The organism is Bacillus sp. 05T22 (genome assembly GCF_056396765.1).
This window is the reverse complement of sequence record NZ_JBFTMC010000022.1, coordinates 1-57,671: the sequence shown is the minus strand read 5'-3', so window position 1 is coordinate 57,671 and position 57,671 is coordinate 1. Positions and strand designations below refer to the sequence as shown.

The following is a 57,671-nucleotide window of genomic DNA, read 5'->3' as shown; positions in this document are numbered from 1 at the left end:
CGGTGAGTATAACAGGGAGAGAAGTAGGCGCTTGGTGCACACAAAAATCGAGTAGAGAATGGCCAAGTCCTTGTTTTTGAAAGTTGGGGTGAACCATTAACATACCGATAGAAGAAAATCCAGATTCGGAAGGGAATACCCCACCAGTAGCAATCAGTTTTTCGTTCTGTGTATAGCCAAATAGACTTCCGATTGACAGGTACATTTCAAATTGCTTTCGCATAAATAATTGAGGCTGTAACCATCCAACAGCTTCGCAAAGAGAAATGAGCTGTGAAATACTAGAATTATTTAGTTTTTGTATTTGCATATTGAATCACCACATTTCTAATCTAGTAGAAATATTTTACCATGAAAAAAATAAATACATAGTCATAAACAGAGAGAATGTAAAGCAGTAATTTTTAATTTTGAAAAATCCACACTAGTTTCTTTTCATTTTGTAAAGGTGATAAAGCTTAATGATATAAGACAAAGATATACAAATTATAACTAAAATTTACATTACTTAACAAAATATTTACATATAACTAACTTTTCCTTAATAGTCTTCCTTTAAATTGGGTATTGGGAACTTAATAACGTATTAGGGGGACAAAAAAAGTGAAAAAGTTTATGAAGAAAGCATGGCCATTTGCAGTTGTCACATCGTTAGCACTTACTTCCGTAGTAACGTGGGGCGTAACACGTTCAGATGTAATTAAAGCGGATGGAAAAGCAAGTGATCCAAAAATTAAGAATGTAATTGTTTTAATTGGGGATGGCATGGGACCTTCGTATATGACTGCTCATCGTTATATGAAAGACAATCCAAAGACGTTTGAAATGGAATCGACAGAATTTGATAATCATCTTGTAGGAACACAAAAGACATATCCAGAAGATGAGCATCAAAATATTACGGATTCTGCATCAGCGGCAACAGCGATGTCAGCAGGTGTGAAAACATACAATGCAGCAATCGCGGTTGATAATGATCAGGCAGAAGTGAAAACAGTACTTGAACAAGCAAAAGAGCAAGGAAAATCAACAGGTTTAGTTGCAACTTCTGAAATTACACATGCAACACCAGCTGCTTTTGGAGCGCATGATATAAGCCGTAAAAATATGGATGCAATTGCAAATGATTACTTTGATGAGAAAATTAATGGGAAACATAAAGTAGATGTTCTTCTTGGTGGTGGCGTGAATAACTTTGTAAGAAAAGATCGAAATCTTACAGAAGAATTTAAGAAGTCTGGTTATAGCTATGTAACAGATCGTGAACAATTATTAAATGATAAAAGTGATCAAATTCTTGGTTTATTTGCACCAGGTGGCTTAGATAAAATGATCGATCGTAATGAAAAAACACCTTCGTTAGAAGAAATGACAAATGCAGCAATCAATCGTTTAAATAAAAACGATAAAGGTTTCTTCTTAATGGTAGAAGGTAGTCAAATTGACTGGGCTGGCCATGATAATGATGTAGTTGGTGCGATGAGTGAAATGGAAGACTTTGAGAAAGCATTTAAAGCAGCAATTGAATTTGCGAAAAAAGATAAACATACATTAGTGATTGCAACAGCTGACCATTCTACTGGTGGATTCTCTCTTGGTGTAAACGGTGAATATAACTTTAATGCAAATGCAATTAAAGCTGCGAAACGTACACCAGACTTTATGGCAAATGAAATTGTAAAAGGTGCAAATGTAGAAGAAACGTTGAAAAAATACATTGATTTACAATTAACACCAGAAGAAATTAAATCCGTGAATGACATTGCTCCATCAAAAGACGTAACGAAAATTGATAATGCGATTGAAGAAATCTTCAATAAACGTTCATTTACAGGCTGGACAACAGGTGGACATACTGGTGAAGATGTGAACGTATATGCATTTGGACCAGGTAAATATCTATTCTCTGGCGTTCAAGAAAATACAAATTTAGCAAAACGCGTCTTCGATATTGTTGGTGGCGGTGACCCTAATAAAGGTAGACGTTAATTGTGAAGGAAAGCGAGGCATTTCGCCTCGTTTTTTCTTTTTTGGAGGAATAAAGGATGCAAAATTTTGTTAAGAAAATAGGGGCTTCTGCTATAGCTGGGTTATTATTAATGGGTTGTCAATTTCAGCAAGAAACGAAGCAAAAAGATATAGAAAAGAAAGAGGTAACGGTAAAACAAGAAACGAAGGTACATGTAACACCAGAAGAAGAGAAAGAAATTCGGAATGTAATAGAGACGTTTGTACAGACGACAAACGAAAAAAATTTCGATCAACATATGGCTTTGTTTTCGAGCAAAATTGTTGGCGCCGAAGACTTACGGACACAAAAGAAAGCTGCATTTCAAAGAGAAAATAAGAGAATTGAGTTGAATCGTGTTCAAGTGAAAAGTTCAAAAGGCGATTTTGTCATTGTTGAAACAGAAGAAAAAGAAATAGATGGTGGAAGCTCTCTTCAGAAAAAGATCCGGTATGCGCTAGGAAAAGAAGATGAGCATTGGAAAATTGAAGAAGTCCGGACGGTAGAAAAGAAATAAAAAGGTTCTCTTATTAGGAGAACCTTTTTATAATGGTAGTAAAATTTGATTTGAACATGCTTCAATATCATCAATATCTTGGCGGATGGTTGCCATTTTATTATCAAGCTCTTCAGCTTTCATGGCAGCATCGTGGAGTTCATCTTTTAAATAATCGGGGATATTCCCCTCATATTTATAGTAGAGTTTATGCTCTAAACTTGCCCAGAAGTCCATAGCGAGTGTACGTAATTGAATTTCTGCAAAAACTTCTTTTGTACCAGAATTTAGCGCTAGTGGATACTTAATAATCATATGCAAACTTTTGTAGCCGTTTTGCTTTGGATTAGCAATGTAATCTTTTACTTCTACAATTTCCATGTCTTCACGATTTTCAATGACTTGTTTTAAGTGATAAATATCTTCCACAAAGCAACATGTAATCCGAATGCCGATAATATCTTGCAAATGTGTTTGCGCATTTGCAATCGTTGGTGCTAAATTTTTGCGTTCGAGTTTTTTTACGATACTTTCAGGCTGTTTCAATCTTGTTTTTATATGTTCAAACGGGTTGTAGTCCTCTAAGAATTGAGCTTCCCGGTTCATAATTTCGAATTTTGTTTTTAACTCTTCTAAAGCGAATGTATAAGGTAATACAAATGCTTTCCAATAGTTAACAGTTGATTGATTATATTTCATTTATATACACACCTTTTCATATTTGCAAATAAGGTTGCCTATTATACTAAATACCAAATCATATAAGCGCATGCTGCAAATGATGAGATTATAAAACGGTATTTTGCTTTCATTTGTTTTTAACTCCTTTCTAATTAGCTTTCATATATCAATAAATTGGATTGTTAGTAAATTGATTATGTACAATTCTAATAGTAATGGATTGATGTGAATTTCGTATGAACTAATTGTTTCAGTTTTTTGTCTTTTTAGAATGATTGTTAAAAGGATGAATTGACAAAAAGAATAATAGCATTTATTATATAAATCGTAATCATTACGTTTTAGGTGGGATCTTTGGAGAAAAGGAGGTCTACATATGCGTGTAAACATTACATTAGCTTGTACAGAATGCGGTGATCGTAATTATATTACGAAGAAGAATAAGCGAAATAATCCGGAGCGTATTGAACTGAAAAAATATTGTCCACGATTAAAGCGAGTAACATTGCATCGTGAAACGAAGTAAAACAGCTAGAGAAATCTAGCTGTTTTTTTATGCATTTCTATTCTTAAATAGGTACAGACACAAACACCCCACCACCCACATACACATAGTAAAGACCACTATTTTGGCGGAGGTGAAGGGTTTGAGTCTATTCGCCGCAATTGGATACATGATTCGCGAAGTGTTTGTATTTGTTTCTTATGTTAAAAACAATGCGTTTCCACAGCCATTGTCACCAGATGATGAAAAGAAGTACTTAGAGCTGATGGAGCAAGGTGATGCTCATGCGAGAAATCTTTTAATTGAACATAATTTACGGCTTGTGGCTCATATTGTTAAGAAATTTGAAAACACAGGTGAGGATTCGGAAGATTTAATTTCTATCGGAACGATTGGGCTCATTAAGGCAATTGAGAGTTATTCAGCGGGGAAAGGAACGAAGCTGGCGACATATGCAGCTCGTTGTATTGAAAATGAAATTTTAATGCATTTGCGTGTACTGAAGAAAACAAAAAAAGATGTTTCACTTCATGACCCGATTGGACAGGACAAGGAAGGAAATGAAATATCACTTATCGACATTTTAAAATCCGAATCCGAAGATGTAATTGATATGATTCAGCTTAGCATGGAATTAGAAAAAATTAAGGAATATATCGATATTTTAGATGAACGAGAGAAAGAAGTGATTGTAAAAAGGTTTGGACTTGGTCTTGATAAAGAAAAAACGCAGCGAGAAATTGCGAAAGCGCTAGGCATTTCAAGAAGTTACGTGTCCCGGATTGAGAAGCGAGCACTGATGAAAATGTTTCATGAATTTGTTCGTGCGGAGAAGGAAAAGAAGGGAAAAGCGTAAAGGTGTGTGGTACGGTTGCAGCTCAAGTGCAGCCGTTTTTTCTTTTGATGAAAAGGGAATAAAACAAGAAACTCTAAGAAGAAATATACGTTCACTGTTGAAAATGACGGGTTCTATCTGTAATATTAGAAGGTGCTAACGAATTTAAGAATGAAATAGTACTTGCTTTTTCTTTTTATATGACTGGCTCGATGTATGATAAGTGAATATAAAAACCACTTTCTGATATAGAAAGAAAAGAAGGGAAAGCTAAACTTAATTGTTACATTAAGACTTATTAGGAGGTTTCGCGGTTTGCGACGTACATTATATCGACTCATGATCGAACTTACAAACGGGCGTTTTACTTCTTATATATTACGTAAATTTGCACAGTCTCGCTTAAGTTCCATTATTATTTCGTCTTATGCAAAAGCATTTCAATTGAATCAGGATGAGATGGAGAAGGATTTAAAGGAATACCAGACGCTGCATGAATTATTTACACGTAAGTTGAAAGAAGGAAAACGAGAAATAGATGCAGAGGCATCAAGTATTGTTAGTCCTGTTGATGGGGTATCTGCTGATCATGGCCCTATTGAAGAAACGAAAACATTTGATATTAAGGGCAAGCGGTATTCGCTTGTGGATATGCTAGGTAATGAAGAGCGAGCAAGACGCTATGCCGGCGGTACATATATGGTTATTTATTTAAGTCCAAGTCATTATCATCGCATTCATAGCCCGCTCTCAGGTGCTGTGACAGAGAGATTTGTACTTGGGAGAAAATCATATCCAGTAAACGCAGCAGGAATGAAATATGGAAAAGAGCCATTGTCAAAGAATTATCGTTCTGTCACAGAGGTCGATAGTGAAGGGCAACATATGGCGCTTGTAAAAGTAGGAGCTATGTTTGTAAATAGTATTGAGCTTCTTCATGAAAGAAACACTGTTCAAAAAGGTGAAGAGATGGCATACTTTACATTTGGTTCAACGGTCGTTTTACTGTTTGAAAAAGGAATGGTTGAAGTTGTTTCAACATTAACGAGTGGCCAAGAACTTCGCGTTGGTGAAAAAATCGCAACGCGCTTATCTAATGGTAACGGGCAGTAAAAGTTTTATCACAAACTTGTGAGGGCACCAAGAAGTTAGATGGGCTTATGGGATGAGTGAAAAGTTCCCACGGATGGAAGTTTCATTTTATAAAAGAGCCATCTTGAGGATGGCTCTTTTTACAGGCGAAGCAGTAATCTATATGTACTCAAGACGATTTGACAAGCTTGTCCTCTAATGATCGCCGGATGATTTCTTGTTTTATAAGTAAAATGAAGTCAGGATTTAATTTTAGTTCTTTTGCTTTATAATAAGACTCAGTGAGTAACTCAGTAGATAACTGTTCCATATGTTTCGTTTTCAAGGTGAGTCACCTCCGATAATAAGGATAGGTTCTTTGTTGCATCTACTGTATCAAAAAATTATGATAGTCACAAACGACTAGTTATCCACATATCACCGTGGATAAGGTGTGTATGAATTGTTGATAAATTTCGAATTAACTGAAATATTAGTGTGGAAAATGTGTACAATGTTATCCACAAGCTCGCTATCGAAAAATGTTGTCGAAAAATTTTAAGAAAACTCCTCAAAGAGGTGAAAGAAATTGAAATTATTTTTACCTAATGAATACGTAAAAAACGTATATCATGTTCAACCGGAAGATTTAAAAAAGCGCGGGATCAAAGGTATTATTACTGATTTAGATAATACTTTAATTGAATGGGATCGCCCGAATGCAACGCCTAAGCTTGAGCAATGGTTTTTAAACATGAAAGAGCAAGGCATTCAAGTAACGGTCGTTTCAAATAATAATGAGCAACGTGTAAAGGATTTTGCAGATCCACTTGGCATTCCTTTTATCCATAGTGCACGTAAACCATTTGTTCGTGCTTTTAAACGTGCGATACAAGAAATGAATTTAAAAGCGGATGAAGTAGTTGTTATTGGGGACCAATTGTTAACGGATGTATTAGGCGGGAATCGCGTTGGTTTATATACAATTTTAGTCGTGCCAGTGGCACAAACAGATGGACTAGTAACGCGCTTTAATCGAAAAATTGAACGAAGAATTATGAGCAATATGAAGAAAAAAGGTTTAATTAACTGGGAGGAATAAAGTTTGACTGAAACAATTAAATGTATTGGTTGCGGTGTAGAAATTCAAACAGAAAATAAAAATGGAGTTGGATATGCACCAACTTCATCTTTAGAAAAAGAACAAGTGATTTGTCAACGTTGTTTCCGTTTAAAGAACTATAATGAAATTCAAGATGTGTCTTTAACAGATGATGATTTCTTGCGTATTTTAAATGGAATTGGACAATCAGATGCACTTGTTGTCAAAATTGTAGATATTTTTGACTTCAATGGTAGTTGGTTACCAGGCTTACATCGTTTTGTAGGGAACAACAAAGTATTGCTTGTTGGAAACAAATCGGATTTAATTCCAAAGTCAGTAAAGCATGATAAAGTAAAACATTGGATGCGTTATAGTGCAAAGCAACTGGGCCTAAAACCAGAAGATGTCTTTTTAATTAGTGCAGCAAAAGGACAAGGTATTCGCGAGCTTGCTGAGGCGATTGAACAGTACCGCGGTGGTAAGGATGTATACGTTGTAGGGTGTACAAATGTTGGGAAATCTACATTTATTAATCGCATGATTAAAGAATTTAGTGAAGAAACTGAGAATGTGATTACAACGTCTCATTTTCCAGGAACAACACTTGATTTAATTGACATTCCGTTAGATGAAACATCTTCTTTATATGATACACCAGGTATTATTAATCACCACCAAATGGCACATTACGTTGGAAAGCAAAGCTTAAAGCTTATTACACCAACGAAGGAAATTAAGCCAATGGTATTCCAATTAAACGAAGAACAAACATTATTCTTCGGGGGATTAGCACGTTTTGATTATATTAGTGGTGGTCGTCGTGCGTTCACTTGTCATTTATCAAATCGTCTACCAATTCATCGTACAAAACTTGAAAAAGCAGATGAATTGTATGAAAAACATGCTGGGGAGTTATTAAATCCACCAACTCCAGAAGAACTAGAAAATATGCCTGGGCTTGTGAAATATGAATTTAATATTCGTGAGCCAAAAACAGATGTTGTATTCTCTGGATTAGGATGGGTGACTGTAAATGAGCCAGGTGCAAAAATCGTTGCTCATGTACCAAAAGGAGTTAGTGTTTCATTACGTAAATCTTTAATTTAATATGGAGAGGGATTTATGAAACAATTATATGGTGTAATCGGGAATCCAATTGGACATTCATTGTCACCGCTCATGCATAACGATGCATTTGAACACTTGAATATAGATGCTCATTATCATGCGTTTCTTGTAGAAGAAGAAACATTAGGGGAAGCAGTGAAAGGGTTAAAGGCGTTAGGAGTTTCAGGATTTAATGTCACGACTCCACATAAAGTTTCAATTATGAAATACTTGGATGAAATTGATCCGTTAGCAAAGCAAATTGGTGCTGTGAATACGGTAGTTCATAGAGATGGAAAACTAATTGGTTATAATACAGATGGAATTGGTTATGTTCGTTCATTACAATCGATTAGTAAAGAGCCGCTTTATCAAAAGCGTATTTTATTACTCGGTGCAGGTGGAGCGTGCCGTGCTATCTATTTTTCGCTTGCAGACGCAGGTGTAAAGGAAATTGATATTGCCAATCGAACAGTGGAAAAGGCAAATCATCTTCTCTCTGGATGCCAAGCAAAGATTACATCGCAAGCTCTTTCATTAGAGCAAGCAACTGAAGAACAAGGGAATTATGATATTATCATTCATACAACAACGATAGGAATGCATCCGCATATCCAAAATACACCGTTGCAAATTCGATCTTTGAAACAAGGGACGATTGTCTCGGATATTATTTATAATCCATTTGAGACAAAGCTTCTGCAAGATGCAAAAGCTAAAGGAGCAATCGTGCAGAATGGAATAGATATGTTTGTTTATCAAGGAGCACTTGCATTTGAAATGTGGACAGGACGTATGCCGAATATCGAAAAAATGAAACAATTAGTAATGAGAAAGCTTGGAGGCTAACTATATGTTAACAGGAAAACAAAAAAGATTTTTACGTGCAAAAGCACATCACTTAACACCGATTTTTCAAGTTGGAAAAGGTGGCGTAAATGAAAATATGGTAAAACAAATTGCAGAGGCGTTAGAAGCTCGTGAGTTATTCAAAGTGAGCGTACTACAAAACTGTGAATTTGATCGTCGTGAAGTTGCAGAAGAGTTGGCTAAAGGTGCGAGAGCTGAAATTGTCCAAGTAATTGGAAGCACAATTGTTTTATATAAAGAATCAAGAGAAAATAAACAAATCAAACTTCCATAATAGCAAGTTTACTGTGCTCAGGATGTGTATAGGTCGTTTCCATAGCATATGCTTGCTATGTTCGAGATTCGTTCTTGCTAATAGGGTTTAGACCAATTGAGCTTTTACAGGCAGTAATCTCTCCGCATGTTGTTTCGGAAAGATTACTGCTTGTGAATTAAAGGGGGCGTTTCATTTGAAAAAAATCGGAATCATTGGCGGCACGTTTGATCCGCCTCATTATGGACATTTGCTGATTGCAAATGAGGTATATGATGCACTCGCGCTTGATGAAATATGGTTTTTGCCGAATCAAATTCCACCTCATAAACAAGATCGTAGTATTACAAGTGTAGAAAATCGATTGAACATGTTAGAGTTAGCAATTGGGCAAGAGGAGTATTTCTCGGTTTGTTTAGAAGAGTTAAGAAGAGAAGGTCCATCCTATACATATGACACTATGTTACAATTAACTAAGAAGCATCCGGACGCGCAGTTTCATTTTATTATTGGCGGAGATATGGTGGAGTATTTACCAAAATGGTATAACATCGAGAAATTACTTCAACTTGTAACTTTTGTTGGAGTTGCAAGACCGGGGTATACATTAAATACACCTTATGCAATCGTCACAGTAGAAATTCCGGAATTTGCTGTTTCGTCTTCCTTGTTACGTGAGAGATATAAAGAGAAGAAAACGTGCAAATATTTGCTTCCAGAACAAGTACAGGTATATATCGAGAGGAATGGGTTGTATGAATCGTGAGAAAGCACTTGAGATTGTAAAACAACAAATGCATGAAAAACGTTATATACATACAATTGGTGTAATGGAAACGGCAATTGAACTTGCTAAGCTATATGGCGTGGATGAGAAAAAAGCAGAAATGGCTGCTATATTTCATGATTATGCAAAATGTAGATCGATTCAAGAGATGGAAGACATTATTAAGCAGGAAGAGTTGCCAAAAGATTTACTTCACTACAACAAAGAGTTATGGCATGCACCAGTTGGGGCATACTTAGTAGAAAAAGAAGTCGGCATTACGGACTCTGAAATTCTGCAAGCTATTACATATCACACAAGCGGTCATGAAGAGATGACAATGCTTGATAAAGTTATTTATGTGGCAGATTATATTGAACCTGGACGCAAATTTCCAGGTGTGGAAGAAGCACGGAAATTAGCACAGGAAGATATAAATAAAGCTTTATTATTTGCATTAAAACGTACGATTCAATTTTTAATGGAAAAGGATCAAACGATCTATCCGTTAACATTTCAAACATACAATGCGGTCCTGAAGGAGGAAATTACTGAATGAAAGATAAAGAGTTATTAGTATTAGCAGCAAAAGCAGCTGATGATAAAAGAGCAGAAGATATGGTTGTACTAAACATGCAAGGAATTTCACCAATTGCAGATTATTTTATTATTTGTCATGGGAATTCTGATAAGCAAGTACAAGCAATTGCACGTGAAATTAAAGCGAAGGCACATGAATTCCAAATCGACGTACAACGTATGGAAGGCTTCGATGAAGCGCGTTGGGTTTTAGTGGACCTTGGTGATGTAGTTGCGCATGTATTCCATAAAGATGAGCGTGATCATTATAATTTAGAGCGTCTATGGGGCGATGTGCCACGTGAAGATATTACAGAAGAGTTAAGCCAATGAGATATGAGCAATTTGCATTGTTGTATGATGAACTCATGAATGATGTCCCATATGATAAATGGGTAGAATTCACAGAGGAAAGCTTACAGCAGGCAGGCATGAAAGAGGCGAAGATTCTTGATGTAGCGTGCGGGACTGGGAATGTAACACTTCCGCTTGTGCGAAAAGGTTATGACATGATTGGTGTCGATCTTTCAGAAGAAATGCTAACAGTTGCCCAGCAAAAGCTAGGGGGAGAAGGGTATTTTATTCCTTTTTATCAACAGGATATGAGAGAACTGGATGTTCCTGGTGAATTTGATTGTGTGACAATCTTTTGTGATTCATTAAATTATGTATTGCAAGAAGAGGGGATACAAGAAACATTCAGACGAGTATTTCACCATCTGCGTCAAGAAGGTCTGTTCTTATTTGATGTACACTCTTTATATAAAATTTATCATGTCTTTCAAAATGAAACGTACACAGTCAATGGGGAAGAGATAGCTCTCATTTGGAACTGCTTCCCTGGCGAAGAATCAGATAGTGTAGAACATGACTTGTCATTCTTTGTACAGGATCCAGAGGAAGGTGTATATCACCGCTTTGATGAATGTCATATGCAACGTGCCTATTCAGTTGAATTGTTAACAAAATGGCTTGAAGAATCTGGATTTACAGTGCTTCGTGTAACGGGTGATTTTGAACGAATGGAAGTAACTGAACAAACGGAACGTATCTTTTTTATGGCGAAAAAAAATGGATAAAAACAAAAGCAACCGATTAGGTTGCTTTTGTTTTGTTTAGAATACAATGTTTTATTTATAGAAAAGTAGAAAAGTAATACCTATAAAATCTAAAAATAAGTGTTTGATAAAAAATAGGATGAGAAAAAGAGAAGGATTTTTAAGAGGATTCTGTATCATTGTGGCGTATTATTTACGTGTGCTTATTAAATTGTTGTTCAACGCCTTCTAAATCTTCATCGTATTTTTCATGTGTCCGCTCGAATAATTTATGGAACATATCTCCGACGTGATCCTCTAAAATACGAATGCCTTCTCCTGTAACACCGCCTTTTACACATACTTTCTCTTGTAGAGTTGGTAATGTGAAAATTTCTTTTTCTAGTAATTTCCCCATCCCGATAATCATTTCACTTGCTAAAGTAGTTGCTTCTTCATGAGTAATATTTGTTTTATCCACAGCAGCATCAATGAAACATTGTAGTAAGTAGCTGAAGAATGCAGGTCCGCAGCTTGCAATGTCAGATGAAACTCGTGTAATATTTTCTCCAATCACAATAGGTGTAGAAATATTTTTAAACAAACGAAGTAACTTTTGTTCCCATTCTTTCGAACAGTTTTTCCCGAATGTGAATAGTGAGGCGCCAGAGAATGCGCGGTTTGTAATGCTCGGAATAATACGTGCAACGTGACAAGATACAACCTGTTCTAATTGAGCTGCTGATATGGGGCTTGTAATAGAAATTAAACATTTTTCATCAGTAAAGTGGGCAGTGTGTTTTTTTAAAATTGGATAGATGTCTAAAGGTTTAACGCAAATAAAAATAAGCTCTGAACGTTCAATTACCTCTTGCACTGTCTTTGCTATATGAACAGAAGGATACTTCTCTTTTATATGATATGCTTTGGCAGGCGTACGATTAATAATAGTAAGGCACGAAGGTTTGACAGCACGGGTTTCTAAAAATGCATCGATTAGTATATTCCCCATGTTTCCTGTCCCTATAATTCCTATGTTCAATGTTTCATCCCTCCTTCGTAACATCTTTCTCCTAAACAATATGAACCATGTTGTGAATTTATGAATTGGAGGTATTAAAATTATGCAGAATTTTCAAAAGAGGTGGCTCGCTTTATTAGGGACTGTTGCCGTCGTATTTATACTGTTTATGTGGCAGACGAAGCAACAAGCTGTGCAACCGACCGTGAAACTTGATACAAATGTGAAGAGTGAAGAGAGAAAAGGTAAATTGAAAGTAGCAGAATCAAATGAACGGAAAAAAACAATTATGATTGATATAAAAGGTGCTGTGCATCGCGAAGGTGTATATGAGGTAGGAGCGGGTGCACGCGTGAAAGACGGGATTGAAAAAGCGGGTGGTTTTTTACCAGAAGCGGATATGGGAAAAGTGAACTTAGCGCAGCTTATGCAAGATCAAATGTTACTCTATGTTCCGAAAAAAGGAGAGCAAGTTCAAGGAGCTAATATACCTTCAGGGCGGCAGGAGGAGAAAATTCAAATTAATGTTGCTTCAAAAGAGCAACTCGAAAAAATAACGGGAATTGGGCCTCGGAAAGCAGAAAATATTTTGAAATATCGAGAAGAACACGGGCCGTTTCAAAAAATGGAAGATTTATTGGAGGTAGATGGCATTGGAGAGAAATCGCTTGAAAAAATAAAAGATAAAATAATTATTCCATAAAGGATTGACGAACTTTTTCTTTTTTCGCTACACTACAAGTAGATGAAAAAGTAGGTGAAAAGATATGGAACGAATTTCTTGGGATCAATATTTTATGACGCAAAGTCACTTATTATCACTACGTAGTACGTGTACAAGGCTTGCAGTAGGAGCGACAATTGTCCGCGATAAGCGAATTATTGCGGGTGGATATAACGGTTCAATCACAGGTGGTGTGCATTGTATAGATGATGGGTGTTATATCATTGATAATCATTGTGTTCGTACAATTCATGCTGAAATGAATGCACTGTTGCAATGTGCAAAATTTGGTGCGAAAACAGAAGGTGCGGAGATTTATGTTACACACTTTCCTTGTTTACAATGTTGTAAAGCCATTATTCAAAGTGGTATTACAGCTGTTTATTACGCACAAGACTATAAAAATCACCCGTATGCTGTGGAACTATTCGAACAAGCAAATGTCACTGTGAAACATGTTCCGTTAGAATATGATATTACATCGTTAGAGCAACAAGAACGTCATTTGCAATTAAAAGAACTGTTTTCATCTTTAGAAAAAGATGATTTAACAATGAATGAATTACAACAAGTATTCGCTAGAGCAAAAGAGATACTGTAAGTGCGTGTTCAAAAAGGAGGATAAAGAGAGCCGGGCATTTCGAGGCGCGGAAGTCAGGAGAGTGCGGAGTGTAGATGGAACTACATGAGTGCCGGATTGGCGAAGCAGACGAAGAAATGTGAAAGATATCTTTCCTGGATTTTTTGAACATACGCCATAAGGGGTGAGTATAAGTTGCGTGGACAATGTGGCTATATTGCAATCTCGTTTGTTATTGGGATTGCGATTGCCTGTTCCTCCTTTAAATTGTTGTATATTGGTTTATTTTGTTGTTATATTCTATTTTGTATATATCGTACTTCACGTCGAATCCTCTTTTTTTGCATACTGGCATGTGCTGGTAGCTTCCTCTATACCTCATATGTTGAATGGAAAAATCAGCATTCAAAAGGGTTAGACTTTGAAATAACAGAAGGTGTGATTCAAACTACACCCCTTATAAATGGTGATCGACTCTCTTTTCAAATGGAGGTCAATGATAGAGATACGTTGCAATTGATGTACAAAATTCAATCAGTTAAACAAAAAGAACAGTTGCAGAAATTACATGCTGGTATGAGTTGTACATTTCAAGGAGAAATGAAAGTGCCGTCAGAAGCACGGAATTTTCACGAGTTCGACTATCGTGACTACTTACATAAGCAAAAGATTCACTTTTTATTTGAAGCAAAAGAGATTTCAAATTGCATCCAAAAATCTTTGACGTTTACACAGTGGGTCTTTTTATTACGTCAAAATGCGGTGTCGATAGTCGCAGAAATGTTTCCCGGGCAATCCGGAGCGTTTATGAATGCGTTGTTGTTTGGAGATCGGCAACTGATGACATTTGAGGTAGAAGAACAATACCAACAGTTTGGTCTTATCCATCTATTGGCAATTTCAGGCTCGCATATTGTGCTGTTAATGGCGATTGGCTACTTTGTTCTGCTTAGGGCTGGGATAACCAGGGAAATGACAACAATATGTCTCGTTGTTTGTATTCCAATTTATATGTTTTTGGCTGGGGCATCTCCATCTGTCATGAGAGCTTCCGTAACGGGTGTTATGTTGTTGCTAGCACTAATGCATTCTATCCGTGTTTCGAGCTTAGATGCGCTTAGTATGACGGCTATATTGATGCTTTTATATGACCCTTATATGGCTTTTGATATTGGATTTCAATTTTCGTTTGTTGGTAGTTTTGCGTTATTACTGTCAGCAAGTCGACTATTACAGCATGATAATGGTCTGATTCAAAACACAATCTATCTTTCTGTTATTTCACAACTTGCTAGTACTCCTATTTTGTTATATCATTTTGGTTATTTTTCTCCATATAGTATTTTCCTCAACCTTCTATATGTCCCGCTTCTATCTTTTGTTGTGTTACCGTGTAGTATTGTAATTTTTGCGTGTATACTATTTGTACCTTTCGTAGCGAAATGGCTCGCACAAATGTTATCAGTATGTTTAACAATTTCTAATGATATCCTTCAGTACTGTGAAAATCTCCCGTTTCTTCGCTTTACCTTTGGCCAAACGCCTTTATTTCTTATAGTTTTATATTGTTTTAGTATCGTTAGTATATTTATTGTGTGGGAAAGAGTGGTTAGAAAAAAGTTTTTATTCCTGACTGTTGGGTTTTTCCTGTTTATGTGTATTTGTCAGTATGTTTCGCCCTATTTCCGTACTAGCGGAAGTGTGACTTTTATTGATGTTGGACAAGGAGATGCGATCTTGATTCGCCTTCCGTATGAAAAGGGGGTCTATCTCATTGATACAGGAGGAACGATTTCTGTGAAAAAAGAAGCATGGCAAAAGAAAAAACATGAATTTTCTGTTGGATACGATATTCTCCTTCCATTTTTGCAAAAAGAGGGTATTCGGAAAATTGATAAGTTGATTGTGACGCATGGAGATACAGATCATATGGGGGCAGCTAAAGAATTGTTATCCTCTATTACTGTAGGGGAAATCGTATTTGGGAAGAAGCGAGAAGATGCTGTGCTCGAAAAAGAATTGAAACAAATTGCAAAGGAAAAAAATATAAGGATAAACATTGTAGGAGAAGGGGACAGATGGCAAGTAGATGAAGCGATATTTACTGTACTATCACCAGATGGAGGAGAGAAAGGGGATAACGATTCGTCTATTGTGTTATGGGCAAAGTTAGGTGGAGTTACATGGCTGTTTACTGGAGATCTAGAAGAGAAAGGTGAGCGGCGAATTGTAGAGCAGTACCCAGAGTTACGAGCGGATATTTTAAAGGCTGGGCACCATGGTAGTAAGACTTCGTCCTCATATGCCTTTTTACAGCTGATTCAGCCCCAAAAGGCAATTATTTCAGCTGGAGAGCATAATCGATACGGTCATCCACATCAGCAAGTGCTAGCGCGTTTGTTAGAACTTGACATTGAAATATGGCGAACAGACAAGCAAGGAGCTATTTCCTATGTTTTTGAAGGTGAAAGAGGAACGTTTCAAAGTAAACTAACATATGATGAAGCACAGAAAAGGTGAAGTGGAAAAAAAGAAGGCCGCAAGCAGCAGCCTTTAAGAACCAATAAATTTAATGATTGTTGCAATAATGAAAAGTGTTGCGAAAAAACCAAATGAGACGATAAAACCTACCCCTGAATCAATAGCGTCATTGCGTTTACTTTGAACGTTTTGCTCAAATTCATTCATTTAGAATCCCTCCCCAACATTCCATTTTAGTATAAAATATTGTCAGAAAAAAATCTACAATTTCCATATGAAGATAAAGTGGAAGTTTAATCAGTGGGTTTTCTCTTCCACTGATGATTAGCCCCCACCAATCGAGTTTTTACGGGCCATTGATCCCATACCTGACTTTTTTGTTTTCGCTGAATTTTGAGATGAGGGTCTTACTGCACGTAAGTAGCGGAGGAGATAGAGAATATGTGTGTAGAAGTAGGCGATAAATCTTATGTGAAAAGAAGATGGAAATTTGATTTCCATGCATGTTAACAGTTAACAATTATACTTATCCGGCAGTTGCGAATAATAACAGTAAAGTGGTTACCGCACACCAATAAGAATCCCGGGACTTATTGCGTGGCGTTTTATATAGATAAAGGGACGGGTTAGTTTAAACCTGTTCCTTTGTACTTGTAAAACAAAAGATACCGCATTAGTATAGAGATATATTGCCAAATTAGGGAGTAGGAAAAAAGCATGAGTGATATACATAAGAAGATTAAAAAAAAACAGTTTGTACCACTTTATTTAATATATGGAACGGAAGCTTATTTTATAAATGAAACAATAAAGCTTATAACAACTGAAGCGCTAGCTGAAGAAGATCGTGAGTTTAATGTTGTAACGTATGACTTAGAAGAAGCGTATTTAGAAGATGTAATAGAAGATGCACGGACGCTTCCTTTTTTTGGAGAACGTAAAATATTACTCGTTAAATCCCCATTGTTTTTAACATCACAAAAAGAAAAACTAGAACAAAATATAAAGGTTTTAGAGGATTATGTTGCAGAGCCATCTCCATTTTCGATTGTTGTATTTGTAGCACCTTATGAAAAACTAGATGAGCGGAAAAAAATCACAAAATTATTAAAGAAAACAGCAGATGTAGTAGAAGCCAATGCGATGCAAGTACAGGACGTTCGTAAATGGATTGTGGCCCGTGCAGATGAAGTGCATGTGCATATTGAGGAAGTAGCTGTTAATTTGCTATTAGAGCTTGTAGGAAGCAATGTAACGATGTTAGCAAAGGAAATGGACAAGTTGACCCTTTATGTTGGTATGGGTGGAGAAATTACAACAGGGCTTGTAGCGGAACTGGTACCAAAATCGGTTGAACAAAATGTGTTTGCGTTAACAGAAAAGGTAGTGAAAAAAGATATCGCTGGGGCTATGCTAATTCTAGATGGACTATTTACGCAACAAGAGGAACCAATTAAATTATTGGCGTTATTAGTGAGTCAATTTCGTTTGCTGCATCAAGTGAAGGAATTACAGCAACGTGGATATGGCCAAAATCAAATTGCTTCGCATATTGGTGTTCACCCGTACCGAGTAAAGTTGGCGATGAATCAAACGAAATTTTTCTCGTTTGAAGAATTGAAAAAAGTTATTTTAGAGTTAGCTGAAGCTGATTATAGTATGAAAACGGGGAAAATGGATAAGAAGCTTGTCTTAGAGTTTTTCTTAATGCGTTTAAATCATATTGGATAAAATAAAAGTGGAGGCAGTTCGCTCAGAATCACAGGTTATTGGAGCCCCCCGCCGAGAAGTGTTTTTGGCTTCAATCGAGAGGGTGAAATGGCCGGAGATTCTAGTTGCTATAGCTGGATAAAATAAAAAAGTTCATGTCATTTGCTGCATGAACTTTTTTGTATATAAAAAAACGATCCAAATGGATCGTTTTTTAAACGCCTTACGCGTTTACTTGTTTCGCTAAGCGAGATTTTTGACGAGCTGCAGCGTTTTGGTGGATAAGACCTTTACGAGCTGCTTTGTCAAGTTTTTTAGAAGCAGTTTTGAAAGCTTCTTTAGCATTTTCAAGATCGTTATTAGTAACTAAAGCTTCTACAGTTTTAACAGCTGAACGCATGTCAGACTTGATAGAAGCGTTATGTGCACGACGCTCTTCGCTAAGTTTAGCGCGTTTGATAGCAGATTTAATGTTTGCCATACTTTTCACCTCCCTGGTGCGATCGAGTGACTCGATACTTACATAGAACAAGTGATATTTTATCAAACGGAGAAGAGAATTGCAATAGCGAGATCAATGAAATTTCATGTAAGGGAAAGAATGACCTTATATAATTTTGGGAAATCTAACGATATTTACTATTAAATGCGGAGGAGATACGATGAAAGAACCATTAGATTTAAGTAAATATAGCGTTAGGACAGACCTTGYAGTAGAAGCGCATCAAATGTTACAAGAACGTCAGCAAAAACAAACGGGAATCGAAGGTGTTGTTGTAAAAGAGCGTGAAGAAGAAGGGATTACGATTACGAAAGTGATAATCGATGAAAGTGCTTCTGAATCGATGGGTAAAAAAGCAGGGAATTATTTAACGCTTGAAGTGCAAGGGATCCGTCAGCAAGATACGGAACTTCAGCAAAAAGTGGAACGTATTTTTGCAAAAGAATTCTCGTACTTACTAGGAGAAATTGGAATAACCAAAGAAGCAAGCTGTTTAATTGTAGGACTAGGGAATTGGAATGTCACACCAGATGCACTTGGTCCGATTGTTGTAGAGAATGTGCTTGTGACACGTCATCTTTTTAAATTACAACCTGAAAGTGTAGAGGAAGGGTATCGCCCAGTTAGTGCAATTCGTCCAGGTGTAATGGGGATTACAGGGATTGAAACAAGTGACGTCATTTACGGTATCATTGAAAAAACAAGGCCGGATTTTGTTATCGCTATCGATGCGCTTGCTGCAAGGTCTATTGAACGAGTAAACAGTACGATACAGATTTCAGATACGGGAATTCATCCTGGATCTGGTGTAGGAAATAAACGAAAAGAACTAAGTAAAGAAACGCTAGGAATTCCTGTGATTGCTATCGGTGTTCCGACGGTTGTAGATGCTGTTTCCATTACGAGCGATACAATTGATTTTATCCTAAAACATTTTGGACGTGAAATGAGAGAAGGAGATAAGCCGTCTCGATCTTTATTGCCAGCAGGTTTTACATTTGGAGAAAAGAAGAAACTAACAGAGGAAGATATGCCGGATGAAAAAAGCCGTAATATGTTTTTAGGGGCAGTGGGCACATTGGAAGATGAAGAAAAACGAAAATTAATTTACGAAGTATTAGCTCCTCTTGGTCATAATTTAATGGTGACGCCGAAAGAAGTAGATGCATTTATTGAAGATATGGCAAATGTAATAGCGAGCGGTTTAAATGCTGCACTTCATCATCAAATTGATCAAGATAATACAGGTGCATATACGCATTGATGAGAAGAGGCGAAAGTAGTTGAGGAGATTTACGCTTCAATGTGTGTGCTGCGTTATTCTGTTTTTGTTTGTGATGCTAATCGGAATTGGAATCGTTAATCATGGCTTAAAAAGCATGAAAGGCTATCGGCAGCCAACATATGAACAAGTTGCACGAATGACGGGAACTGGAAGTGAAAATGTTAATTTGGAAATTTTAGGAGATACATTTTCAGCAAGTGAAAAACAAAAACAGTTAGAAAGTCTCAGAAGTTTTAATGTTGTAGAAGGACTGGGAATGGGAATCGCAGAATTTGCTCGAAGTATCGCTAAGTTTAGTACAGATATAGTAATTGGGAAAATAAAAGATATTTTTAGCCAATTGGGAGAATAAAAAGAGGTTGTCTTATCATTTTGTAAGACAGCCATTTTTTTTGTTATAAAAAGGTTTGTCTCGTTTGATCTGCTCGCATAAGATAAAGAGAGGAAGATTTGTCTTATAAGCAGCACGAGTTTTCATTGAATCTTTGCTGCTCTATTGATATAATCAGTGCTAGTGTATATTGGCGAGACTATTAGGAGTTGAGAACATAGATGAATAAAGAAGAAAGAGCAAAGAGGCAGTCTAACATTCGTAACTTTTCCATCATTGCTCACATTGATCACGGAAAATCAACGTTAGCAGACCGTATTTTGGAGAAAACAAACGCGTTAACACAGCGCGAAATGAAAGCTCAATTACTTGACTCTATGGATTTAGAGCGTGAGCGTGGTATTACAATTAAATTAAATGCAGTACAATTAATGTATACAGCAAAAAACGGTGAAGAATATACTCTTCACTTAATCGATACACCGGGACATGTCGACTTTACGTACGAAGTATCTCGTAGTTTAGCGGCTTGTGAAGGTGCTATCCTTGTTGTTGATGCAGCGCAAGGCATTGAAGCGCAAACGTTAGCAAACGTATATTTAGCACTTGATAATAATTTAGAAATTTTACCGGTTATTAATAAAATCGATTTGCCAAGTGCTGACCCAGAGCGCGTTCGTCAAGAGGTAGAAGATGTAATTGGTTTAGATGCGTCAGAAGCTGTACTTGCTTCCGCAAAGGCTGGCATTGGGATTGAAGATATTTTAGAACAAATCGTTGAAAAAGTACCAGCTCCAGAAGGTGACCCAGAAGGGCCGCTTCAATGTATGATTTTTGACTCTTTATATGACCCATATCGCGGTGTAATTGCGTATATCCGTGTTGTGAGCGGTACAGTGAAAGTTGGCGATAAAGTACGTATGATGGCAACTGGTAAAGAATTTGAGGTAACAGAAGTAGGTGTATTCACACCGAAAACAACACAGCGTGAAGAGTTAGCAGTAGGTGATGTAGGATTCTTAGCGGCATCTATTAAAAATGTAGGAGACACACGCGTTGGTGATACAATCACACATGCGAAACGTCCAGCAGCAGAACCATTACCAGGTTATCGTAAATTAAACCCAATGGTATTCTGTGGTTTATATCCAATCGATTCTGCACGTTATAACGATTTACGTGATGCATTAGAAAAACTTGAATTGAATGATTCTGCTCTTGAATTTGAGCCAGAAACATCTCAAGCATTAGGATTCGGTTTCCGCTGTGGATTCTTAGGTTTACTTCACATGGAAATTATTCAAGAACGTATTGAACGCGAATTCAAGATTGACTTAATTACAACGGCGCCAAGCGTTATTTACAAAGTGTATTTAACGAATGGGGAAGATTTGATTGTTGATAATCCATCTAACATGCCAGATCCTCAAACGATCGATCGTGTGGAGGAACCGTTTGTAAAAGCAACGATTATGGTTCCGAATGATTACGTTGGGGCTGTAATGGAAATTTGCCAAGGGAAACGTGGTGCATTCCTTGATATGCAATACTTAGATGAAACACGTGTTACGTTAACATATGAGATCCCACTTTCTGAAATCGTATACGACTTCTTTGATCAATTGAAGTCTAATACGAAAGGGTATGCGTCATTTGATTACGAGTTAATCGGTTACAAACCGTCTAGACTTGTGAAGATGGATATTTTATTAAATAATGAACAAGTTGATGCTTTATCATTCATTGTACATCGCGATTCAGCTTATGATCGTGGTAAAGTAATTGTAGAAAAATTAAAAGAATTAATTCCAAGACAACAGTTTGAAGTACCAATTCAAGCGACAATTGGGAATAAAGTTGTAGCGCGTTCTACAATTAAAGCGATGCGTAAAAACGTACTTGCAAAATGTTATGGTGGTGACATTTCTCGTAAACGTAAACTTCTTGATAAACAAAAAGAAGGTAAAAAACGTATGAAGTCTGTTGGTTCTGTAGAAGTGCCACAAGAAGCATTCATGGCTGTATTGAAAATGGACGATAACTAATAAAAAAGAAGCCGTTTGTGCGGCTTCTTTTTGTACGTAGGATTACTTTTTTAGACATCTTTTCATCTCTCCTTTACAATGGTGAGGATGCTTTTTATTGTAAGAAACAATAGTGGATATAGAGTTAGGAGACTATTGATGTCTGAAAATATTCGAAAAGATATTCAAGAAAAAATACAAAACGGTGATTTTAATTGTGAAAAAGAATTGACGCTTTCTATTATTAGCGGAAAGTGAAAAGTTGTAATCTTGTGGCATCTAGGTGTAGAAGGGTCGCATCGCTTTAGTGAGTTACAACGACTATGCCCAAACATTTCTCATAAGGTTTTATCTAATCAATTAAAAGAATTAATGGAAGATGAAATCATTGATCGGACAGTATATCCAGAAGTACCTCCGCGGATAGAGTACTTTATGACTGATTTAGGTATGACGCTTTTACCAATCGTCGAAATGATGTATGATTGGGGGGAAATGCGAATGGAACAAATTCGTAACACGTTACAGAAGTAAAGGAGCCTCCGAAGTGCGGAGGTTTTCTTTTTAGAAAGGTAGGAGTCTAGTTTAATGCAAGCTGCATATATTCATATTCCGTTTTGTCAGCATATTTGTCACTATTGTGATTTTAATAAAGTATTTATTGAACGTCAGCCTGTTGATCAATATTTAGAGTATTTAGAGAAAGAAATTATAAATACGGTTCAAAAGGTGCCGTTTGAAAATATGAAAACGATTTTTGTTGGGGGCGGGACACCAACGGCATTAAATATGGAGCAGACAAAAAAGCTGTTAGATATTATTAATCGCCGTTTACGTCCGTTCGCTCCAAACTGTGAATTGACGTTTGAAGCAAATCCTGGAGATTTGCCAAAAGAAAAGTTGAACCTTCTATTAGATGGTGGTGTCAATCGAATTAGCTTTGGTGTGCAAACATTTCGAGATGAATTACTTCAGAAAATTGGACGTAAGCATACGAGGGAAGATGCATTTGTAGYGATTAGTGAAGCGCAGGAAGTGGGCTTTACGAATATTAATGTGGATTTAATTTATGCATTACCAGGGCAAACGATAGAAGATGTGAAAGAAACATTGGACATTGCTTTTACGTTAGGAGTTCAGCATTTTTCTGCATATTCCTTAATTGTTGAACCGAAAACGGTTTTTTATAATTTAATGAACAAAGGAAAATTAAGACTTCCAGGGGAAGAGCATGAAGCAAGAATGTATGAAATGGTAATGGATGAGATGGAAAAGCATGGCTATAAACAGTATGAAATCAGTAATTTTTCAAAAGAAGGCTATGAAAGTAGACATAATCTCACATACTGGAATAATGAACAGTATTATGGTTTTGGAGCTGGTGCTCACAGTTATGTAAACGGCGAGCGAATTCAAAATGTTGGCCCGTTAAAGCAATATTTCTCTAAAATTGATGAGACAGGCTTCCCTTATTTAGACGTCCACGAAGTAACAAGAAAAGAAAGAATGGAAGAAGAACTATTTTTAGGGCTCCGGAAAACAAAGGGTGTTTCTAAGCTTACATTCCAAAAGAAATTTGGTGTCGAAATGGATGAGATTTTTGCAAAGCAGTTATTATCCAACAAGGAACATGGATTGCTTCAGGATAAAGGTAACCATGTTTGTTTGACGAGACAAGGTAAGTTATTAGGGAATGAAGTATTTCAGTCATTTTTAATTGATTAATTAAATGTTCAGTAGATATGAAAAAGTTTCTCTATTTTGTGACGTTTCCGTTGACAATTGAATGTCAATTTTGGTAAGTTATTAATAGATTTAGCACTCGAAGACAAAGAGTGCTAACAGAGGTGATGATGAGATGCTTACGGAACGTCAGCTCTTGATTTTACAAACAATTATTGATGACTTTATTGGATCAGCGCAACCTGTTGGGTCAAGAACGTTGGCTAAAAAAGATGAAATTACATTTAGTTCAGCTACGATTCGAAATGAAATGGCTGATTTAGAAGAACTAGGATTTATCGAAAAGACACACAGTTCTTCTGGACGTGTTCCTTCAGAAAAAGGGTATCGATTTTATGTAGACCATCTTTTAGCACCACAACATTTATCGAATGAGGATGTTGTACAGATTAAGGATTTATTTGCTGAAAGAATTTTTGAAGCGGAAAAAATTGCACAGCAATCCGCTCAAATTTTATCAGAACTCACAAATTATACGGCAATTGTTCTTGGACCGAAAGTGAGTGCAAATAAATTAAAGAATGTACAAATTATTCCGCTGGATCCTCAAACAGCAGTCGCCATTATTGTAACAGATACAGGTCATGTACAAAGCAAAACGATTACCGTTCCGGAATCTGTTGATTTATCAGATTTAGAAAAAATGGTTAATATTTTAAACGAAAAGCTATCTGGTGTGCCGATGGCGGAGCTGCATAATAAAATTTTAAAAGAGATTGTGACGGTTCTACGTGGGTATGTCCACAACTATGATAGTGCAATAAAAATGTTAGATGGTACATTTCAAGTTTCTTTGTCGGAAAAGATATACTTTGGGGGGAAAGCGAATATGCTTTCGCAGCCGGAGTTTCATGACATTCAAAAGGTACGCTCCTTGCTGACTATGATTGATAATGAAGCTGAATTTTACGATATTTTGCGTAATAAACAAGTCGGGATTCAAGTGAAAATCGGTCGAGAAAATTCTTCGACGGCTATGGAAGATTGTAGTTTAATTTCTGCAACTTATTCCATTGGAGAAGAACAGATTGGAACAATCGCGATCCTAGGTCCAACGAGAATGCAGTATTCTCGCGTGATTAGTCTGTTACAATTGTTTTCAAGACAATTTACAGATGGGTTAAATGGATTGTATAAATCAAAATAATAAATTCGCTCGAGCGATGAACATTGTCATTGCTTGTGTGTAACATAAAAACTATGCTTGGACGCTCATGTTAAGCATGAGCTCTGGTGCCTTTTAAGGAGGTGAAAGTTGTGGAAGAGCGTAACGAACAAGTAGTTGAAGAAGCGAAAGAAACGCAAACTGAGGAATCTATTACAGCAGAAAACAGTGAAGAAACTGTAGTAGAAGAAAAAAGTGAAGCGGCTCTTTTACAAGAAAAAGTAGATGAATTGCAAGCGAAATTGACGGAAACGGAAGGTCGCACACTACGTCTACAAGCTGATTTTGAAAACTATAAGCGCCGCGTTCAACTGGATAAGCAAGCGGCTGAAAAATATAGATCGCAAAGTCTTGTGTCAGACATTTTGCCAGCTCTTGATAACTTTGAAAGAGCGATGCAAGTGGAAGCAAGCGACGAGCAGATGAAGTCCTTATTACAAGGGATGGAAATGGTATATCGTCAATTGCTAGAAGCGCTGACTAAAGAAGGTGTTGAAGCGATTGAAGCTGTTGGTAAACAGTTTGATCCGCATGAACATCAAGCTGTTATGCAAGTAGAAGACAGCGAGTTTGAATCAAACGCGGTTGTGGAAGAATTCCAAAAAGGTTATAAACTGAAAGACCGTGTGATTCGCCCATCAATGGTAAAAGTAAATCAATAATTTACATAAATGTAGGAGGTTTCGCCATGAGTAAAATTATCGGTATTGACTTAGGTACAACAAACTCTTGTGTAGCTGTTATGGAAGGTGGAGAACCAAAGGTTATTCCAAATCCAGAAGGGAACCGTACAACACCTTCTGTTGTAGCTTTCAAAAATGAAGAGCGTCAAGTTGGGGAAGTAGCGAAGCGTCAAGCGATTACAAACCCAAATACAATCATGTCTGTTAAACGTCATATGGGTACAGACTACAAAGTAGAAGTTGAAGGTAAAAACTACACACCTCAAGAAATTTCTGCAATCATTTTACAAAACTTAAAAGCTYCTGCTGAAGCGTACTTAGGTGAAACAGTAACGAAAGCTGTTATCACAGTACCAGCATACTTCAACGATGCAGAACGCCAAGCAACAAAAGACGCTGGCCGTATTGCTGGTTTAGAAGTAGAACGTATTATTAATGAACCAACAGCAGCTGCGCTTGCTTACGGTTTAGAAAAACAAGACGAAGAACAAAAAGTTCTAGTATATGACTTAGGTGGCGGTACATTCGACGTATCTATTCTTGAGTTAGCAGATGGAACATTTGAAGTTATTTCAACTGCGGGTGACAACCGTCTTGGTGGTGACGACTTTGACCAAGTTATCATCGATCATTTAGTAGCTGAATTCAAAAAAGAAAATAACATTGATTTAAGCCAAGATAAAATGGCACTTCAACGTTTGAAAGATGCAGCTGAAAAAGCGAAAAAAGATCTTTCAGGTGTAACACAAACACAAATTTCATTACCATTTATTAGTGCTGGGGCTGCTGGTCCATTACACTTAGAATTAAACTTAACAAGAGCGAAATTCGAAGAACTTTCAGCTAACCTTGTTGAAAGAACATTAGAGCCAACTCGTCGTGCATTAAAAGATGCTGGTCTTTCTCCAAGTGAATTAGATAAAGTTATTCTTGTTGGTGGTTCTACTCGTATTCCAGCTGTACAAGAAGCGATTAAACGTGAAACTGGTAAAGAACCATATAAAGGCGTTAACCCTGATGAAGTTGTAGCATTAGGTGCTGCAGTTCAGGGCGGTGTACTTACTGGTGATGTAAAAGGCGTTCTATTATTAGACGTAACTCCACTTTCTTTAGGTATTGAAACTATGGGTGGCGTATTCACGAAGTTAATCGAGCGTAACACAACAATTCCAACAAGTAAGTCACAAGTGTTCTCAACTGCTGCTGATAACCAGCCTGCAGTAGACATTCACGTATTGCAAGGTGAGCGTCCAATGTCAGCTGACAACAAAACACTAGGTCGCTTCCAATTAACAGATATCCCACCAGCACCACGTGGTATTCCGCAAATCGAAGTAACATTCGATATTGATGCGAACGGTATCGTAAATGTACGTGCGAAAGACTTAGGGACAAGTAAAGAACAAACAATTACAATCCAATCTTCTTCAGGTCTTTCTGATGAAGAAGTAGATCGTATGGTAAAAGAAGCTGAAACAAATGCTGATGCTGACCAAAAGCGTAAGGAAGAAGTTGAACTTCGTAATGAAGCTGACCAACTTGTATTCCAAACAGATAAAGTTGTAAAAGATTTAGAAGGTAAAGTAGATGCAGCTGAGGTAGCGAAAGCAACAGAAGCAAAAGAAGCATTACAAGCGTCAATCGAGAAAAATGATCTTGATGAAATTCGTGCGAAAAAAGATGCACTTCAAGAAATCGTACAACAACTTACTGTAAAATTATATGAACAAGCTCAAGCAGCTGCTGGTGCTCAGCAAGCAGAAGGTACACAAGGTAACGCTAGTGCAAAAAATGACAACGTAGTTGACGCTGAGTTTGAAGAAGTAAAAGAAGATAAGTAATAAAGTAAAAAAACATAAGTAAGATGACAAAAAGTCAAAGTCAAGCGTGCCTTGGCTTTGGCTTTTTTCATGAATGAAGAAAGTGCTTCGGGCAGGTTAGCTCTTTCATATGGGAGTCTTAAGTTTTTCTTTTTGCATACTGTAAGTGAGGAAACTTTGTTGCAAAGCACTTTCTTTCGGTGTTAAAATTACGTTTATGTGAAAGATTCGGGGGTTACAAATTTATGAATAAAAGAGATTATTATGAGGTGCTCGGCCTTAGCAAGGGCGCTTCAAAAGATGAAATCAAAAAAGCATACCGTCGTTTGGCTAAAAAATATCATCCAGACGTAAGCAAAGAAGAAAATGCAATTGAAAAGTTTAAAGAAGTACAAGAAGCATATGAAGTTTTAAGTGACGATCAGAAACGTGCGCAGTACGATCAATTTGGTCATGCTGATCCAAATCAAGGTTTTGGCGGCTTCGGCGGTGGAGACTTTGGTGGTGGATTCGGATTTGAAGACATTTTTAGCTCATTCTTTGGCGGAGGTGGCGGCAGACGCCGTGATCCAAATGCACCGCGTCAAGGCGCTGACTTGCAATATCAAGTTACTTTAAGCTTTGAAGAAGCGATTTTTGGTAAGGAATTAAATGTTGAAATTCCAGTTGAAGACCCATGTGACACATGTCATGGCAATGGGGCGAAACCAGGAACTTCAAAAGAAACATGTAAACACTGTTCAGGAACAGGTCAAGTGAGCGTAGAACAAAATACACCATTTGGTCGTATTGTAAATCGTCAAGCGTGTAAACATTGTTCAGGAACAGGCCAAATGATTAAAGAGAAATGTACAACATGTCATGGCTCTGGAAAAGTACGTAAACGTAAAAAAATTAACGTTAAAATTCCAGCGGGTATTGATAATGGTCAACAAATCCGTGTGTCTGGTAAAGGTGAAGCGGGTGTAAACGGTGGGCCGGCTGGTGATTTATATGTTGTTGTTCATGTAAGAGACCATGAGTTCTTTGAGCGTGATGGCGATCATATTATTTGTGAAATGCCATTAACATTCACACAAGTAGCGCTTGGTGCTGAAGTGGAAGTTCCAACTGTTCATGGAAAAGTGAAATTGAAAATTCCAGCAGGAACGCAAACAGGAACGGAATTCCGCCTAAAAGGAAAAGGCGCTCCAAATGTACGTGGATATGGCCAAGGTGATCAATATGTAGTTGTTCGTGTTGTTGTACCAACGAAATTAACATCACATCAAAAAGAATTATTGCGTGAATTTGCAGGACAAGAAGATCAGGATGATAGCCTATTTGGAAAGCTTAAACGAGCTTTTAAAGGGGAATAATGGAAATAAAAAATGGAGTTGGTAAATTGTGAAATGGTCAGAAATTAGTATTCATACAACAGAGGAAGCAGTAGAAGCTGTTTCTCATATTTTACACGAAGCAGGTGCTAGCGGTGTAGCGATTGAAGACCCGGCAGAGTTAACAAAAGAGCGTGAGCAACAGTATGGTGAAATTTATGCGCTCAATCCATCTGAATATCCAGAAGATGGTGTGTTAATAAAAGCATATTTCCCACAAACGGATTCTTTACATGAAACAGTTGCGAGTGTAAAATCATCTATTGATGTACTTCCATCTTTCGACATCGAAATTGGTACAGGAAATATTACGATTAATGAAGTCGATGAGGAAGACTGGGCTACTGCTTGGAAAAAATATTACCATCCAGTTCAAATTTCTGATACATTCACAATTGTGCCAACTTGGGAAGAATATACACCTTCTTCTCCAGATGAAAAAATTATTGAATTAGATCCAGGGATGGCATTTGGTACAGGGACACATCCAACAACAACGATGTGTATTCGTGCGTTAGAGAAAACAGTGCAGCCAGGTAATACCGTAATTGATGTTGGAACAGGTTCTGGTGTATTAAGTATTGCTGCAGCAAAATTAGGTGCAGCATCTGTTCAAGCGTATGATTTAGATCCAGTTGCAGTTGAAAGTGCGGAGATGAATGTTCGTTTAAATAAAACGGACGGTATCGTATCTGTCGGACAAAATAGTTTATTAGAAGGTATTGAAGGACCAGTAGATTTGATTGTAGCAAATTTACTTGCAGAAATTATTCTTCTATTCCCTGAAGACGCAGCGAGAGTTGTAAAACAGGGTGGAATATTTATTACATCTGGTATTATTGCAGCAAAAGAAAAAGTAATCTCTGAGGCGTTAGAAAAAGCTGGATTTACAATTGAAGAAGTGTTAAGAATGGAAGATTGGGTAGCAATCATTGCACGAAATGCGTAATATATAATTTATGTTAATAATGAACGAAAGAGTCTCTCGCTATATGAAGTGAGAGACTTGCCGTTTGTTATATTAAAATGATAACGTTTCGTTCTTTTCGTAAGGGAGGACTTACGAAAGGAACGAAACTTTACTAAGGTGATGAGATGCAACGTTATTTTGTAGAAGAGAAGTATGTAAATGATGCAAGTATTCGTATTGTAGGTGATGATGTACATCATATCGTAAGAGTGATGCGCATGTCAGCTGGTGATCACATTTATTGCTGTGTAAAAGGTAAAACAGCAATGTGTACAATTGCTGAAATTACCAGTGAATTTGTGGATAGTGCTATTGTAGAATGGGTAGAGGCGTCAAGTGAACTGCCAGTGTTCGTGACGATTGCAAGTGGACTGCCAAAAGGAGATAAGCTAGAGTTAATTTTTCAAAAAGGAACTGAGCTTGGGGCGGCCGCATTTTTACCATTTCAAGCATCTCGTTCTATTGTAAAATGGGATGCAAAAAAAGCAGATAAAAAAGTTGAGCGCTTGAAAAAAATTGTGAAAGAAGCTGCAGAGCAATCGCATAGAAGTGAAATTCCAGCTGTACATGCTCCGACATCATTTAAACAATTGCTTGCGATGAGCAGTGATTATGATGTTTGTCTTGTTGCGTATGAAGAGGAAGCAAAGCAAGGCGAAAAAGCTAATTTTGCGAAGGCTTTAACGGCACTTGAACGTGGTCAAAAACTGTTGATTGTATTTGGCCCCGAAGGTGGTTTATCTGAGGAAGAAATTTCTGCGCTTCGTGAACATAAATTTATACCATGTAGTTTAGGGCCGAGGATTTTACGAACAGAAACGGCGCCGCTTTACGCGTTAAGTGCCGCTTCTTATCATTTTGAATTGATGGGGTGATRATCAATGGCAACTGTTGCGTTYCACACGTTAGGTTGTAAAGTAAACCACTATGAAACAGAAGCAATTTGGCAATTGTTTAAACAAGGTGGTTATGAAAGAACTGAATATGAAAAGAAAGCTGATGTGTATGTAATCAATACATGTACAGTAACAAATACTGGAGACAAAAAAAGCCGTCAAGTTATTCGACGTGCTGTACGTCAAAATCCAGACGCTGTTATTTGTGTAACAGGATGTTACGCACAAACATCTCCAGCGGAAATTATGGCGATTCCAGGCGTAGATATCGTTGTTGGTACGCAAGATCGTGAGAAAATGCTAGGGTATATTGAAGAGTTTCGTAAAGAACGTCAACCAATCAATGCTGTCCGTAACATTATGAAAACACGTGTATATGAAGAGCTTGATGTACCGTATTTCACTGACCGTACACGTGCATCTTTAAAAATACAAGAAGGTTGTAATAATTTCTGTACGTTCTGTATTATTCCTTGGGCACGTGGTTTAATGCGTTCTCGTGATGGAAAAGAAGTTATTCACCAAGCGCAGCAATTAGTGGATGCAGGTTATAAAGAAATCGTCTTAACTGGTATTCACACAGGTGGATATGGGGAAGACATGAAAAACTACAATTTAGCTGGATTGCTTCGCGATATGGAAGCAGAGGTAAATGGCTTGAAACGTCTTCGTATTTCTTCAATTGAAGCGAGTCAAATTTCAGATGAAGTAATTGAAGTATTAGATAAATCTGAAGTAGTTGTCCGTCATTTGCACATTCCACTACAATCAGGTTCTAACACTGTACTAAAACGTATGCGCCGTAAGTATACGATGGAATTTTTCCAAGAGCGTTTAGATCGCTTGAAAGAAGCGTTACCAGGCCTTGCGATTACATCCGATGTAATTGTTGGTTTCCCTGGTGAAACGGAAGAAGAATTTATGGAAACATACAATTTCATTAAAGAAAACCGTTTCTCTGAATTGCACGTGTTCCCTTATTCAAAACGTACAGGAACACCTGCGGCTCGTATGGATGACCAAATTCCTGAAGAAGTAAAAAATGATCGTGTTCACCGTTTAATTGAATTATCGAATCAGTTAGCGAAAGAATACGCATCTCAATTTAAAGGTGAAGTTCTTGAGATTATTCCAGAAGAGCCTTTCAAAGACGGTGATCGTGAAGGATTGTATGTAGGTTATACAGATAACTATTTAAAAGTTGTGTTTGAAGGATCTGAAGAATTAATCGGCAAACTAGTAAAAGTGAAGATCACAAAAGCTGGTTATCCATATAACGAAGCGCAATTTGTTCGTGTTCTTGAAGATGATGTAAAAAAAGAATCAGCAAGTGCGTAAGAGAAAAGCATGCAAACGAAAAGGGTTTGCATGCTTTTTTCTTTGCTGGAGAAGTTAAGATATGAAGTTGTAATATTTCATGCTATAATGCTAACCGTTATGGTTGTCAGACAACCGTGTAGTGAAGAAAGGGGCATATAAAAAATGAACTATGCAAAGTTAATTGACCACACATTATTAAAACCGGATACAAAAAAAGCAGCGATTGTTACATTATGTGAGGAAGCAAAGAAACATGACTTCGCGTCTGTATGTGTAAATCCTACTTGGGTTGAAACTGCAGCAGAATTGTTAAAAGGTACAGATGTAAAAGTTTGTACAGTAATCGGTTTCCCTCTTGGAGCAAATACACCAGAAACAAAAGCGTTTGAAACGCAAGATGCAATTGCAAAAGGTGCAACAGAAGTTGATATGGTAATTAATATTGGTGCATTAAAAGATAAAAATGATGAATTAGTAGAGCGCGACGTTCGTGCGGTTGTAGAAGCTGCAAAAGGAAAAGCGCTTGTGAAAATCATTATTGAAACATGCTTATTAACAGAAGAAGAAAAAGTTCGTGCTTGTGAATTATCTGTAAAAGCAGGTGTAGATTTTGTAAAAACATCGACTGGCTTCTCAACAGGCGGGGCGACAGTAGAAGATGTAGCACTAATGAGAAAAACAGTTGGGCCAGAAATCGGTGTGAAAGCTTCTGGTGGTGTTCGTAACGGAGAAGATATGGACGCGATGGTAGAAGCGGGAGCAACACGTATTGGTACAAGTGCTGGTGTTGCACTAGTAAGCGGGAAAACAGCAACAACGGATTATTAATTTAAAAGCGGAGCCGACTGTTTAGTCCTCTCTGATAAGCTTGTTATCTTCTTGTATGGAAGGTAAAAGAAACGAATCCATCTAGCTATTATAGCTAGATGGATTGAATTGTTCAAAAAATAAAATATACATTAGCTGTAATGCATGATTTGAACAAATTTAGATAGAAGAAGGGCATCTACTCTTCTTTTATTCTGTCAAATAGTTGACCTGAAGTAACAAAATGTATTATAATCGTAAAAGACATGCTGAAGAAGTGTTTCTTTTTGCATGCTGAAGTTAGTATGTAAGTGTGATGTTTCGGAGGGAGGGAAAGAGAATGTCAAAAACAGTCGTTCGTAAAAACGAGTCTTTGGAGGATGCACTTCGCCGTTTTAAAAGATCGGTTTCTAAAACTGGTACACTTGCTGAAGCAAGAAAGCGCGAGTTTTATGAAAAACCAAGTGTAAAACGTAAGAAGAAATCTGAAGCGGCAAGAAAGCGTAAATTCTAAGAGAGGGTGTAAGTTATGAGTCTTCTCGGTCGTTTAAACGATGATATGAAACAAGCGATGAAGAATAAACAAAAAGAAAAATTAACCGTTATTCGTATGGTTAAGGCTGCTTTGCAAAATGAAGGAATTAAACTGCAACATACTCTTACTGAAGAAGAGGAATTAACAGTTTTAACTCGTGAAGTAAAACAGCATAAGGACTCCCTCCTTGAATTTAAAAAAGCGGGTCGTGATGACCTTGTTGATAAACTGCAAAATGAAATTCAGATTTTAAATACGTATTTACCTGAACAACTAACAGAAGAAGAGCTAGCGAATGTAGTTAAGCAAGTTATTTCTGAAGTTGGTGCTGCTTCTAAAGCAGATATGGGTAAAGTGATGAGTGCTGTTATGCCGAAAGTAAAAGGTAAAGCAGACGGATCACAAGTGAATAAGCTGGTTGCACAGCTATTAGCATAAAAAAGCGTCTCATGAGAAATGAGACGTTTTTTTATGCTTTTTTCTTTTTGGACGTGATATTACAAGCTCTTTTTTCATACATATGGGATGAGAGGGGGGTCTTGGAGATGAAGAAATTAGTGCAAATGAAAAATTGGCTAACGAAGCAAATAGACCTACCAGTGGATGTACTAATGGATCTACCTCGTATTACCCTTGTCGGGCAAGTACATATTTATATAGAAAATCATCGAGGGTTATTAGTATTTACAGATAAAGAGGTGCGGTTGTTATTAAAACATGGTCAACTATTAATAAAAGGGCAATCGTTTGTTATTAAAACAATTCTTCCAGAAGAGCTTTTGCTTGAAGGGATTATTGAACAAGTAACGTTTTTAGAAAATGAGAAGAAAGATAAATTATAATGAAACTTCCATTAGTGAAGTTTTTCTTCTTATTTCGTTTCGTACGAGCTATTTGAATGTTAAAAGCTGAAGAAAGCACTACGAAAATAGTGGCGTAACATTTGTGCTTTTGAGAAAGGTAGTGGGACGGACGATGAAAAATCAATGGTTCACACGATGGCTTGGGTATGTGAAAGTTCGAATTGAAGGTAGAGGAGCGGAGCGTTTTATTAATGAATGTGTGCGCAGAAATTTAGTTGTATGGGATGTAAAGAAGATTGCAGAAGATACATTAGTATTTTGTATGTTGCTTCGTGATGTGAAGCGACTGAGACCGATCTATCGAAAAAATGAATGTAAGCTATACTTTATTGGACGTTTCGGTTTTCCGTTTTTGAATAAGCGTTTGCTTAAGAATAGTGGTTTTTTAATCGGTTTTCTTATCTTTTTTTTCGGTATGATTGCTTTATCAAATATGGTCTGGAAAATCGAGATTACAGGGGCAAAACCGGAAACGGAATATATTCTTATAAAAGAATTGGATAAAATGGGCATTAAAAAAGGAAGACTGCAATTTCAAATGCCGAATGTAGAAGATGTTCAGCGTCATTTGACAGATAATATTAATGCGATTACATGGGCTGGCCTAGAGATAAAGGGGACAACATATCATTTTAAAATTGTTGAAAAAAATGAGCCGGAGAAGGAGAAAGAGCAAAAACCACAAAATTTAGTTGCCAAAAAAGAGGCGATCATTACAAAAACATTTGTGGAAACTGGAAAACCAGTTGTAATGAAAAATGATTATGTGCAAAAGGGACAACTTCTTGTATCAGGGATGTTTGGAAAAGAGGATAATCCAACGATTGTTTCTGCTAAAGGAATTGTATATGGAGAAACGTGGTATGAATCTGAAGTGACAGTTCCTTTAAAAACAACATTTCAAGTGTATACAGGAAATTCATATAATGAGCATTATCTTCGTCTTGGAAGTGTTAAAATAAAAATATGGGGATTTCAGCATGATAAGTATAAGCGGTCTCGTACTGAAAATGTCAAACATGATGTGAAACTGTTTGGTTTTATATTGCCTATTTCTTATGAAAGGGAAATTGTGCGTGAAGAGGAAGAAGCGAATCGTGAATATACAGAAAAACAAGCAATGCGAGTAGCGAAAGAAATGGCWGAAAAAGAACTAAAGAAAAAATTGGATGAACATGCTATGATTGTAAGTGATAAGATTTTGCACAACGAGGTTGAGGCGAATCATCTAAGAGTAACATTACATTATACAGTGATTGAAAATATTGCAGAGCCACAACCGATATCTGAATCCGATATTCAAGGAGACTGAGTAATGGCAGAACAATTAATAGAAATGAATCAACAAGTGGAAAATCCTAATGAAGCAATTGCTCTATTTGGGGTGAATGATGCACATTTAAAAGTAATTGAACGAGAACTTGCTGTATCTATCGTAACGCGAGGTGAATCTGTTCGTGTATCTGGAACAGATGAAACCGTGGCGCTTGTTGAAAAAATTTTACAGCAATTACTTGCTGTTATTCGTAAAGGTGTATCAATCTCTGAACGAGATGTTGCATATGCAATTCAGCTTGGCCGTCAAGGKAAAATAACTCATTTTGAAGAGCTATATGAAGAGGAGATCTTTAAAACAGCAAAAGGTAAATCCATCCGTGTGAAAACAATGGGTCAAAGACAGTACATTCATGCGATGAAGAAGAATGATATTGTATTTGGAATAGGGCCTGCTGGTACAGGGAAGACATATTTAGCTGTGGTAATGGCTGTACGAGCATTAAAGCAAGGGTATGTAAAAAAGATTATTTTAACAAGACCAGCTGTAGAAGCAGGGGAAAGCTTAGGTTTTTTACCAGGTGATTTAAAAGAAAAGGTAGACCCTTATTTACGTCCTTTATACGATGCGCTTCATGATATTCTTGGGCAAGAATATACACAGCGTATGCTAGAGAGAGGAACGATTGAAATTGCACCTCTTGCATATATGAGGGGACGTACGCTGGATGATTCTTTCGTTATTTTAGATGAAGCTCAAAATACAACTGGTGCTCAAATTAAAATGTTTTTAACTCGCCTAGGTTTTAGTTCGAAAATGGTTGTTACTGGCGATCCGTCGCAGGTTGATTTACCGAAGGGGGTAAAGTCGGGGCTTTCAATTGCTGCGAATGTTCTATCAGGTGTATCAGGGATTTCATTTGTTAAATTAGAGCAATCGGACGTTGTAAGACATCCCCTTGTGCAGCGGATTATCGAGGCATATGATAAAATGGAATGATCCTATTTGTAAGGATCATTTCTTTTTGTATGGTAGAGATAGATGAAAGGGTTGGCGAATAGCCTATTTTTTACTATCATTAAAGGATGGACAAGTAGATTCATTTACTTGTGAATGTGCAGTGCAATTTAGAAGCCTGCTTATAAAAAGCCCGATTGGTGAGGGTTAATCATTAGTGGGGATAAAAAAACTCCCGTTGATTAAAGATTCACTTTATGTCTGGAGAGGAGAAGGTATTGAAATCATGTCAAGATCTCAAGAAATTTCTAGGTGGTTTCGTAATATACAACATTCGAAAAAATTAAGCTGGATTTCTTATATTTTATTAGGAGCGGTACTGTTTTTTGCACTTATGAACAATGTAAAACCAGAACAACTAGATGTTAAAATGCTATCTATTTCTAAACAAACAATCCACTCTCCTATCAAAATTGAAGATAAAGTAACGACGGATAAAAAGAAGAGGGAAGCCACTCAAAAGGTTGAAGATCAATATACATATCGAAGCGAATACAAGCAGAATAAAGTGGAGATTGTAAATTCTGTCTTTTTAGCGATAAATGAAGTGAAGGATGAGACGAAATCTGCCAGTCCTGATGAACAGAAAAAGGTTTCTGCTGCGGAACAATTAGAAAAGCTAAAAAAGAAATTGCCTACTGACTTAACAAAAAGCTTATCTGATTCTGTGCTGTTACAGTTTGTAAATGCCGAGCCAGATCAATTGTCATTGGCAAGAGATGCTGTGGTAACAGCGATTAATAATATAATGAGCGAGCATATTAAAATGAACGAGGAAGACAATGCGAGAGAGCGATTTGTCAATGAAATACGCAATGTTAATGTAAATAGCGATTTAAAAGACGCGCTTAACGCACTTGGGAAATATGCAATTGGAGCAAATTATTTCTATGATTCAACCGCTACAAAAGACCGAAAAAAGGTAACAGAAGACGCAGTCGCGCCAGTTTATATTCTTCAAGGTCAAATTCTTGTGAAGGAAGGCGACACGATTACAAGAGAAGTATACGATCAATTGAAATTAGTGGGACTTCTTGAACAAGGAAATACATTTCAACCATTTGTGGGATTAGCAATCATTATTGGTGTGCTCTTATTCTTTATGCATAAACAATTTGAATCGTTTTTAAAATTGAAAAGAGAAGAAAAGCCATATATTTTAGCATATACAACAATTGTAGCGATTACAGTTGTTTTGATGAAAATTATTAGTTTGTTTCAAAAGCTGGAATACGCAGGTATCGCATATGTTGTTCCGGTCGCGATGGGAACAATACTGGTAAAATTAATGATTGGTGATCGTTTTGTTTTTATAACAAGTATGATTTTCTCGGTATGTGGGAGTAYCATGTTTAATGAAGGTGTAACGAGTACACTGAATTATAGTGTAGGTATTTATGTTTTACTAAGTTCGTTATCTGTTAGCATCTTTTTGAGAGAGAAAAACAAACGTACGATGATTTTGCAGGCAGGTATACTTGTTTCTGTTTTAAATGTAGTTGTATTAGCTGCACTGTTACTCTTACGCAATGGTAATTTTTCACCGCTTGAAATTGGTTCACAATTATTAATGGCTGCAGCTTCTGGTATTATCTCGTCCATTTTAGCTATGGGGATTTTACCGTATTTAGAAAGTGGTCTTGGTATTGTATCAAGTATGAAGCTTATGGAGCTTTCAAGCCCGAATCATCCACTCCTTCGTAAAATTTTACTAGAAGCACCGGGAACATATCATCATAGCGTTATGGTTGCTAACCTTTCTGAGGCAGCTTGTGAGGCTGTTGGGGCAAATGGAGTTTTAGCACGTGTTGGTGCGTATTATCACGATATTGGGAAAACAGTGCAGCCTCATTTCTTTATAGAAAACCAAATGGGGATTGAAAACCCACATGATAAATTAGATCCTGAAACGAGCAGAGATATTATTATTGCTCATGTGACAAATGGAGTGAAAATGTTAGAAGAACACCATATTCCGCAAGAAATTATTGATATTGCAGGACAGCACCATGGAACGACGTTACTTAAATATTTTTACTACAAAGCAATTAAAGAAGATAAAGAGAAATATACAGAGGGAATGTTCCGTTATCCAGGATCAAAAGCAACGTCAAAAGAGTCTGCAATTGTTGGGATTGCGGATAGTGTCGAAGCGGCAGTGCGTTCTATGAACCATCCAACACCAGAACAAATAAACAATTTAGTACAAAGTATTATAAAAGATCGTTTGCAGGATGGACAATTTAGTGAATGTAATTTGACGTTTAAAGAATTACAAATTGTTGGGAAAACTTTATGTGAAACGTTAAATGGTATTTTTCATTCTCGTATTAAATATCCGGAACCGCCGGAAGAAAAGGGGACAGAATGAGTTTATTAATAGATTTTTTTGATGAAACAGAAGAAGTGAAAGAAGAATATGTGAATATGATTCACGATTTGCTAGAGCAAGCTGCACGAATGGAGAACGTAGAAGATGGAACAGAGCTTTCTGTTACATTTGTTGATAATGAACGTATTCAAGAAATTAATCGTGATTATCGCGACAAAGATCAACCGACAGACGTTATTTCTTTTGCAATGGAGGATATGGGAGAAGGAGAGATGGAGATCGTTGGCGGGGAAATGCCGCGTATGCTAGGAGATCTTATTATTTCTATTCCAAGAGCGAAAGAACAGGCTGAAGAATATGGGCATTCCTTTGATCGTGAATTAGGATTTTTAGCTTTGCATGGATTCTTGCATTTACTTGGTTATGATCATATGACAGATGAAGACGAAAAAGAAATGTTTGGAAAGCAAAAAGAAATTTTAGAGGCGTTCGGATTAGGTAGATGAAAAAAGGAAAACTTATAAATAGTTTTGGATATGCTATAGCTGGTATATACTTTTGTCTTCGTCACGAACGAAATATGAAAATTCATTTTTGGGCCGCAGTTATTGTTATATGCTGCGGCTTTTATTTCCGTGTAACGAGAACGGAATGGCTCATATTACTCATTACAATTGGAATTGTCATGGGTTTGGAAATGGTCAATACGGCAGTTGAAAAAACAGTTGATTTAGTCACAGCGGATTTTAAACCATTTGCGAAAATTGCAAAGGATGTTGCTGCTGGTGCAGTGCTATTATTTACTGTTATAGCTGTTATAATTGGTGCTATTATCTTTTTACCTTATATGGTATAGTTGCATTCCAAAGCTTTTGTTATGCTTTGGTAGCGTTAAGAACGCCGTTAATGAAAGTTTCATTTTATCTTTTCACAATTGTGAATGGAAAGGATGCGAGAGCATGAACAGCAAAGAATTAATTCAAGAAGCAATCGAAGCGCGTAAACAAGCGTATGTACCATATTCTAAGTTTCAAGTAGGTGCAGCATTATTAACGGAAGATGGAAAAGTATACCGAGGATGTAATGTTGAAAATGCATCATATGGATTATGTAATTGTGCAGAAAGAACAGCTTTATTCAAAGCAGTTTCTGAAGGAGATAAAGCATTTGTAGCCATTGCGGTAGTAGCGGATACAAAGCGTCCAGTACCTCCTTGTGGAGCGTGCCGTCAAGTTATGATAGAATTATGTAAACAGGATACGAAAGTATACTTATCAAATTTACATGGTGACGTTCAGGAGACGACAGTTGGAGAATTGTTACCAGGAGCATTTTTAGCGGAGGATTTACATGAATAGAAAAGGTTATAAATCAGGTTTTGTCTCTATAATTGGAAGACCGAATGTTGGAAAGTCTACATTTTTAAATCGAATTATCGGTCAAAAAATTGCAATTATGAGCGACAAACCACAAACAACTCGTAATAAAATTCAAGGTGTATACACAGAAAATGATTCACAAGTTATCTTTATTGATACGCCAGGAATACATAAGCCGAAGCATAAATTAGGCGATTTTATGGTGAAAATGGCACAAACGACATTAAAAGAAGTTGACATTGTATTATTTATGGTCAATGCTGCTGAAGGTTTTGGTCGTGGTGAAGAGTTTATTATCGAAAAATTACAAGAAACAAAGCAACCGGTATTTCTAGTAATCAATAAAATTGACCAAGTTCATCCGGAACAATTGCTGGAATTAATTGATCAATATCGTAAGTTACATGAATTTGCAGAAATTGTTCCGATTTCTGCATTAGATGGTAATAATATTGAGGCGTTAATCGGTGCGATTAAAAAATATTTACCTGAAGGACCACAATACTATCCAGACAACCAAGTAACGGATCATCCGGAGCGATTTATTATTGCTGAGCTTATTCGTGAAAAGGTACTTCATTTAACACGTGAGGAAGTACCACATTCGGTAGCGGTTGTGATTGATGCGATTCAAAAGCGTGAAGGTGGAGCGGTCTATGTGAATGCGACAATTATTGTAGAGCGTCCATCGCAAAAAGGAATTATTATCGGAAAACAAGGGAAAATGCTGAAAGAAGTTGGAAAGCGAGCTCGCTTTGATATTGAAGCACTTCTTGGTTCAAAAGTATTCTTAGAAGTGTGGGTAAAAGTACAAAAAGATTGGCGTAATAAAATGTCACAACTTCGCGATCTTGGTTTCCGTGAAGATGAGTATTAATAGAAATTAGGAAAATTTTTCTCACATGAAAATGGACAAAATGGGTCATTTTAATAACAACAAAAGAAATTGGTTTATATGCTACGCTTACTGAGAAAGGTGGATTCTTATGCTAGATTTTACCTGGAAGTTTTTCTCCAAGACAGGAAGCATTGAAACGTATTTGCTTTTGAAGGAAATGGAAAAAGACGTAACCGATGAGATGGATCAACATGAAGAGGAGCTAGCGCATCTAGATTCTCCAATTTCTTGACCCGTTTTGTTCAAACCTTGGATGGTGACAAACATGTTTCAAAAAGTTGAGGGAATTGTCATCCGGACAACAGATTACGGAGAAACGAATAAAATTGTTACGATATTCTCCCGTGAGCTTGGAAAGGTAAGTGCAATGGCAAGAGGGGCGAAAAAACCGAAAAGTAGGTTAGCATCTATTTCGCAACTTATGATGCATGGTCACTTTCTGATTCAAATGGGGTCTGGACTTGGGACTTTGCAACAAGGTGAAATAATTTCATCTATGAAAGAAATTCGTGAAGATATATTTTTAACTGCTTATGCATCATTTATCGTGGAATTGACCGATAAAGCAACTGAAGATAAGAAACATAATCCGTATTTATTTGAAATGTTACATCAAACGTTGCACTATATGTGTGAGGGTGTTGATGCTGAAGTATTGTCTTTAATTTATCAAACGAAAATGCTCCCAGTACTAGGGATGCATCCATACTTTGATACATGTGCAATTTGTCACCAAGAAGCAGATTTTGTCGCCTTCTCTGTCCGAGAAGGCGGTTTTCTGTGCTCGCGTCATGCGCAGCAAGATCCATACCGTATTCCGGTGGGAGAGGCTGTTCATAAATTGCTACGCCTCTTTTATCATTTTGATTTAGCTCGCCTTGGTAATGTATCTGTTAAGGATGGAACGAAGCGGCAAATACGTACAGTATTAAATACATATTATGATGAATATTGCGGAATCTATTTGAAATCAAGGCGTTTTCTTGAACAACTTGATAAATTTCAAATATAATGAGGACCATATATAGGTCCTTTTTACATACTTTCTTTTTCAAAAAGCATATTTAGTATATAATATTTAAGAGATAGTATAACTTTTTTCGTTTTGCATTGAAGGTGGTGATTATCATAGAACTGAATAAACGGCAAGAACATATCATTCAGATTGTAAAAGATCACGGTCCTATTACAGGGGAATCAATTGCGGCACAATTAAATTTAACACGTGCAACATTAAGACCTGACTTAGCAATTTTAACGATGGCAGGTTATTTAGAAGCACGTCCACGTGTCGGTTATTTTTATACAGGAAAAACTGGGGGACAGTTATTATCAGAAGCTGTTAAGAAAGTTAAGGTACAAGATTATCAATCTAGACCGGTTGTAATTGATAAAAATATTTCCGTATACGATGCGATTTGTACCATGTTTTTAGAAGATGTTGGTACTTTATTTGTTGTAGATCAAGCGACGCTTCTAGTTGGGGTAGTTTCTCGTAAAGATTTATTACGTGCAAGCTTAGGAAAGCAGGATTTAACATCGCTTCCGGTTAATATTATCATGACAAGGATGCCAAACATCGCAATGTGCCGTAGAGAGGATTCTCTATATGATGTTGCGATGGAATTAATAGAAAGACAGATTGATGCTGTACCAGTTGTAAAAGACACGAAACAAGGGTTAGAAGTTGTTGGTCGAATTACAAAAACAAATATTACGCGTGCGTTTGTAAATTTAGTAAACAATGAATAAGTGTAATTTGTTTAAAGTGAGGTAATGTAATGGATAATAAAATCGTATATGTCGTATCTGACTCTGTTGGAGAGACGGCTGATTTAGTTGTTCGAGCTGCAATGGGACAGTTCCCATTTGCTCCTGATATTAGACGTGTACCGTATGTGGAAGATACAGGGACATTAAAAGAGGTAATTTCAATTGCGAAAAGTAATCGAGCACTTATTTGCTTTACGTTAGTAAAACCAGAAATGCGTCAGTRTTTGCTAGCAGAAGCGGCAAAAGAGGGTGTAGAGGCATATGACATTATCGGGCCTCTTATCGATCAAATCGAAGAGATTACAGGACAAGTTCCAAGGTATGAACCTGGTGTTGTTCGTAGATTAGATGAAGAATATTTTAAAAAGATTGAAGCAATTGAGTTTGCTGTTAAATATGATGATGGTAGAGATGCACGTGGGATTTTAAAAGCTGATATCGTTTTAATTGGGATATCACGTACATCAAAGACGCCACTTTCACAATATTTAGCTCATAATAAACGATTGAAGGTTGCGAACGTACCACTTGTACCAGAAGTGGATCCGCCTGAAGAATTATATCAAGTTGCAAAAGAGAAATGTTTCGGTTTGAAAATTACACCGGATAAGTTAAATCACATTCGAAAAGAACGATTAAAATCACTTGGGCTAAATGATGGAGCAACATATGCGAACATCAATCGTATTAAAGAAGAAATTGATCATTTTGAGAAGGTAGTAAGTAAAATAAACTGTCAAGTTATTGATGTGTCAAATAAGGCAATTGAGGAGACAGCGAATATTATTGTGAATGCAGTGCAAAACCAAAAAATGTTTTAGCACATTTACCAAGGGTGAATGTGCTTTTTTCGCTCAAGATAAAGAAAAACTTTAATCAGTGGAGTTCTTCATCCTTTACTATTTGGGCTTTTACGGGTAGGGTGTCCCTCACTTAACCTTTTACTTTAATCTGAATTTTGAAATGGGAGTATTACTGCCCGTGAATAGCTGGATAAAATTTAAAAGGATATGTAGCGAAGTTAGAGAAAATATATTATAATAAAAAATTGTGATAAAAAGGTACATTTTACGTTTAGACTTTAATTTTTCAGAATAAACTAGGGATAGGATTTACGGAAAAGGTATGCATTTACGTAAAATCGACAAAAATCTGGACAAGAAAACGCACATTATGGAAGGATTCACAGAAGGGATGTAGAATACAGAAATATGCAAAACATCAGTAAGATTCTAGTTGATGCAGATGCATGTCCTGTGAAGGATGAAATTGTGCAAGGTGGAACAAAATTCCATGTCGAAATTTTGTTTGTCGCATCCTACGCCCATCGTTCGAAAAAACAGCAAGGGAATTGGATATATGTGGATTCTGAGCAAGATGAGGTGGATTTTTATATCTATAAACACGCCAAAGCTTCAGATCTCGTAATCACACAGGATATGGGACTTGCTGGTCTTCTTGTAAAAAAGGGAGTATATGTATTATCTCCACGAGGTACATTTGTGACTGATGAGCAAATGGATACAATTTTATATAGTAGGTATGTATCTGCGAAGTTACGCAGACAAGGGACCTACACAAAAGGTCCAAAAGCATTTTCAACCCATGATCGACAATGCTTTTTAACAAATTTAGAAAAAATATTGTCGAATTATAAAGGAATCCTTTAATTTGTATCGAATACAAAATACGACACGGAGATGGAGTTATGGGGAACAGAATTCCCGAAGAAGTTGTTGAACAGATTCGGACATCATCTGATATTGTAGAAGTGATTGGTGAGTATGTTCAGCTCAGAAAGCAAGGGCGCAATTATTTTGGGCTTTGTCCATTCCACGGTGAGAATTCACCTTCATTTTCTGTTTCATTAGACAAGCAAATTTTTCATTGCTTTGGATGTGGAGAGGGAGGAAATGTTTTTTCATTTCTCATGAAGATGGAAGGGCTCTCTTTCATAGAAGCTGTGCAAAAGCTAGGAGAAAGAAATAATATTTCGGTTGTAGATTATACATCAGGACAAGATCAACAAGAGAACATATCTGATGACAGTGTCATTATGTTACAGGCTCACGAACTTTTGAAAAAATACTATCACCATCTTTTAGTAAATACTGAAGAGGGAAATGAAGCTCTTTCTTATTTACTAAATCGAGGTATTACAAAAGAGATGATTGCAAAGTTTGAAATTGGTTATGCATCTCCAGGTTGGGATGCAGCAACAAAAATATTACAAAAAAGAGGTTTTTCGTTATCGACCATGGAGCAAGCTGGCTTGCTTGTGCGGAGTGAAAGGGATGGCAGTCATCATGACCGTTTTCGCGGAAGGGTTATGTTTCCCATTCACACACTACAAGGAAAAGTCGCAGCGTTTAGTGGAAGGGCGTTGGGGGATGATACTCCAAAATACTTAAACAGCCCAGAAACACCTATTTTTTACAAAAGTAAATTGCTGTATAACTTCCATCAAGCAAGACCGTTTATCAGAAAACGAGGGCAAGTTGTTCTATTTGAAGGATATGCTGATGTATTAGCTGCTGTAAAAAGCAGGATTGAAGAATCAGTTGCGACGATGGGAACAGCTTTAACAGAAGAACAGGCAAAACTTCTGCGGCGTAATGTTGAAACTGTTGTTCTTTGCTATGATGGTGATAAAGCAGGACGAGAAGCGACGATGAAAGCAGGACAATTGTTATCGCAAGTTGGTTGTCATGTGAAGGTTACTTCATTGCCAGATAAGCTTGATCCTGATGAATATGTGCAACAATATGGAACAGCGGCGTTTGAAAATCTTGTAAAGGCTAGTATAAGTTTTGTTGGATTCAAAATAAATTACTTGCGTTTAGGGAAAAATTTGCAAGATGAGTCTGGTAAAGAAGAATATGTGAAAAGTGTTTTAAAAGAGCTAGCATTATTGCAAGATGCAATGCAAGCGGAGTCGTATTTAAAATCATTATCGCAAGAATTTTCTTACTCAATGGAAACACTTTTAGGTCAATTGCACCAATATCGCAAAGAACAAAAGATACAGCAAAAACAAACGAAACAAATTTCTAAGCCGCCTCAAATTGTTCAGGCAAAACCGAAATTTTCAGGTTTTGAAAGGGCAGAAAGAGAGCTCATTTACCATATGTTACAAAGTGCCGAAGTTGCTTTCCGTATTGAACCTCATATAGAAGATTTTCATACGGAAGAACATAAAGGGATTTTATATGAACTATATGCATATTATGAAAAGGGAAATGAACCTTCAGTCGGGAATTTCTTGAGCTGGCTCTCTGATGAGAAATTGAAAAATATTATCACCAATATTTCAACGGATGAATTCATTAATCCAGAATACAGTGATGAAATATTGCAAGGTCACTTAGAGGCGCTAAGCCGCCATAAGCAAAAGCTTAAAAAGATGGAAACCATTTTTGCATTAAAGCAAATGGAAAAAACAGATCCAGTAGAAGCTGCAAAATTTTATGTAGCATATTTACAAAATCAGAAAGCAAGAAGATAGCTTTTTGTATAAAATTTTATTATAATGAATGTTTGTATCTCGCGTAAGGAGGGGAACAGATGGCTGATAAACCAGCTCGTTCTAAACAAATTGAAACTGATATGACTCTTGAGCAAGTGAAAGAACAACTCACTGAGCTTGGAAAAAAACGTGGCGTTCTTACATATGAAGAGATTGCAGAACGCATGAATGGATTTGAAATTGAATCCGATCAAATGGATGAATATTATGAATATTTAGGTGAACAAGGAATTGATTTAGTTGGCGACAACGATGAAGGTCCGAATAATCACCAAATCACAAAGACAGAAGAAGAATTCGATTTAAATGATTTAAGTGTGCCACCAGGTGTAAAAATCAATGACCCTGTTCGCATGTATTTAAAAGAAATCGGCCGTGTGGATCTACTATCTGCTGAAGAAGAAATTCGACTTGCAACCCGCATTGAAGAAGGTGATGAAGAAGCGAAGCGCCGTCTTGCGGAAGCGAATTTACGTCTTGTTGTAAGTATTGCAAAACGATATGTAGGCCGTGGTATGCTCTTCTTAGACTTAATCCAAGAAGGAAACATGGGTTTAATTAAAGCTGTTGAAAAGTTCGATTATCGTAAAGGTTTTAAATTCAGTACGTATGCAACTTGGTGGATTCGTCAAGCGATTACACGTGCCATTGCAGACCAAGCGAGAACAATTCGTATTCCCGTTCATATGGTTGAAACAATTAATAAATTAATCCGTGTACAGCGTCAATTATTACAAGATTTAGGACGTGAACCATCTCCAGAAGAAATTGGAGAAGAAATGGATCTTGCTCCAGAAAAAGTACGCGAAATCTTAAAGATTGCACAGGAGCCAGTTTCTCTTGAAACACCAATTGGTGAAGAGGATGACTCACATTTAGGCGATTTTATTGAAGACCAAGAAGCAACATCACCTGCGGACCATGCAGCGTATGAATTGCTAAAAGAACAATTAGAAGATGTGTTAGATACACTAACAGATCGTGAAGAAAATGTTCTACGTCTTCGTTTCGGTTTAGATGATGGACGAACTCGTACGCTTGAAGAAGTTGGGAAAGTATTCGGCGTAACGAGAGAGCGTATTCGTCAAATTGAAGCAAAAGCGCTTCGTAAATTAAGACATCCAAGCCGTAGCAAACGTTTAAAAGATTTCTTAGAATAGGGTTCTTTTTAAGTTTACTTCACATTTGTGAAGTAAACTTTTTTATTTTGTTAATTTTTGTTAAAATTTAGCTGTCAGTAACGATTACAATTCTTGTAATTTATTTTACAGAATTGTCTTTTGATTTGCAAATGCTCATTTTTCGATTTTTCGATTAATTTCGTTTATTCTATACAAAAATATATGTAGAAAAACAAAAAATATGATGAGAAGCGTTGATATTTATCAAAATAATATGGGATAAAAGGAAGAGAATCAATAAACTGAATTTATGGAATATTTTTAACAACTGATAGTTTTGTCTTTTCTGATAGAACGTTTTCAAGTACAATAGAAGTAACTGAATCATCTAACTATTTGGGGGTGTAGAGGGGGGAGAAGAAATATGAAACGTAATCCGTTGATTCCATTCGCTCTTATTGCAGCACTGGGCATTATCATTATGTTTGTATTTTCGTTTCAGGGGTTACATAAATCTAAAGAGCTTGCTGATGCAAAAAATGGTGGGAAACCAGCGCAAACGGCATCGAAACCAGAAGATATTGTGAAACAAAGTTGTACGAGCTGCCATGGTGATCAGTTGCAAGGTGCAGTAGGGCCTAACTTACAAAAAGTTGGTGGGAAACTTTCCAAAGATGAAATTAAGGAAGTGCTTACAAAAGGGAAAGGAAATATGCCAGCGAATATAATTCCAGCAGATCAGGCTTCTAAAGTAGCTGATTGGTTATCAAAGAAAAAATAAAGTGAACCTTTCATCCGTGAGAATTGTAGGATTCGCATGTAGTGGAATACGACCGATAAAACAAGTTCTTTGCTTATGGCAGGGAGCTTGTTTTTCCTTTTATTCTAAAATACGATGAAATAAATGAATTGTTTTGTTTCTTTACTTGCAACAACTACTGTAAATTCATTATCATGGAGACAGACTGACAAGAGAAGGAGTAATGGAAATAAATGAATGAAGTGAAGCTTTCAAAAAGATTAGAAGAAGTAGTGCGGGAGATTCCAGTAGGATCTACAGTTGCAGATATTGGTTCCGACCATGCGTATTTACCGTGCTATACAATCATAAATAATATTGCTACAAAGGCAGTAGCGGGAGAAGTGGTAGATGGGCCATTCCGTTCTGCACAGGCTACAGTGGCTGAGAGTGGCCTGCAAGAAAAGGTAGATGTTCGTAAAGGAAATGGCTTAGCTGTTATTACACCAGGAGAAGTCGATGTTATTACAATTGCTGGTATGGGTGGAGCACTAATTCGTGATATTTTAGAGAATGGAAAAGAAAAGCTAAATGGTGTAACACGTTTAATTTTACAGCCTAATATTGCTGCACATCATATTCGTGAATGGTTTATTGAAAATGGTTGGGAGCTTATTCATGAAAAAATTATAAAATCCTGAAGCAAATAGAGCGTGCGACAGAATCAGAAGATACAAAGGCAAAACGAATTGAAGTAGTCGAGAAAATGAAAATGATAGAGGAGGTTTTATCATGAGTAAAATTCCAAATGGGCATGAAGTGATTTCTTTATTTGAAAGTATGTATCCGAAGCATTTAGCGATGGAAGGCGATAAAATTGGTTTGCAGATTGGTGCACTCAATAAGCAAGTTCAGCATGTATTGATTGCACTAGATGTTACAGAAGCGGTTGTAGAAGAAGCGATTCAAATAGGTGCGAATGTAATTATTGCTCATCACCCGCTTATTTTTAGTCCGCTAAAAGCAATCCATACAGATAAGGCGTATGGTCGAATTATTGAAATGTGTATCAAAAACGATATCGCTGTTTATGCAGCGCATACAAATGTCGATGTAGCAAAAGGCGGGGTGAACGACTTGCTTGCTGAGGCGTTGGGATTACAAAATACAGAAGTGCTTGCTCCGACATACTCGGAAGAAATGAAAAAGATTGTTGTATGTGTGCCTGCAACGCATGCTGAAGAAGTTCGCAAAGCTCTTGGGGGTGCTGGAGCTGGTTATATCGGTAACTATAGCCATTGTACGTTTAATAGTGAAGGAATAGGTACATTTATGCCTGGGGAGGGGACAAACCCTTATATAGGCGGAACTGGGCAGTTAGAGCGTGTAGAAGAGGTGAAGATTGAAACGATTATCCCAGCCCCACTAGAGCGGAAAGTAGTAAAAGCAATGTTAACAGCACATCCATATGAAGAAGTTGCCTACGATGTATACCCCCTTGATAATAAGGGAGAAACGTTAGGACTTGGTAAAATTGGATATTTGCAAGAAGAAATGACATTAGGCCAGTTTGCTGAACATGTGAAATCGGCATTAGATGTAAAAGGTGCGCGAGTTGTTGGGAATTTAGACGATAAAGTGCGGAAAGTAGCAGTGCTTGGCGGTGATGGGAATAAATATATTACGCAAGCGAAATTTAAAGGGGCAGATGTGTATGTGACGGGCGATATGTATTATCATGTTGCACATGATGCGATGATGCTCGGATTAAATATTGTGGATCCAGGACATAATGTTGAAAAAGTGATGAAACAAGGTGTGCAAAAGCAATTACAGCAAAAAGTAGATGAGAAAAAATTTGCTGTGCAAATTCATGCTTCTCAGTTACATACAGATCCGTTTACTTTTGTATAAGCTCTAAAAAGAAAATTATAAAATCTTTCTTTTTAGATGGAAGAGAGCATCCGGCTATGCATAGAAGCGGTCAGAGCCTTTTTTTGCCCCATGCCAAGTGAAAACAAAGAGAAAAAAGAGTATAGGTAATTTTTTTGTTCTTCGTAGCAGCGACTTATATGTGAAAAAATCAAAATAGATTTATATTGAATAAAAAAATCCGCTGCTAGTGAGTTAGCAACGGATTTTTTTTATTGTTGTTTTTTTACTTTTACACGTGGCAAGATTTTTTGAAGTGGTACGTTTCGTTTACGTTCCCAAGTTGCTGGGTTCATTGGGTCGTACTGTTCTAAAAAGGCGATTACTTCTTTTGTAATTGGCGTTGGTGTAGAGGCCCCTGCAGTAACAGCGACATTTTCGATCCCTTGCAGCCACTCTAATTGAATTTCGCTTACATCTGCAACGCGGTATGCTTTTGTACCAGCAATCTCTTGTGATACTTGGGCTAAACGGTTTGAGTTATTACTTTTTGGATCACCGACAACAATCGTTAAATCAGCGACATCTGCTTGCTTAGCAACTGCTTCTTGACGTACTTGTGTTGCTAAACAAATTTCTTTGTGAAATTCAGCTGTTGGGAATTTTTTCTGAATGTCTTCCATCAGGTGCTGAACGTCCCATTGACTCATTGTTGTTTGATTTGTTACTAAAATTTTCTCTGTTGGGATTTCTAGTGTCTCCAAATCATTTGCCTTTTCAATAAGATGAACGATGTCAGGTGCAATACCAACGGCACCTTCTGGTTCTGGATGTCCCTTTTTACCAATGTAAATCACATGGTATCCTTCCGCTTTTTTTGTTTCGATAAGGTCGTGTGTTTTCGTAACATCTGGACATGTTGCATCGATTGTCGTTAACCCTTTTTCTTTTGCACGTTGTTTAACTTCTGGAGAAACACCGTGTGCTGTGAAAATAACAGTACCAGAATCAATTTTGTCTAAAATCTCTAATCGACTTGGACCATCTAATGTAATAATGCCATCTTCTTCGAAAGCATCGGTTACATGTTTATTGTGAACAATCATACCTAAAATATAAATCGGTCTCGGTAATGTTTTATCTAGTGCAGCATTGCGTGCAATGACCATTGCATCAACAACACCGTAGCAATAACCACGAGGGGAAATTTTAACAATTTTCATGTGAGTAATCCTCTCCTTCTAAACAAGGAATCCTTTTTGTACATAGTCTTTTCCATTATAAAGGAGGAGCGGACAGAAAACAAAGGATTGTTAGACATATAGTTTTGGTTTTGGTGCCATACGCGGGATATCCGCTTTCGGTAAGGCTCTTTCAATAACTGGTTCTAAAATTATTTTCTTCTTTTTTTTCTTTTTTGAAGGTGGTGGAGGTGTAGTAATTACTTCCACCTCTTCTGCTGATTCTTCAGCAGCACCTTTTCCAGAAGTGAGAATTTTTACGATGCTTGGTATGCTGCGCACAATGGGTCCATACTGCTCGACGACAGGTCCAACAGATTGAGCGACTTGAGCAACTTTTTCAATGTTATTTAACATACCTGTTGGATTGGAGATTAAGTTGGAAAAAAAGCTGCCAATGCCACCGCCACCGCTAGCGCTAGGTATAATCGGTGCTGAGCCACGGATTTCATTCGGATTGTTCATTTGAGGTGGCATCATTTGTTGTGACTGCTGCATATAGGGCTGCTGATGTTGATGCATCATCGGTTGTCCCTCCATTTGTCGATAGGGAGGAACCATTTGCATAAAAGGCTGAGTCGGATCGTGTTTTTTGAATAGCTTCGAGAGAAATCCTTTCTTTTTTTGCATCATAGGAGGTAAATTAGGTATAGGATACGGGGTGTACGGTTGCTGTCCTGTATACATTTGGCCCATAGGAGAGTTCGGATACATAAGAGAACTCCTCCTTTCTTCAGTTAGGTATATACACATACAATATGCAATGAAAAGAAAGAAGGTTAGTTTTTGGAGTGAAAACCTAAACTAAAGATGGATTTTATTATTAGATTTCGATATAATGTAGACTTGACTGATTTGTGCGCGCAGTAGAAATTTTAGAAAGAAGGTGTAACTTATGACACTACCAACATTTACACAATATAATTTTCAACCGTTTTTAATAGATGCAGTTCGTGAACTACGCTTTTCAGAGCCGACAGAAATTCAAAAGAAAATTTTTCCTGTTGTGAAAAAAGGTGTGAGTGTAATTGGACAGTCCCAAACGGGTTCTGGTAAAACACACGCATATTTACTTCCAACATTAAACCGAATTGATGCGAAACGAGAAGAGGTCCAACTTGTCATTACAGCGCCTACTCGTGAGTTAGCACAACAAATTTATCAAGAGATTGTAAAGTTAACAAAGTTTTGTGAAGAAGATCAAATGATTACAGCACGCTGCTTAATCGGAGGAACAGATAAGCAAAGATCCATTGAAAAATTGAAAAAACAACCTCATGTTGTTATTGGGACACCCGGGCGTATTAAAGATCTAGTAGAAGAAAAAGCGCTATTCGTTCATAAAGCTACTACGATTATTGTTGATGAAGCAGACTTGATGCTTGATATGGGATTCATTCAAGATGTAGATAAAATTGCAGCGCGTATGCCTAAAAATTTGCAAATGCTTGTTTTCTCTGCAACGATTCCTCAAAAATTAAAACCGTTTATGAAGAAGTATATGGAGAATCCAGAGCATATTCATATTAATCCAAAACAAGTTGCAGCAGGGAATATTGAGCATTATTTAGTTCCTTCTAGACATCGTAATAAAATTGAATTAGTGAAAAATATGTTACTTCAATTTAAGCCGTATTTAGCAATCGTTTTTACAAATACAAAGAAAAAAGCGGATGAAGTTGCGGACGGATTAGCAGAGCGTGGATTAAAAGTAGGAAGAATTCATGGTGATTTATCACCACGTGATCGTAAAAAAATGATGAAACAAGTTCGTGACTTAGAGTTTCAATACATTGTCGCTACAGATTTAGCCGCACGTGGTATTGATATTGAAGGGATTAGCCATGTTATTAACTATGAACTTCCATCTGATTTAGATTTCTTTGTTCACCGCGTAGGAAGAACAGCTCGTGCTGGATATTCAGGAATTGCAGTGACAATTTATGATCCAGCAAATGAAGAAGCGTTAGATAGCTTAGAAAAACAACGTAATATCATATTTAATCATGTAGACTTACGTGGAGATGAATGGGCTGATTTAGGTGACCGCCGTCGTCGTAAAAGTCGTAAAAAGCCAAATGATGAACTTGATATYATGGCAACGAAAGTTGTCAAGAAGCCGAAAAAAGTAAAACCTAATTATAAGAGAAAACTGGCAACAGAACGTGCAAAAGTGAAGAATAAATACAGTAATAAAAAAAGATAAGGGGAGATCCCTTATCTTTTTTTATCCTTTTATTTACGAATGTGAATCTTTCCTGTAGCAAAAATAAAGGTGTTAGGTGAGGACTAATAACCAGCAGGAATTAAGAAAAACTCCACTAATCTTGATATACTAAGAAGAGTTCCATGCTTTAGAAGCGTGGGAGCGTAACTTGTGAATCTGTTTTAGCAGTATGTTTATTGTTTTGTGAACAAACAATTCACTACATATTTCTACAAATTATGCTATCATTATAGCTATTGTATATTGAAGAGGTGATTATATGTTAAAGATTGGGTCTCATGTTTCTATGAGTGGTAAGAAAATGTTATTAGCAGCAAGTGAAGAGGCTGTTTCATACGGTGCGACAACCTTTATGATCTATACAGGTGCACCGCAAAATACGAGAAGAAAACCAATTGAAGAGTTAAATATAGAAGCAGGGCGTAAACATATGGAGCTCAATGGTATTGAAGAAATTATTGTCCATGCACCTTATATTATTAATGTTGGTAATACGACAAAACCGGAAACGTTTCAATTAGGTGTTGATTTCCTTCGCATGGAAATTGAAAGAACGTCAGCGTTAGGTGTAGCGAAGCAAATCGTACTTCATCCAGGGGCTCATGTTGGCGCGGGAGCTGAAGCTGGTATTCAGCAAATCATTAAAGGCCTAAATGAGGTATTGACGCCAGAACAGACAGTGAATATTGCACTAGAGACGATGGCTGGAAAAGGAACAGAGTGCGGACGCAGCTTTGACGAAATTGCAAAAATTATTGATGGTGTAAAATATAACGAAAAGTTATCTGTATGTTTCGATACGTGCCACACGCATGATGCAGGTTATGACATTGTGAATGACTTTGACGGTGTATTAAATGAATTTGATAAAATTGTTGGGATTAATCGTTTGCAAGTATTGCATATTAACGATAGTAAAAATATACGTGGAGCTGGAAAAGACCGTCATGAAAATATCGGTTTCGGTCATATTGGTTATAAAGCGTTACACCACATCGTACACCATCCACAATTACAGCATGTACCAAAAATTCTTGAAACACCGTATGTAGGTGAGGATAAGAAAGATAAAAAACCACCATATAAGTTTGAAATTGAAATGTTGAAGAGTGGCTCATTTGATGAAGGTCTTCTTGAGAAGATTAAAGAACAATAAGGAGGGGGATTTCCACCTCCTTATTTTAATAGTTTCTGAAATAACGTATTTATTTGTTGAGCGGTAGATGGGGAAGTGACTTTTGCAATCTTTTTTAAAAGTTCTAGTCTTTCTCCTGTATCATAAATGTTGATGTTTTTCCCTTTTATTAAAGGGACAATTTGCTCAGCCTGTTCAGTTGTGATGGGAACTTCATATTCTTTACTATATTTCAATAATTCTTTTGTTGTCATATGATTTAATTTTTTGTTTACAATGTGCTTGATGAGGTTCATGATGTAGTCCTCCTTCAGTTGTTCTTATATCGAAATATATGTGCGGGATGCTTGTATATATTCGCATAGTAGATGCTTTTTTCTATAAGTAAAAGAAGACTATGTTATAATAAAAGAACAAAACTATATAAAAAGTATATAAGGAGGGTTTATGGAAAAAAAACAACATAGAAAAGAAAGTATTATTCACCTATTGTATCGTTTAGTTATGATTGTCTTTGGTGCAACGTGTGCGGCGGTTGCTATTGAACTGTTTTTAATGCCAAATAAAATCATTGATGGTGGTATTATCGGTATTTCCCTCATACTAGATTATCTTACTCCAAACATTTGGTGGTTAAGTTTCTCTACTTTAGTTGTCATCCTCAATTTACCGTTTATGTATTCCGGGTATAAACAAATCGGGAAAACTTTTATGTTATCTTCTGCTTTTGCAATCGTCGCTTTAGCATTTATTGAGTCAACATTACATTCTTTCAAGCCTTTTACGACGGAACCGATTTTGGCAACCGTTTTTGGTGGTCTTATTTTAGGGATTGGTGTAGGGATTGTTATTAGGCATGGTGGTTCATTAGATGGAACGGAAATTATGGGGATTTTATTAACGAAAAAATTACCGTTTTCTGTTGGTGAATTTGTTATGTTTGTGAACTTATTTATTTTTGCTTGGGCAGCATTTGTGTTTGGTGTCGAACAGGCAATGTATTCTGTTATGACATACTATATCGCATTTAAAACAATTGATACGGTTATTCAAGGGTTGGATGAGACAAAGGCAGTACTGATTGTATCAGATCAGTATGAAGAAGTATCAAATGCCATCTTACACCGCCTTGGTCGTGGAACAACGAAACTCGTTGCTAAAGGTGGTTATACAGATAAAGAGAAAGAAGTAATTTATGCAGTTGTTACACGTCTTGAGGTAACAAAATTAAAATCAATTGTTCATGAAATTGATGAAAATGCCTTTATTACAATTATGAGTACGCAAGAGACAAATGGTGGTAAATTTAAATCCGCTATTCATTAAAAGTACGTGTTCAAAAAAGAAGATAAAGAAAGCCAATCAGTTCCAAAGTATGAAGAAATGTGAAAGCAATCTTTGCCGTAATTTTTGAATATCCTTAAAAAGCAGAGAGATTTTCTCTGCTTTTTTGTTATAATAATAAGGTTGTCCGAAATAAAGAATATATTTTTGGGCAGATTGGTTTACAACTATAATAAGTTATACTATAATTCAAATAGAGGTAAATCGGAATCATTCTGAATTAAAATAGGTGAGATGCTATGAAGAATATGTTGGAAATAGAAGGACTAACATTTCGGTATGAAGATCGAAATGTATTAGAAGATATTAATTTGCAAGTTCCTAAGGGAGCTTTTTTAGGTTTGGTTGGACCGAATGGATCTGGTAAATCGACCCTATTAAAGTGTATATTAGGTGTTTTGAAGCCGAAGAAAGGGAGTATTCGGTTATTTGGTATTGATAGCAAGAAGTTTAAAGAGTGGAATAAAATTGGCTATGTTTCACAAAAGGCTAACAGCTTTAACTCTGGTTTTCCAGCAACTGTCTTTGAAGTTGTTTCAATGGGGCTTGTTTCAAAAAAAGGCCTATTTCGTTTCTTGAAGAAAGAAGATAAAGAAAAGGTTACAAAGGCAATCGCAGATGTAGGAATGAGTGAATTTCAAAATTGTAACATCGGAGAGCTTTCCGGTGGACAACAGCAACGTGTGTTTATTGCACGCGCGCTTGTAAGTAATCCAGAATTACTAATTTTGGACGAGCCTACAGTGGGGATTGATGTAAAGAGTGTAGAGAGCTTTTATGAGATACTAGAAGATTTAAATAAAAAACTAGGTATCACATTGATTCTGGTTACACACGATATGGGAGCTGTAACAGAGAAGGTGACGCATGTTGCATGTTTAAATCAGCATTTGCATTTCCATGGAAATGTTGAGAAATTCCGAGAGTTAGAAGATGCAGAAATGTCGATTTTATATGGACATCATGTTCATCGTTTAGAACATGATCATGAGCATCACGGGAGGATATAATGATACAGGATTTTTTACAATATGATTTTTTACGCAATTCTTTATACGCTGGTATTTTAATAGGGCTTGTTGCCCCGTTAATCGGTGTATTTGTTGTCATTCGTCGCATGTCACTGATTGCAGATGCTTTAAGTCATGTGACATTATCAGGGATTGCCGCAAGTTTGTTACTAGAAAAAACGATTTTTACAGGTGGTTTTTTAAATCCGTTATATATGGGAATGATTTTTTCGATAGGTGGAGCACTATTAATTGAAAAATTACGTACTGTATATAAGCATTACCAAGAATTAGCGATTCCGATTATTCTTTCAGCAGGGATGGGAATCGGAGTTGTTTTTATTTCACTTGCGAATGGATTTAATACGGATTTATTTAGTTACTTATTTGGTAGCGTGAGTGCTGTAACAAGCACGGATTTAATTCTTATTGGTATTGTAGCAATCGTAGTTATTGCAATAATTGTTTTATTATATAAAGAGTTATTTTTATTATCATTTGACGAGGAATATGCTGTATCAACAGGTCTTCGTACTAAATGGATTCACTTTATTTTTATTATTTTAGTTGCGCTTGTCATTGCAGTATCAATGCGTGTTGTTGGGGTTCTTCTCGTATCATCCCTAATGACG

The 57,671-nt window shown here is 36.8% G+C and carries 62 protein-coding genes and 2 pseudogenes (1 of these 64 running past the window's edge); 55 read left to right on the top strand and 9 right to left on the bottom strand.

What is annotated here, in order from left to right; translation table 11 throughout:
- Nucleotides 1-310 carry the 5' end (the start) of a GNAT family N-acetyltransferase gene (locus AC1DIT_RS10210; RefSeq protein ID WP_016132054.1) on the bottom strand. It extends 530 nt beyond the left edge of the window, so the window shows 310 of its 840 coding nt (coding positions 1-310); the start codon lies at nucleotides 308-310; its stop codon lies off the left edge, out of view.
- A gap of 293 nt (nucleotides 311-603) precedes the next feature.
- Between AC1DIT_RS10210 and AC1DIT_RS10205 the strand changes: the two genes are divergently transcribed.
- Both AC1DIT_RS10205 and AC1DIT_RS10200 read left to right on the top strand, forming a co-directional pair.
- Nucleotides 604-1,989 carry an alkaline phosphatase gene (locus AC1DIT_RS10205; protein WP_016132053.1) on the top strand — a complete coding sequence of 462 codons (1,386 nt, stop codon included), beginning with the start codon at nucleotides 604-606 and terminating at the stop codon, nucleotides 1,987-1,989.
- 56 nt (nucleotides 1,990-2,045) lie between these two features.
- Nucleotides 2,046-2,525 carry a Cif family virulence factor gene (locus AC1DIT_RS10200; protein ID WP_016116399.1) on the top strand — a complete coding sequence of 160 codons (480 nt, stop codon included), beginning with the start codon at nucleotides 2,046-2,048 and terminating at the stop codon, nucleotides 2,523-2,525.
- A 27-nt stretch (nucleotides 2,526-2,552) separates the two neighbouring features.
- Here the strand turns inward: AC1DIT_RS10200 and AC1DIT_RS10195 are convergent, their stop codons facing one another.
- On the bottom strand, nucleotides 2,553-3,203 hold the full coding sequence (locus AC1DIT_RS10195) for a GTP pyrophosphokinase (protein WP_016116396.1): 651 nt from the start codon (nucleotides 3,201-3,203) through the stop codon (nucleotides 2,553-2,555).
- Between the two features lie 358 nt (nucleotides 3,204-3,561).
- Here AC1DIT_RS10195 and rpmG point away from each other — a divergent pair, with 358 nt between their 5' ends.
- From rpmG to AC1DIT_RS10180, 3 genes are all read left to right on the top strand, one after another.
- Nucleotides 3,562-3,711: a 50S ribosomal protein L33 gene (rpmG, locus tag AC1DIT_RS10190; protein ID WP_001265619.1), complete on the top strand. Its 150-nt coding sequence runs from the start codon at nucleotides 3,562-3,564 to the stop codon at nucleotides 3,709-3,711.
- A gap of 121 nt (nucleotides 3,712-3,832) precedes the next feature.
- Nucleotides 3,833-4,546, top strand: a complete 714-nt coding sequence (gene sigK, locus AC1DIT_RS10185) for an RNA polymerase sporulation sigma factor SigK (protein ID WP_016116395.1) — start codon at nucleotides 3,833-3,835, stop codon at nucleotides 4,544-4,546.
- 294 nt (nucleotides 4,547-4,840) lie between these two features.
- Nucleotides 4,841-5,638, top strand: coding sequence for a phosphatidylserine decarboxylase (locus tag AC1DIT_RS10180; RefSeq protein WP_016116394.1), 798 nt, complete (start codon nucleotides 4,841-4,843; stop codon nucleotides 5,636-5,638).
- A gap of 148 nt (nucleotides 5,639-5,786) precedes the next feature.
- Here the strand turns inward: AC1DIT_RS10180 and sda are convergent, their stop codons facing one another.
- Complete coding sequence (sda, locus tag AC1DIT_RS10175) at nucleotides 5,787-5,942, bottom strand: sporulation histidine kinase inhibitor Sda (RefSeq protein ID WP_000850094.1); 156 nt, start codon at nucleotides 5,940-5,942, stop codon at nucleotides 5,787-5,789.
- A gap of 243 nt (nucleotides 5,943-6,185) precedes the next feature.
- Between sda and AC1DIT_RS10170 the strand changes: the two genes are divergently transcribed.
- The 8 genes from AC1DIT_RS10170 (at nucleotide 6,186) to AC1DIT_RS10135 (ending at nucleotide 11,355) form a co-directional block, all read left to right on the top strand.
- Entirely contained in the window at nucleotides 6,186-6,698 is a 513-nt protein-coding gene (locus tag AC1DIT_RS10170) for a YqeG family HAD IIIA-type phosphatase (RefSeq protein WP_016116393.1), read from the top strand.
- Nucleotides 6,699-6,701: 3 nt separating this feature from the next.
- Nucleotides 6,702-7,808, top strand: a complete 1,107-nt coding sequence (yqeH, locus tag AC1DIT_RS10165; RefSeq protein ID WP_003200588.1) for a ribosome biogenesis GTPase YqeH — start codon at nucleotides 6,702-6,704, stop codon at nucleotides 7,806-7,808.
- Nucleotides 7,809-7,823: 15 nt separating this feature from the next.
- Nucleotides 7,824-8,657, top strand: coding sequence for a shikimate dehydrogenase (aroE, locus tag AC1DIT_RS10160; RefSeq protein WP_016116392.1), 834 nt, complete (start codon nucleotides 7,824-7,826; stop codon nucleotides 8,655-8,657).
- 4 nt (nucleotides 8,658-8,661) lie between these two features.
- On the top strand, nucleotides 8,662-8,952 hold the full coding sequence (yhbY, locus tag AC1DIT_RS10155; protein WP_003200592.1) for a ribosome assembly RNA-binding protein YhbY: 291 nt from the start codon (nucleotides 8,662-8,664) through the stop codon (nucleotides 8,950-8,952).
- 175 nt (nucleotides 8,953-9,127) lie between these two features.
- Nucleotides 9,128-9,697 carry a nicotinate-nucleotide adenylyltransferase gene (locus AC1DIT_RS10150; RefSeq protein WP_016116391.1) on the top strand — a complete coding sequence of 190 codons (570 nt, stop codon included), beginning with the start codon at nucleotides 9,128-9,130 and terminating at the stop codon, nucleotides 9,695-9,697.
- Nucleotides 9,687-10,256 (top strand): bis(5'-nucleosyl)-tetraphosphatase (symmetrical) YqeK, encoded by a 570-nt coding sequence (gene yqeK / locus AC1DIT_RS10145; protein ID WP_016116390.1) that lies wholly within the window; start codon nucleotides 9,687-9,689, stop codon nucleotides 10,254-10,256. Before AC1DIT_RS10150 ends, yqeK begins: the two co-directional genes overlap by 11 nt.
- On the top strand, nucleotides 10,253-10,609 hold the full coding sequence (rsfS, locus tag AC1DIT_RS10140; RefSeq protein ID WP_016116389.1) for a ribosome silencing factor: 357 nt from the start codon (nucleotides 10,253-10,255) through the stop codon (nucleotides 10,607-10,609). The genes yqeK and rsfS overlap by 4 nt, the downstream gene beginning before the upstream one ends.
- Complete coding sequence (locus AC1DIT_RS10135) at nucleotides 10,606-11,355, top strand: class I SAM-dependent DNA methyltransferase (RefSeq protein WP_016132052.1); 750 nt, start codon at nucleotides 10,606-10,608, stop codon at nucleotides 11,353-11,355. Before rsfS ends, AC1DIT_RS10135 begins: the two co-directional genes overlap by 4 nt.
- Nucleotides 11,356-11,527: 172 nt before the next feature.
- Here the strand turns inward: AC1DIT_RS10135 and comER are convergent, their stop codons facing one another.
- A complete protein-coding gene (comER, locus tag AC1DIT_RS10130; protein WP_016116387.1) occupies nucleotides 11,528-12,355 on the bottom strand; it encodes a late competence protein ComER in 828 nt (275 codons plus the stop codon).
- Between the two features lie 82 nt (nucleotides 12,356-12,437).
- On the opposite strand from comER, the gene AC1DIT_RS10125 reads away from it, so the two are divergent.
- The 3 genes from AC1DIT_RS10125 (at nucleotide 12,438) to AC1DIT_RS10115 (ending at nucleotide 16,158) form a co-directional block, all read left to right on the top strand.
- Nucleotides 12,438-13,037: a helix-hairpin-helix domain-containing protein gene (locus AC1DIT_RS10125; RefSeq protein WP_016116386.1), complete on the top strand. Its 600-nt coding sequence runs from the start codon at nucleotides 12,438-12,440 to the stop codon at nucleotides 13,035-13,037.
- Nucleotides 13,038-13,101: 64 nt separating this feature from the next.
- Complete coding sequence (locus AC1DIT_RS10120; RefSeq protein ID WP_016116385.1) at nucleotides 13,102-13,659, top strand: ComE operon protein 2; 558 nt, start codon at nucleotides 13,102-13,104, stop codon at nucleotides 13,657-13,659.
- A gap of 174 nt (nucleotides 13,660-13,833) precedes the next feature.
- Nucleotides 13,834-16,158: a DNA internalization-related competence protein ComEC/Rec2 gene (locus AC1DIT_RS10115; RefSeq protein WP_016116384.1), complete on the top strand. Its 2,325-nt coding sequence runs from the start codon at nucleotides 13,834-13,836 to the stop codon at nucleotides 16,156-16,158.
- Between the two features lie 33 nt (nucleotides 16,159-16,191).
- On the opposite strand, the gene AC1DIT_RS10110 is transcribed toward AC1DIT_RS10115, so the two are convergent.
- Nucleotides 16,192-16,326 carry a YqzM family protein gene (locus AC1DIT_RS10110; RefSeq protein ID WP_001001652.1) on the bottom strand — a complete coding sequence of 45 codons (135 nt, stop codon included), beginning with the start codon at nucleotides 16,324-16,326 and terminating at the stop codon, nucleotides 16,192-16,194.
- Nucleotides 16,327-16,836: 510 nt separating this feature from the next.
- Here AC1DIT_RS10110 and holA point away from each other — a divergent pair.
- Nucleotides 16,837-17,850, top strand: a complete 1,014-nt coding sequence (holA, locus tag AC1DIT_RS10105) for a DNA polymerase III subunit delta (protein ID WP_016116383.1) — start codon at nucleotides 16,837-16,839, stop codon at nucleotides 17,848-17,850.
- 202 nt (nucleotides 17,851-18,052) lie between these two features.
- On the opposite strand, the gene rpsT is transcribed toward holA, so the two are convergent.
- A complete protein-coding gene (gene rpsT, locus AC1DIT_RS10100; RefSeq protein WP_001274011.1) occupies nucleotides 18,053-18,310 on the bottom strand; it encodes a 30S ribosomal protein S20 in 258 nt (85 codons plus the stop codon).
- A 181-nt stretch (nucleotides 18,311-18,491) separates the two neighbouring features.
- On the opposite strand from rpsT, the gene gpr reads away from it, so the two are divergent.
- The 33 genes and pseudogenes from gpr to AC1DIT_RS09935 all read left to right on the top strand — a co-directional run bounded on the left by gpr (nucleotide 18,492) and on the right by AC1DIT_RS09935 (nucleotide 50,124).
- Nucleotides 18,492-19,595 (top strand): GPR endopeptidase, encoded by a 1,104-nt coding sequence (gpr, locus tag AC1DIT_RS10095; protein WP_476998172.1) that lies wholly within the window; start codon nucleotides 18,492-18,494, stop codon nucleotides 19,593-19,595.
- A gap of 19 nt (nucleotides 19,596-19,614) precedes the next feature.
- On the top strand, nucleotides 19,615-19,968 hold the full coding sequence (locus tag AC1DIT_RS10090) for a DUF3679 domain-containing protein (protein ID WP_016116381.1): 354 nt from the start codon (nucleotides 19,615-19,617) through the stop codon (nucleotides 19,966-19,968).
- A 200-nt stretch (nucleotides 19,969-20,168) separates the two neighbouring features.
- Entirely contained in the window at nucleotides 20,169-21,992 is a 1,824-nt protein-coding gene (gene lepA, locus AC1DIT_RS10085) for an elongation factor 4 (protein WP_016116380.1), read from the top strand.
- Nucleotides 21,993-22,130: 138 nt separating this feature from the next.
- Nucleotides 22,131-22,505, top strand: a pseudogene (locus tag AC1DIT_RS10080) (winged helix-turn-helix transcriptional regulator).
- Nucleotides 22,506-22,559: 54 nt separating this feature from the next.
- Complete coding sequence (hemW, locus tag AC1DIT_RS10075; RefSeq protein ID WP_476998171.1) at nucleotides 22,560-23,696, top strand: radical SAM family heme chaperone HemW; 1,137 nt, start codon at nucleotides 22,560-22,562, stop codon at nucleotides 23,694-23,696.
- Between the two features lie 133 nt (nucleotides 23,697-23,829).
- Nucleotides 23,830-24,861 (top strand): heat-inducible transcriptional repressor HrcA, encoded by a 1,032-nt coding sequence (hrcA, locus tag AC1DIT_RS10070; RefSeq protein ID WP_476998170.1) that lies wholly within the window; start codon nucleotides 23,830-23,832, stop codon nucleotides 24,859-24,861.
- Nucleotides 24,862-24,971: 110 nt separating this feature from the next.
- A complete protein-coding gene (gene grpE, locus AC1DIT_RS10065; protein ID WP_016116375.1) occupies nucleotides 24,972-25,541 on the top strand; it encodes a nucleotide exchange factor GrpE in 570 nt (189 codons plus the stop codon).
- Nucleotides 25,542-25,567: 26 nt separating this feature from the next.
- The gene (gene dnaK / locus AC1DIT_RS10060) at nucleotides 25,568-27,403 is read left to right on the top strand and encodes a chaperone protein DnaK (protein WP_476998169.1); all 1,836 of its coding nucleotides are present in this window, start codon (nucleotides 25,568-25,570) and stop codon (nucleotides 27,401-27,403) included.
- 224 nt (nucleotides 27,404-27,627) lie between these two features.
- A complete protein-coding gene (dnaJ, locus tag AC1DIT_RS10055) occupies nucleotides 27,628-28,740 on the top strand; it encodes a chaperone protein DnaJ (protein ID WP_016116373.1) in 1,113 nt (370 codons plus the stop codon).
- Nucleotides 28,741-28,768: 28 nt separating this feature from the next.
- Nucleotides 28,769-29,707 carry a 50S ribosomal protein L11 methyltransferase gene (gene prmA, locus AC1DIT_RS10050; protein WP_016133259.1) on the top strand — a complete coding sequence of 313 codons (939 nt, stop codon included), beginning with the start codon at nucleotides 28,769-28,771 and terminating at the stop codon, nucleotides 29,705-29,707.
- Between the two features lie 146 nt (nucleotides 29,708-29,853).
- Nucleotides 29,854-30,603 (top strand): 16S rRNA (uracil(1498)-N(3))-methyltransferase, encoded by a 750-nt coding sequence (locus AC1DIT_RS10045; RefSeq protein WP_016116371.1) that lies wholly within the window; start codon nucleotides 29,854-29,856, stop codon nucleotides 30,601-30,603.
- A 6-nt stretch (nucleotides 30,604-30,609) separates the two neighbouring features.
- Complete coding sequence (gene mtaB, locus AC1DIT_RS10040) at nucleotides 30,610-31,962, top strand: tRNA (N(6)-L-threonylcarbamoyladenosine(37)-C(2))-methylthiotransferase MtaB (protein ID WP_016116370.1); 1,353 nt, start codon at nucleotides 30,610-30,612, stop codon at nucleotides 31,960-31,962.
- A gap of 144 nt (nucleotides 31,963-32,106) precedes the next feature.
- Entirely contained in the window at nucleotides 32,107-32,772 is a 666-nt protein-coding gene (gene deoC / locus AC1DIT_RS10035; protein WP_016116369.1) for a deoxyribose-phosphate aldolase, read from the top strand.
- Between the two features lie 319 nt (nucleotides 32,773-33,091).
- Nucleotides 33,092-33,265 (top strand): 30S ribosomal protein S21, encoded by a 174-nt coding sequence (gene rpsU / locus AC1DIT_RS10030; RefSeq protein ID WP_000048061.1) that lies wholly within the window; start codon nucleotides 33,092-33,094, stop codon nucleotides 33,263-33,265.
- A gap of 15 nt (nucleotides 33,266-33,280) precedes the next feature.
- On the top strand, nucleotides 33,281-33,724 hold the full coding sequence (locus AC1DIT_RS10025; RefSeq protein WP_016116368.1) for a GatB/YqeY domain-containing protein: 444 nt from the start codon (nucleotides 33,281-33,283) through the stop codon (nucleotides 33,722-33,724).
- A 107-nt stretch (nucleotides 33,725-33,831) separates the two neighbouring features.
- Nucleotides 33,832-34,128 (top strand): sporulation protein YqfC, encoded by a 297-nt coding sequence (yqfC, locus tag AC1DIT_RS10020; RefSeq protein ID WP_003200641.1) that lies wholly within the window; start codon nucleotides 33,832-33,834, stop codon nucleotides 34,126-34,128.
- 133 nt (nucleotides 34,129-34,261) lie between these two features.
- Nucleotides 34,262-35,461, top strand: coding sequence for a sporulation protein YqfD (gene yqfD / locus AC1DIT_RS10015; RefSeq protein WP_016116367.1), 1,200 nt, complete (start codon nucleotides 34,262-34,264; stop codon nucleotides 35,459-35,461).
- Between the two features lie 3 nt (nucleotides 35,462-35,464).
- On the top strand, nucleotides 35,465-36,424 hold the full coding sequence (locus AC1DIT_RS10010) for a PhoH family protein (RefSeq protein WP_003208528.1): 960 nt from the start codon (nucleotides 35,465-35,467) through the stop codon (nucleotides 36,422-36,424).
- Between the two features lie 244 nt (nucleotides 36,425-36,668).
- Complete coding sequence (locus AC1DIT_RS10005; protein ID WP_476998168.1) at nucleotides 36,669-38,813, top strand: HD family phosphohydrolase; 2,145 nt, start codon at nucleotides 36,669-36,671, stop codon at nucleotides 38,811-38,813.
- The gene (ybeY, locus tag AC1DIT_RS10000) at nucleotides 38,810-39,280 is read left to right on the top strand and encodes an rRNA maturation RNase YbeY (RefSeq protein WP_016116365.1); all 471 of its coding nucleotides are present in this window, start codon (nucleotides 38,810-38,812) and stop codon (nucleotides 39,278-39,280) included. Before AC1DIT_RS10005 ends, ybeY begins: the two co-directional genes overlap by 4 nt.
- Nucleotides 39,277-39,630, top strand: coding sequence for a diacylglycerol kinase family protein (locus AC1DIT_RS09995; RefSeq protein WP_016116364.1), 354 nt, complete (start codon nucleotides 39,277-39,279; stop codon nucleotides 39,628-39,630). The genes ybeY and AC1DIT_RS09995 overlap by 4 nt, the downstream gene beginning before the upstream one ends.
- Nucleotides 39,631-39,733: 103 nt before the next feature.
- Nucleotides 39,734-40,132: a cytidine deaminase gene (locus AC1DIT_RS09990; protein WP_003200655.1), complete on the top strand. Its 399-nt coding sequence runs from the start codon at nucleotides 39,734-39,736 to the stop codon at nucleotides 40,130-40,132.
- Entirely contained in the window at nucleotides 40,125-41,030 is a 906-nt protein-coding gene (gene era / locus AC1DIT_RS09985) for a GTPase Era (RefSeq protein ID WP_016116363.1), read from the top strand. The genes AC1DIT_RS09990 and era overlap by 8 nt, the downstream gene beginning before the upstream one ends.
- A gap of 109 nt (nucleotides 41,031-41,139) precedes the next feature.
- The gene (locus tag AC1DIT_RS09980) at nucleotides 41,140-41,283 is read left to right on the top strand and encodes a YqzL family protein (RefSeq protein ID WP_016116362.1); all 144 of its coding nucleotides are present in this window, start codon (nucleotides 41,140-41,142) and stop codon (nucleotides 41,281-41,283) included.
- Nucleotides 41,284-41,316: 33 nt separating this feature from the next.
- Nucleotides 41,317-42,063, top strand: a complete 747-nt coding sequence (gene recO / locus AC1DIT_RS09975; RefSeq protein WP_016116361.1) for a DNA repair protein RecO — start codon at nucleotides 41,317-41,319, stop codon at nucleotides 42,061-42,063.
- A gap of 107 nt (nucleotides 42,064-42,170) precedes the next feature.
- Nucleotides 42,171-42,803, top strand: a complete 633-nt coding sequence (ccpN, locus tag AC1DIT_RS09970) for a transcriptional regulator CcpN (protein WP_026008574.1) — start codon at nucleotides 42,171-42,173, stop codon at nucleotides 42,801-42,803.
- Nucleotides 42,804-42,832: 29 nt separating this feature from the next.
- On the top strand, nucleotides 42,833-43,645 hold the full coding sequence (locus AC1DIT_RS09965) for a pyruvate, water dikinase regulatory protein (RefSeq protein WP_476998167.1): 813 nt from the start codon (nucleotides 42,833-42,835) through the stop codon (nucleotides 43,643-43,645).
- A 390-nt stretch (nucleotides 43,646-44,035) separates the two neighbouring features.
- Complete coding sequence (locus AC1DIT_RS09960; protein WP_016133258.1) at nucleotides 44,036-44,494, top strand: YaiI/YqxD family protein; 459 nt, start codon at nucleotides 44,036-44,038, stop codon at nucleotides 44,492-44,494.
- 38 nt (nucleotides 44,495-44,532) lie between these two features.
- Entirely contained in the window at nucleotides 44,533-46,329 is a 1,797-nt protein-coding gene (gene dnaG, locus AC1DIT_RS09955; RefSeq protein ID WP_016116358.1) for a DNA primase, read from the top strand.
- A 59-nt stretch (nucleotides 46,330-46,388) separates the two neighbouring features.
- Complete coding sequence (gene rpoD, locus AC1DIT_RS09950) at nucleotides 46,389-47,510, top strand: RNA polymerase sigma factor RpoD (protein WP_003200669.1); 1,122 nt, start codon at nucleotides 46,389-46,391, stop codon at nucleotides 47,508-47,510.
- 385 nt (nucleotides 47,511-47,895) lie between these two features.
- Entirely contained in the window at nucleotides 47,896-48,252 is a 357-nt protein-coding gene (gene cccA, locus AC1DIT_RS09945) for a cytochrome c550 (RefSeq protein WP_003200671.1), read from the top strand.
- A 212-nt stretch (nucleotides 48,253-48,464) separates the two neighbouring features.
- Nucleotides 48,465-49,006: pseudogene (locus AC1DIT_RS09940) on the top strand (tRNA (adenine(22)-N(1))-methyltransferase).
- Complete coding sequence (locus AC1DIT_RS09935) at nucleotides 49,003-50,124, top strand: Nif3-like dinuclear metal center hexameric protein (protein ID WP_016116356.1); 1,122 nt, start codon at nucleotides 49,003-49,005, stop codon at nucleotides 50,122-50,124. Before AC1DIT_RS09940 ends, AC1DIT_RS09935 begins: the two are co-directional and overlap by 4 nt.
- 230 nt (nucleotides 50,125-50,354) lie before the next feature.
- On the opposite strand, the gene AC1DIT_RS09930 is transcribed toward AC1DIT_RS09935, so the two are convergent.
- A complete protein-coding gene (locus tag AC1DIT_RS09930; protein WP_016116355.1) occupies nucleotides 50,355-51,305 on the bottom strand; it encodes a 4-hydroxy-3-methylbut-2-enyl diphosphate reductase in 951 nt (316 codons plus the stop codon).
- Nucleotides 51,306-51,395: 90 nt separating this feature from the next.
- Nucleotides 51,396-52,037 (bottom strand): VrrA/YqfQ family protein, encoded by a 642-nt coding sequence (gene vrrA / locus AC1DIT_RS09925; RefSeq protein ID WP_016116354.1) that lies wholly within the window; start codon nucleotides 52,035-52,037, stop codon nucleotides 51,396-51,398.
- Nucleotides 52,038-52,218: 181 nt separating this feature from the next.
- Here vrrA and AC1DIT_RS09920 point away from each other — a divergent pair, with 181 nt between their 5' ends.
- Both AC1DIT_RS09920 and AC1DIT_RS09915 read left to right on the top strand, forming a co-directional pair.
- Nucleotides 52,219-53,529 (top strand): DEAD/DEAH box helicase, encoded by a 1,311-nt coding sequence (locus AC1DIT_RS09920; protein WP_016116353.1) that lies wholly within the window; start codon nucleotides 52,219-52,221, stop codon nucleotides 53,527-53,529.
- A 280-nt stretch (nucleotides 53,530-53,809) separates the two neighbouring features.
- Complete coding sequence (locus AC1DIT_RS09915; protein WP_016116352.1) at nucleotides 53,810-54,706, top strand: deoxyribonuclease IV; 897 nt, start codon at nucleotides 53,810-53,812, stop codon at nucleotides 54,704-54,706.
- 20 nt (nucleotides 54,707-54,726) lie between these two features.
- Here the strand turns inward: AC1DIT_RS09915 and AC1DIT_RS09910 are convergent, their stop codons facing one another.
- Nucleotides 54,727-54,981, bottom strand: coding sequence for a DUF2624 domain-containing protein (locus AC1DIT_RS09910; protein ID WP_003200331.1), 255 nt, complete (start codon nucleotides 54,979-54,981; stop codon nucleotides 54,727-54,729).
- A gap of 151 nt (nucleotides 54,982-55,132) precedes the next feature.
- On the opposite strand from AC1DIT_RS09910, the gene AC1DIT_RS09905 reads away from it, so the two are divergent.
- The 3 genes from AC1DIT_RS09905 to AC1DIT_RS09895 all read left to right on the top strand — a co-directional run.
- Nucleotides 55,133-56,011: a YitT family protein gene (locus tag AC1DIT_RS09905; RefSeq protein ID WP_016116351.1), complete on the top strand. Its 879-nt coding sequence runs from the start codon at nucleotides 55,133-55,135 to the stop codon at nucleotides 56,009-56,011.
- Nucleotides 56,012-56,268: 257 nt separating this feature from the next.
- Nucleotides 56,269-57,039, top strand: coding sequence for a metal ABC transporter ATP-binding protein (locus tag AC1DIT_RS09900; RefSeq protein WP_016133257.1), 771 nt, complete (start codon nucleotides 56,269-56,271; stop codon nucleotides 57,037-57,039).
- Nucleotides 57,039-57,671, top strand: a 633-nt coding sequence (locus AC1DIT_RS09895) for a metal ABC transporter permease (RefSeq protein ID WP_476998166.1), incomplete at its 3' end; no start/stop codon positions are given. The genes AC1DIT_RS09900 and AC1DIT_RS09895, both read left to right, overlap by 1 nt.

Coding starts and splice junctions, on each gene's coding strand:
- AC1DIT_RS09900 (WP_016133257.1), top strand. CDS start 56,269: ATGAAGAATATGTTGGAAATAGAAGGACTAACATTTCGGTATGAAGAT.
- recO (WP_016116361.1), top strand. CDS start 41,317: ATGTTTCAAAAAGTTGAGGGAATTGTCATCCGGACAACAGATTACGGA.
- era (WP_016116363.1), top strand. CDS start 40,125: ATGAATAGAAAAGGTTATAAATCAGGTTTTGTCTCTATAATTGGAAGA.
- AC1DIT_RS10110 (WP_001001652.1), bottom strand. CDS start 16,326: ATGAATGAATTTGAGCAAAACGTTCAAAGTAAACGCAATGACGCTATT.
- AC1DIT_RS10120 (WP_016116385.1), top strand. CDS start 13,102: ATGGAACGAATTTCTTGGGATCAATATTTTATGACGCAAAGTCACTTA.
- AC1DIT_RS09910 (WP_003200331.1), bottom strand. CDS start 54,981: ATGAACCTCATCAAGCACATTGTAAACAAAAAATTAAATCATATGACA.
- AC1DIT_RS09930 (WP_016116355.1), bottom strand. CDS start 51,305: ATGAAAATTGTTAAAATTTCCCCTCGTGGTTATTGCTACGGTGTTGTT.
- ybeY (WP_016116365.1), top strand. CDS start 38,810: ATGAGTTTATTAATAGATTTTTTTGATGAAACAGAAGAAGTGAAAGAA.
- AC1DIT_RS09905 (WP_016116351.1), top strand. CDS start 55,133: ATGGAAAAAAAACAACATAGAAAAGAAAGTATTATTCACCTATTGTAT.
- yhbY (WP_003200592.1), top strand. CDS start 8,662: ATGTTAACAGGAAAACAAAAAAGATTTTTACGTGCAAAAGCACATCAC.
- vrrA (WP_016116354.1), bottom strand. CDS start 52,037: ATGTATCCGAACTCTCCTATGGGCCAAATGTATACAGGACAGCAACCG.
- deoC (WP_016116369.1), top strand. CDS start 32,107: ATGAACTATGCAAAGTTAATTGACCACACATTATTAAAACCGGATACA.
- AC1DIT_RS10200 (WP_016116399.1), top strand. CDS start 2,046: ATGCAAAATTTTGTTAAGAAAATAGGGGCTTCTGCTATAGCTGGGTTA.
- AC1DIT_RS09935 (WP_016116356.1), top strand. CDS start 49,003: ATGAGTAAAATTCCAAATGGGCATGAAGTGATTTCTTTATTTGAAAGT.
- AC1DIT_RS09990 (WP_003200655.1), top strand. CDS start 39,734: ATGAACAGCAAAGAATTAATTCAAGAAGCAATCGAAGCGCGTAAACAA.
- hrcA (WP_476998170.1), top strand. CDS start 23,830: ATGCTTACGGAACGTCAGCTCTTGATTTTACAAACAATTATTGATGAC.
- rpmG (WP_001265619.1), top strand. CDS start 3,562: ATGCGTGTAAACATTACATTAGCTTGTACAGAATGCGGTGATCGTAAT.
- AC1DIT_RS09980 (WP_016116362.1), top strand. CDS start 41,140: ATGCTAGATTTTACCTGGAAGTTTTTCTCCAAGACAGGAAGCATTGAA.
- AC1DIT_RS10025 (WP_016116368.1), top strand. CDS start 33,281: ATGAGTCTTCTCGGTCGTTTAAACGATGATATGAAACAAGCGATGAAG.
- AC1DIT_RS09915 (WP_016116352.1), top strand. CDS start 53,810: ATGTTAAAGATTGGGTCTCATGTTTCTATGAGTGGTAAGAAAATGTTA.
- rpsT (WP_001274011.1), bottom strand. CDS start 18,310: ATGGCAAACATTAAATCTGCTATCAAACGCGCTAAACTTAGCGAAGAG.
- AC1DIT_RS10045 (WP_016116371.1), top strand. CDS start 29,854: ATGCAACGTTATTTTGTAGAAGAGAAGTATGTAAATGATGCAAGTATT.
- rsfS (WP_016116389.1), top strand. CDS start 10,253: ATGAAAGATAAAGAGTTATTAGTATTAGCAGCAAAAGCAGCTGATGAT.
- yqfC (WP_003200641.1), top strand. CDS start 33,832: ATGAAGAAATTAGTGCAAATGAAAAATTGGCTAACGAAGCAAATAGAC.
- AC1DIT_RS09995 (WP_016116364.1), top strand. CDS start 39,277: ATGAAAAAAGGAAAACTTATAAATAGTTTTGGATATGCTATAGCTGGT.
- holA (WP_016116383.1), top strand. CDS start 16,837: ATGAGTGATATACATAAGAAGATTAAAAAAAAACAGTTTGTACCACTT.
- dnaJ (WP_016116373.1), top strand. CDS start 27,628: ATGAATAAAAGAGATTATTATGAGGTGCTCGGCCTTAGCAAGGGCGCT.
- rpoD (WP_003200669.1), top strand. CDS start 46,389: ATGGCTGATAAACCAGCTCGTTCTAAACAAATTGAAACTGATATGACT.
- cccA (WP_003200671.1), top strand. CDS start 47,896: ATGAAACGTAATCCGTTGATTCCATTCGCTCTTATTGCAGCACTGGGC.
- AC1DIT_RS10135 (WP_016132052.1), top strand. CDS start 10,606: ATGAGATATGAGCAATTTGCATTGTTGTATGATGAACTCATGAATGAT.
- rpsU (WP_000048061.1), top strand. CDS start 33,092: ATGTCAAAAACAGTCGTTCGTAAAAACGAGTCTTTGGAGGATGCACTT.
- dnaG (WP_016116358.1), top strand. CDS start 44,533: ATGGGGAACAGAATTCCCGAAGAAGTTGTTGAACAGATTCGGACATCA.
- lepA (WP_016116380.1), top strand. CDS start 20,169: ATGAATAAAGAAGAAAGAGCAAAGAGGCAGTCTAACATTCGTAACTTT.
- aroE (WP_016116392.1), top strand. CDS start 7,824: ATGAAACAATTATATGGTGTAATCGGGAATCCAATTGGACATTCATTG.
- AC1DIT_RS10125 (WP_016116386.1), top strand. CDS start 12,438: ATGCAGAATTTTCAAAAGAGGTGGCTCGCTTTATTAGGGACTGTTGCC.
- AC1DIT_RS10195 (WP_016116396.1), bottom strand. CDS start 3,203: ATGAAATATAATCAATCAACTGTTAACTATTGGAAAGCATTTGTATTA.
- yqeK (WP_016116390.1), top strand. CDS start 9,687: ATGAATCGTGAGAAAGCACTTGAGATTGTAAAACAACAAATGCATGAA.
- AC1DIT_RS09960 (WP_016133258.1), top strand. CDS start 44,036: ATGCAAAACATCAGTAAGATTCTAGTTGATGCAGATGCATGTCCTGTG.